The organism is Sphingomonas sp. FW306-05-A (assembly GCF_058782275.1).
Map to the genome: position 1 here is coordinate 57,672 of NZ_JBYSXN010000004.1, position 57,401 is coordinate 115,072.

General features: G+C 60.6%; 52 protein-coding genes and 1 pseudogene. 24 read left to right on the top strand and 29 right to left on the bottom strand.

The window, feature by feature from the left end; all coding sequences use genetic code 11:
- The first annotated feature begins 345 nt into the window (after nt 1-345).
- Entirely contained in the window at nt 346-2,352 is a 2,007-nt protein-coding gene (locus tag AC3WJR_RS18195; RefSeq protein ID WP_492726791.1) for a putative bifunctional diguanylate cyclase/phosphodiesterase, read from the top strand.
- A 484-nt stretch (nt 2,353-2,836) separates the two neighbouring features.
- Here the strand turns inward: AC3WJR_RS18195 and AC3WJR_RS18200 are convergent, their stop codons facing one another.
- Nucleotides 2,837-3,100, bottom strand: a complete 264-nt coding sequence (locus AC3WJR_RS18200; protein WP_492726793.1) for a hypothetical protein — start codon at nt 3,098-3,100, stop codon at nt 2,837-2,839.
- A 1,043-nt stretch (nt 3,101-4,143) separates the two neighbouring features.
- Here AC3WJR_RS18200 and AC3WJR_RS18205 point away from each other — a divergent pair.
- Nucleotides 4,144-4,431, top strand: a complete 288-nt coding sequence (locus AC3WJR_RS18205; RefSeq protein ID WP_492726795.1) for an HU family DNA-binding protein — start codon at nt 4,144-4,146, stop codon at nt 4,429-4,431.
- A 772-nt stretch (nt 4,432-5,203) separates the two neighbouring features.
- Nucleotides 5,204-5,683 (top strand): Ros/MucR family transcriptional regulator, encoded by a 480-nt coding sequence (locus AC3WJR_RS18210; protein WP_492726797.1) that lies wholly within the window; start codon nt 5,204-5,206, stop codon nt 5,681-5,683.
- A 623-nt stretch (nt 5,684-6,306) separates the two neighbouring features.
- Here the strand turns inward: AC3WJR_RS18210 and AC3WJR_RS18215 are convergent.
- The 3 genes from AC3WJR_RS18215 to AC3WJR_RS18225 all read right to left on the bottom strand — a co-directional run bounded on the left by AC3WJR_RS18215 (nt 6,307) and on the right by AC3WJR_RS18225 (nt 8,413).
- Entirely contained in the window at nt 6,307-6,507 is a 201-nt protein-coding gene (locus AC3WJR_RS18215; protein WP_492726799.1) for a hypothetical protein, read from the bottom strand.
- Nucleotides 6,508-6,589: 82 nt separating this feature from the next.
- A complete protein-coding gene (locus AC3WJR_RS18220; RefSeq protein ID WP_492726801.1) occupies nt 6,590-7,225 on the bottom strand; it encodes an SOS response-associated peptidase family protein in 636 nt (211 codons plus the stop codon).
- Between the two features lie 684 nt (nt 7,226-7,909).
- The gene (locus tag AC3WJR_RS18225; protein WP_492726803.1) at nt 7,910-8,413 is read right to left on the bottom strand and encodes a GAF domain-containing protein; all 504 of its coding nucleotides are present in this window, start codon (nt 8,411-8,413) and stop codon (nt 7,910-7,912) included.
- A 406-nt stretch (nt 8,414-8,819) separates the two neighbouring features.
- On the opposite strand from AC3WJR_RS18225, the gene AC3WJR_RS18230 reads away from it, so the two are divergent.
- Both AC3WJR_RS18230 and AC3WJR_RS18235 read left to right on the top strand, forming a co-directional pair.
- Complete coding sequence (locus AC3WJR_RS18230) at nt 8,820-9,599, top strand: DUF1206 domain-containing protein (protein WP_492726805.1); 780 nt, start codon at nt 8,820-8,822, stop codon at nt 9,597-9,599.
- 166 nt (nt 9,600-9,765) lie between these two features.
- Nucleotides 9,766-10,659: a Gfo/Idh/MocA family protein gene (locus tag AC3WJR_RS18235; protein WP_492726807.1), complete on the top strand. Its 894-nt coding sequence runs from the start codon at nt 9,766-9,768 to the stop codon at nt 10,657-10,659.
- Nucleotides 10,660-10,969: 310 nt separating this feature from the next.
- Here the strand turns inward: AC3WJR_RS18235 and AC3WJR_RS18240 are convergent, their stop codons facing one another.
- Together AC3WJR_RS18240 and AC3WJR_RS18245 are read right to left on the bottom strand one after the other, a co-directional pair.
- Nucleotides 10,970-11,983, bottom strand: coding sequence for a glycoside hydrolase family 5 protein (locus AC3WJR_RS18240; RefSeq protein ID WP_492726809.1), 1,014 nt, complete (start codon nt 11,981-11,983; stop codon nt 10,970-10,972).
- Between the two features lie 37 nt (nt 11,984-12,020).
- Nucleotides 12,021-12,980 (bottom strand): polysaccharide deacetylase family protein, encoded by a 960-nt coding sequence (locus AC3WJR_RS18245; protein WP_492726811.1) that lies wholly within the window; start codon nt 12,978-12,980, stop codon nt 12,021-12,023.
- A 201-nt stretch (nt 12,981-13,181) separates the two neighbouring features.
- On the opposite strand from AC3WJR_RS18245, the gene AC3WJR_RS18250 reads away from it, so the two are divergent.
- On the top strand, nt 13,182-14,219 hold the full coding sequence (locus AC3WJR_RS18250; RefSeq protein WP_492726813.1) for a cupin-like domain-containing protein: 1,038 nt from the start codon (nt 13,182-13,184) through the stop codon (nt 14,217-14,219).
- 21 nt (nt 14,220-14,240) lie between these two features.
- On the opposite strand, the gene AC3WJR_RS18255 is transcribed toward AC3WJR_RS18250, so the two are convergent.
- From AC3WJR_RS18255 to AC3WJR_RS18270, 4 genes are read right to left on the bottom strand one after another with little or no spacing between them, the layout of a single operon-like run.
- Nucleotides 14,241-15,299 (bottom strand): cupin-like domain-containing protein, encoded by a 1,059-nt coding sequence (locus AC3WJR_RS18255; protein WP_492726815.1) that lies wholly within the window; start codon nt 15,297-15,299, stop codon nt 14,241-14,243.
- On the bottom strand, nt 15,271-16,884 hold the full coding sequence (locus AC3WJR_RS18260) for a tryptophan halogenase family protein (protein WP_492726817.1): 1,614 nt from the start codon (nt 16,882-16,884) through the stop codon (nt 15,271-15,273). The genes AC3WJR_RS18255 and AC3WJR_RS18260 overlap by 29 nt, the downstream gene beginning before the upstream one ends.
- Nucleotides 16,881-18,374: a tryptophan 7-halogenase gene (locus AC3WJR_RS18265; protein ID WP_492726819.1), complete on the bottom strand. Its 1,494-nt coding sequence runs from the start codon at nt 18,372-18,374 to the stop codon at nt 16,881-16,883. The genes AC3WJR_RS18260 and AC3WJR_RS18265 overlap by 4 nt, the downstream gene beginning before the upstream one ends.
- Nucleotides 18,350-19,867, bottom strand: a complete 1,518-nt coding sequence (locus tag AC3WJR_RS18270) for a tryptophan halogenase family protein (RefSeq protein ID WP_492726821.1) — start codon at nt 19,865-19,867, stop codon at nt 18,350-18,352. The genes AC3WJR_RS18265 and AC3WJR_RS18270 overlap by 25 nt, the downstream gene beginning before the upstream one ends.
- 326 nt (nt 19,868-20,193) lie before the next feature.
- Here AC3WJR_RS18270 and AC3WJR_RS18275 point away from each other — a divergent pair, with 326 nt between their 5' ends.
- The 3 genes from AC3WJR_RS18275 to AC3WJR_RS18285 all read left to right on the top strand — a co-directional run bounded on the left by AC3WJR_RS18275 (nt 20,194) and on the right by AC3WJR_RS18285 (nt 27,348).
- Nucleotides 20,194-23,622, top strand: a complete 3,429-nt coding sequence (locus AC3WJR_RS18275; RefSeq protein ID WP_492726823.1) for a TonB-dependent receptor — start codon at nt 20,194-20,196, stop codon at nt 23,620-23,622.
- 2,341 nt (nt 23,623-25,963) lie between these two features.
- Complete coding sequence (locus AC3WJR_RS18280) at nt 25,964-26,515, top strand: hypothetical protein (protein WP_492726824.1); 552 nt, start codon at nt 25,964-25,966, stop codon at nt 26,513-26,515.
- A gap of 467 nt (nt 26,516-26,982) precedes the next feature.
- Nucleotides 26,983-27,348 carry a hypothetical protein gene (locus tag AC3WJR_RS18285; RefSeq protein ID WP_492726825.1) on the top strand — a complete coding sequence of 122 codons (366 nt, stop codon included), beginning with the start codon at nt 26,983-26,985 and terminating at the stop codon, nt 27,346-27,348.
- A 141-nt stretch (nt 27,349-27,489) separates the two neighbouring features.
- Here the strand turns inward: AC3WJR_RS18285 and AC3WJR_RS18290 are convergent, their stop codons facing one another.
- Nucleotides 27,490-28,515, bottom strand: a complete 1,026-nt coding sequence (locus AC3WJR_RS18290) for a serine hydrolase domain-containing protein (RefSeq protein WP_492726827.1) — start codon at nt 28,513-28,515, stop codon at nt 27,490-27,492.
- A gap of 246 nt (nt 28,516-28,761) precedes the next feature.
- Here AC3WJR_RS18290 and AC3WJR_RS18295 point away from each other — a divergent pair, with 246 nt between their 5' ends.
- The 5 genes from AC3WJR_RS18295 to AC3WJR_RS18315 all read left to right on the top strand — a co-directional run bounded on the left by AC3WJR_RS18295 (nt 28,762) and on the right by AC3WJR_RS18315 (nt 33,686).
- Nucleotides 28,762-29,598 (top strand): DUF5694 domain-containing protein, encoded by an 837-nt coding sequence (locus AC3WJR_RS18295; RefSeq protein ID WP_492726829.1) that lies wholly within the window; start codon nt 28,762-28,764, stop codon nt 29,596-29,598.
- The gene (locus AC3WJR_RS18300) at nt 29,595-31,040 is read left to right on the top strand and encodes a hypothetical protein (RefSeq protein WP_492726831.1); all 1,446 of its coding nucleotides are present in this window, start codon (nt 29,595-29,597) and stop codon (nt 31,038-31,040) included. The genes AC3WJR_RS18295 and AC3WJR_RS18300 overlap by 4 nt, the downstream gene beginning before the upstream one ends.
- Before the next feature lie 73 nt (nt 31,041-31,113).
- On the top strand, nt 31,114-31,983 hold the full coding sequence (locus AC3WJR_RS18305; protein WP_492726832.1) for a pepsin/retropepsin-like aspartic protease family protein: 870 nt from the start codon (nt 31,114-31,116) through the stop codon (nt 31,981-31,983).
- A 16-nt stretch (nt 31,984-31,999) separates the two neighbouring features.
- Nucleotides 32,000-32,824, top strand: coding sequence for a retropepsin-like aspartic protease (locus AC3WJR_RS18310; RefSeq protein WP_492726975.1), 825 nt, complete (start codon nt 32,000-32,002; stop codon nt 32,822-32,824).
- Nucleotides 32,825-32,876: 52 nt separating this feature from the next.
- Nucleotides 32,877-33,686: an AraC family ligand binding domain-containing protein gene (locus AC3WJR_RS18315; protein ID WP_492726833.1), complete on the top strand. Its 810-nt coding sequence runs from the start codon at nt 32,877-32,879 to the stop codon at nt 33,684-33,686.
- Here AC3WJR_RS18315 and AC3WJR_RS18320 read toward each other — a convergent pair.
- The gene (locus AC3WJR_RS18320; RefSeq protein WP_492726834.1) at nt 33,671-33,883 is read right to left on the bottom strand and encodes a hypothetical protein; all 213 of its coding nucleotides are present in this window, start codon (nt 33,881-33,883) and stop codon (nt 33,671-33,673) included. The genes AC3WJR_RS18315 and AC3WJR_RS18320 overlap by 16 nt on opposite strands.
- Nucleotides 33,884-33,886: 3 nt before the next feature.
- Here AC3WJR_RS18320 and AC3WJR_RS18325 point away from each other — a divergent pair, with 3 nt between their 5' ends.
- Both AC3WJR_RS18325 and AC3WJR_RS18330 read left to right on the top strand, forming a co-directional pair.
- Entirely contained in the window at nt 33,887-33,979 is a 93-nt protein-coding gene (locus AC3WJR_RS18325) for a hypothetical protein (protein WP_492726835.1), read from the top strand.
- Between the two features lie 5 nt (nt 33,980-33,984).
- On the top strand, nt 33,985-35,013 hold the full coding sequence (locus AC3WJR_RS18330; protein ID WP_492726836.1) for a S41 family peptidase: 1,029 nt from the start codon (nt 33,985-33,987) through the stop codon (nt 35,011-35,013).
- 132 nt (nt 35,014-35,145) lie between these two features.
- Here the strand turns inward: AC3WJR_RS18330 and AC3WJR_RS18335 are convergent, their stop codons facing one another.
- The 5 genes from AC3WJR_RS18335 to AC3WJR_RS18355 all read right to left on the bottom strand — a co-directional run bounded on the left by AC3WJR_RS18335 (nt 35,146) and on the right by AC3WJR_RS18355 (nt 39,422).
- Nucleotides 35,146-36,276, bottom strand: a complete 1,131-nt coding sequence (locus AC3WJR_RS18335; protein WP_492726838.1) for a serine hydrolase domain-containing protein — start codon at nt 36,274-36,276, stop codon at nt 35,146-35,148.
- Between the two features lie 507 nt (nt 36,277-36,783).
- Complete coding sequence (locus AC3WJR_RS18340) at nt 36,784-37,212, bottom strand: DUF5615 family PIN-like protein (RefSeq protein WP_492726839.1); 429 nt, start codon at nt 37,210-37,212, stop codon at nt 36,784-36,786.
- Nucleotides 37,209-37,847, bottom strand: coding sequence for a DUF433 domain-containing protein (locus tag AC3WJR_RS18345; RefSeq protein ID WP_492726840.1), 639 nt, complete (start codon nt 37,845-37,847; stop codon nt 37,209-37,211). Before AC3WJR_RS18345 ends, AC3WJR_RS18340 begins: the two co-directional genes overlap by 4 nt.
- 235 nt (nt 37,848-38,082) lie before the next feature.
- Entirely contained in the window at nt 38,083-38,445 is a 363-nt protein-coding gene (locus AC3WJR_RS18350) for a Mov34/MPN/PAD-1 family protein (RefSeq protein ID WP_492726977.1), read from the bottom strand.
- The gene (locus AC3WJR_RS18355) at nt 38,334-39,422 is read right to left on the bottom strand and encodes a patatin-like phospholipase family protein (protein ID WP_492726841.1); all 1,089 of its coding nucleotides are present in this window, start codon (nt 39,420-39,422) and stop codon (nt 38,334-38,336) included. Before AC3WJR_RS18355 ends, AC3WJR_RS18350 begins: the two co-directional genes overlap by 112 nt.
- Nucleotides 39,423-39,533: 111 nt before the next feature.
- Between AC3WJR_RS18355 and AC3WJR_RS18360 the strand changes: the two genes are divergently transcribed.
- Nucleotides 39,534-40,142 carry a hypothetical protein gene (locus AC3WJR_RS18360; RefSeq protein ID WP_492726843.1) on the top strand — a complete coding sequence of 203 codons (609 nt, stop codon included), beginning with the start codon at nt 39,534-39,536 and terminating at the stop codon, nt 40,140-40,142.
- A 320-nt stretch (nt 40,143-40,462) separates the two neighbouring features.
- Here AC3WJR_RS18360 and AC3WJR_RS18365 read toward each other — a convergent pair whose 3' ends face one another.
- The 12 genes and pseudogenes from AC3WJR_RS18365 to AC3WJR_RS18420 all read right to left on the bottom strand — a co-directional run bounded on the left by AC3WJR_RS18365 (nt 40,463) and on the right by AC3WJR_RS18420 (nt 50,471).
- Nucleotides 40,463-40,813, bottom strand: coding sequence for a protealysin inhibitor emfourin (locus AC3WJR_RS18365; protein WP_492726844.1), 351 nt, complete (start codon nt 40,811-40,813; stop codon nt 40,463-40,465).
- Nucleotides 40,813-41,892 (bottom strand): M4 family metallopeptidase, encoded by a 1,080-nt coding sequence (locus tag AC3WJR_RS18370; RefSeq protein ID WP_492726846.1) that lies wholly within the window; start codon nt 41,890-41,892, stop codon nt 40,813-40,815. Before AC3WJR_RS18370 ends, AC3WJR_RS18365 begins: the two co-directional genes overlap by 1 nt.
- Before the next feature lie 26 nt (nt 41,893-41,918).
- On the bottom strand, nt 41,919-42,686 hold the full coding sequence (locus AC3WJR_RS18375) for a hypothetical protein (protein WP_492726848.1): 768 nt from the start codon (nt 42,684-42,686) through the stop codon (nt 41,919-41,921).
- 11 nt (nt 42,687-42,697) lie between these two features.
- Nucleotides 42,698-43,717, bottom strand: a complete 1,020-nt coding sequence (locus AC3WJR_RS18380; RefSeq protein WP_492726849.1) for a hypothetical protein — start codon at nt 43,715-43,717, stop codon at nt 42,698-42,700.
- Between the two features lie 25 nt (nt 43,718-43,742).
- A complete protein-coding gene (locus AC3WJR_RS18385; RefSeq protein ID WP_492726851.1) occupies nt 43,743-43,913 on the bottom strand; it encodes a hypothetical protein in 171 nt (56 codons plus the stop codon).
- Nucleotides 43,914-43,988: 75 nt separating this feature from the next.
- Nucleotides 43,989-44,555 (bottom strand): DNA/RNA non-specific endonuclease, encoded by a 567-nt coding sequence (locus AC3WJR_RS18390; protein WP_492726979.1) that lies wholly within the window; start codon nt 44,553-44,555, stop codon nt 43,989-43,991.
- Nucleotides 44,474-44,794: pseudogene (locus AC3WJR_RS18395) on the bottom strand (transposase); the annotation flags it as partial. The gene AC3WJR_RS18390 and the pseudogene AC3WJR_RS18395, both read right to left, overlap by 82 nt.
- Nucleotides 44,795-45,395: 601 nt before the next feature.
- Nucleotides 45,396-47,579, bottom strand: a complete 2,184-nt coding sequence (locus tag AC3WJR_RS18400; RefSeq protein ID WP_492726853.1) for a sensor domain-containing phosphodiesterase — start codon at nt 47,577-47,579, stop codon at nt 45,396-45,398.
- A gap of 106 nt (nt 47,580-47,685) precedes the next feature.
- Nucleotides 47,686-48,396 carry a hypothetical protein gene (locus AC3WJR_RS18405; protein WP_492726854.1) on the bottom strand — a complete coding sequence of 237 codons (711 nt, stop codon included), beginning with the start codon at nt 48,394-48,396 and terminating at the stop codon, nt 47,686-47,688.
- A gap of 371 nt (nt 48,397-48,767) precedes the next feature.
- A complete protein-coding gene (locus AC3WJR_RS18410) occupies nt 48,768-49,316 on the bottom strand; it encodes a zinc-binding dehydrogenase (RefSeq protein WP_492726856.1) in 549 nt (182 codons plus the stop codon).
- Complete coding sequence (locus AC3WJR_RS18415) at nt 49,300-49,932, bottom strand: alcohol dehydrogenase catalytic domain-containing protein (protein WP_492726858.1); 633 nt, start codon at nt 49,930-49,932, stop codon at nt 49,300-49,302. The genes AC3WJR_RS18410 and AC3WJR_RS18415 overlap by 17 nt, the downstream gene beginning before the upstream one ends.
- Nucleotides 49,933-49,943: 11 nt before the next feature.
- Nucleotides 49,944-50,471, bottom strand: a complete 528-nt coding sequence (locus AC3WJR_RS18420; RefSeq protein ID WP_492726860.1) for an SRPBCC family protein — start codon at nt 50,469-50,471, stop codon at nt 49,944-49,946.
- A 135-nt stretch (nt 50,472-50,606) separates the two neighbouring features.
- On the opposite strand from AC3WJR_RS18420, the gene AC3WJR_RS18425 reads away from it, so the two are divergent.
- The 7 genes from AC3WJR_RS18425 to AC3WJR_RS18455 all read left to right on the top strand — a co-directional run bounded on the left by AC3WJR_RS18425 (nt 50,607) and on the right by AC3WJR_RS18455 (nt 57,245).
- Nucleotides 50,607-52,871, top strand: a complete 2,265-nt coding sequence (locus tag AC3WJR_RS18425) for a PAS domain S-box protein (RefSeq protein WP_492726862.1) — start codon at nt 50,607-50,609, stop codon at nt 52,869-52,871.
- A gap of 161 nt (nt 52,872-53,032) precedes the next feature.
- Entirely contained in the window at nt 53,033-53,689 is a 657-nt protein-coding gene (locus tag AC3WJR_RS18430; protein ID WP_492726864.1) for a sensor histidine kinase, read from the top strand.
- Between the two features lie 124 nt (nt 53,690-53,813).
- Entirely contained in the window at nt 53,814-54,134 is a 321-nt protein-coding gene (locus tag AC3WJR_RS18435; RefSeq protein WP_492726866.1) for a putative quinol monooxygenase, read from the top strand.
- Between the two features lie 75 nt (nt 54,135-54,209).
- On the top strand, nt 54,210-55,364 hold the full coding sequence (locus AC3WJR_RS18440) for a glutathione-independent formaldehyde dehydrogenase (RefSeq protein ID WP_492726868.1): 1,155 nt from the start codon (nt 54,210-54,212) through the stop codon (nt 55,362-55,364).
- Between the two features lie 68 nt (nt 55,365-55,432).
- Entirely contained in the window at nt 55,433-55,756 is a 324-nt protein-coding gene (locus tag AC3WJR_RS18445; protein ID WP_492726870.1) for an FmdB family zinc ribbon protein, read from the top strand.
- 38 nt (nt 55,757-55,794) lie between these two features.
- Nucleotides 55,795-56,370, top strand: coding sequence for a type 1 glutamine amidotransferase domain-containing protein (locus AC3WJR_RS18450; RefSeq protein ID WP_492726871.1), 576 nt, complete (start codon nt 55,795-55,797; stop codon nt 56,368-56,370).
- On the top strand, nt 56,367-57,245 hold the full coding sequence (locus AC3WJR_RS18455; RefSeq protein ID WP_492726873.1) for an aldo/keto reductase: 879 nt from the start codon (nt 56,367-56,369) through the stop codon (nt 57,243-57,245). Before AC3WJR_RS18450 ends, AC3WJR_RS18455 begins: the two co-directional genes overlap by 4 nt.
- Nucleotides 57,246-57,401 lie beyond the last annotated feature (156 nt).

Here is a 57,401-nt window from a genome sequence, read left to right on the forward strand (position 1 = left end):
GTTCCATCTGGCAATGTCGGACAGGCCTTACTGATAATCGTACAGCTCCCTTTCCATCTGCTTACCCAAAAAGAACGAGGGGCCGAATTCGAGAAGCGCCGGGCGTAATGTAGGCCGGATATAGGTCTCCTCGATGTTGAAATTGTCCTCAATGGCCTTTCGCGTTGCTCGCCCATCTACAAGGTTGCTGCGTGCCGTAAGCTCGATTTGAGCATGGCAGGTGGCGCAAGTGTGATCTTCTCGCCATAACGTAACGCTTTGACCCTAAGCGAGATTCTCGGGGAGAAGTGTGTGCGGCTATCGATATCGGCGCGTGTATCCATAGCGTGCGCAGCTGTCATCATCATGGCGCTAGCCGTACTGGCAACCGGGCTTTCAGTTGGCAACAAGATCCATCATGCTGACGTACGCATAGCATTGCTCAGCGAGATTCTAGGGCAACAGGATAGGCTTGATCAGGCACAACGACGATTGCGTCAGGATGTCGGTCGCCTAACCCGGGATGCAGAACAAGGCGTAAAGGTGCCTAGCGCGCGCTGGGAGGACTTGCACAAGCAGATCGCGGAGTTCGAACGACATTCGGCGCAAGCGACTATATTTCCCGATATGCGATCGGAGGTAGGATCGGCGCCTATTCAGGAGGGGCAGCAAGCCGCGGCGGTATTTGCTATGGTCTCCGACCAGTTAATAGAGATGAGCCGGTTCAGACCATCCGGTATCAAAGCTGCAATGCCACGTTTTCTAGGTGCGCTAACGGCCTTGGAGGCGAGCCGTAGTCATGCGCGACAAGAACTAACCTCGGCGATCTGGAAGGCAGCGGAAAAAAACAGACGTGAGAGCCACCGGGACATCATTTCGGTACTGCTCGGCGGACTCGGGATCGTGGTTGTCATATTCAGCATGGCCATCTGGCTTCGTCAAAGGCTGGTATTGCCGATCACAGTTATGGCCGCGCGACTGCGCGAGTTCCGGGTTGGTGAAAGCTACGGAGACGTACCCTCACTTGAGCGAACCGACGAGCTTGGCGATCTGGCGCGTGGAATTTACGAATATCGGAATGCGGTGGAGAGTCGTCGGACTGCAGAGCGTCGCGCGGAATTCCTAGCCAGCCACGACATGCTGACTGGACTTGCGAACCGCTTTCTGTTTGAAAATCGTCTTGCTCACGAACTTGCCCGCAGCGCGCGGACCGGGGACGTCGTAGCGTTATTTGCCATCGATCTGGACGCGTTCAAGGCTATTAATGATCGAATGGGTCATGCGGGCGGAGACCGCGTGCTCAAGCGTACGGCACAGCTGCTGTCTTCGTGTGTCCGCAGCGATGACCTAGTTGCCCGTATTGGTGGCGACGAATTCGCCGTCATTCAAGTGGCGCATGTACAACCTGCGGCTACAGAAGCACTCCTTTCTCGTATATATAAGATGGCGTCAGCACCGTCGGACGAGGGTGTCGCGATCAGGATGAGCGTGGGAGTAGCGCTTTCTGAGCCTGGCCAAACTGGAGACGAACTTTACGAGCTTGCGGACCTTGCGTTGTATCGAGCCAAGTCCGACGGCAGAAATACGGCGCGCATTTATAACAAACACTTGAAAGATGAAGCTAGCCAGCGCCTTCGGCTTGCGAGGGATCTTGAGAATGCCGTCTCGGCGAACGAACTGCACCTAGATTTCCAACCAATAGCTGACACAGCTTCGTTAGAGATCGTCGCGTATGAGGCACTGCTTCGCTGGCGGCATCCCAGTCTTGGGGAAATATCACCGGACATTTTTATACCCATCGCCGAGTCTTGCGGACTCATCGACACTATCGGTTCATGGATGATCGATCACGCACTCTGTACTGCATCAACTTGGAATCCAAAGTTGTCGCTAGCAATCAATCTGTCGCCGATACAGTTTCGCTCCGTCGGGCTTGTGGCTGAGATATGTGAGGCTGCACTGCGTTGCCGGTTCAAATTCGACCGATTGGAACTTGAAGTTACCGAAAGCGCCACGCTCTTGGGCTTTCAGCGGGACAACGTCCTTGCAACCCTAAGAGAGTTGCGAACGCGCGGCGCTAAGGTCGTGATGGACGACTTTGGAACTGGGCACTCGTCGCTCAGCAATCTCAAAGAGTTTACCTTCGACAAGATCAAGATCGACCGGAGCTTCGTCGCTACAATGCATAGTCACGACTCATCTTCCTCAATTGTTAGGGCGACGATCGGTTTGGGCAAGAGCCTCGGCCTCGTCATTGTTGCAGAAGGGGTCGAAACTGAGGAGCAGCTGTCGGTTTTGCGTCGCTGGGGCTGTGATCAGGTTCAGGGCTTTCTGATTGGAAAGCCTGAGGAGTGTATTGTCTCGGCTAGATAATACGGTGCACACGCGCCATTAAGCAACGGGATAGAGTCCGCCGCTGTTTCTACGATATGTCGCGTGTCGCCGATGACGGCTAACTTTTAGCGACCATGTCTAAAGCGTAACTTATCAAAGTAGAGTTCATCATCGTCAGTCCAAGGGGCGCACCGATAGTGTGCATCACCACTGGAGCCCAATGCGTCGGTGACAAAGCGGCCCAGATCATCACTTACAGATGATGTGCAGATACCATCGCAACCACCCGGCGTCTTCCACTGAACTGCGTCGCCAGGAATGCGGCTTTATATTGCAAGTCTGCAACGTCGTGCACACGGACGCGGGATGCGGGTCGATCCAAAGGTGGCTAGCATCATTCGGCCATTGCCTTCTGCGTGCGCGTGCATGACCCAATCAACCCTGGCACCTACCGTCTGCGGCGGATCATTGCTCAACAGGCTGTCGTCGAGGTCGAACGCCTCTGCTAGCGCTCCTAGCGCACCTAGCTGCTCCATCGAGTCCAACTCCAGCCCGTTGTCGCCGATCGGCGTCGGGGACGGCTAATCTCCCTTCGTTGCATGAGGATGCGGGAAGGGGGCGTTCTGTTACGTGCCCCCTCATAATCGTCGATGCGCGTGACCCGGTCGCCGATGCTGCGCAGAAGAGTAGGAAGACTGGCCGGACCGCCGGAGCGGCGCATCAACAGATTGGCTGCCGCATTGTTGTTGCGGTACATGATCGCCTCATACATCTTGCGCACGGTCATCGACTCTCGGGCGACGTTGGCCTGCGTAACCGGTGACGCAGCCATGAGATCGCCCGTAACGCACCGGAGCGCTCAAGCTATCTCTTGCTTTTGAAACGTTGGACAGCACGAGGGCCGACAGTAATCCCCTGAAGGTGCTCATCAGCTTGAACTGCTCATCGGCCCGGTCTGCAGGTCGAATGCATAGACCCCGAGCTCCCCGCCATGTCGACGTTCCGGATCCGCCAACGATGCGGCATCAGGATCTAGTCGACGTGTCCTGTGCCGGCGATCGTCAGCGCTGTACCACCGGACCGGAACGTCCGGCGGCCGACATTCGCTTGAGGATAGGTTTCCTCGTTTCTCCTCGTAACTCCGTACCGGACGTGATGGCACTATACCATCAGTCCTCCGTACCCATGGTACTTCCAGCCTTGCTGTCACTGTGGACGCCATCGTCCGGCAGCCAATACTGAGCTGCATTCCAATGAACAGGCGTCGGCTTTCGGTATTAGCGTCTAAACCTCTGTACGTCCGGTGGGTCACCGTTAAGCCATAGAGGTACATCAGCTCGGCGCCGGAAGGTGCTGCATCACTGTCCCGCGGTTGAAGCGGTTGCTTGTTGGGGTAGTCCAATCCGCGCTCCAGCGTCTGCGATAACCCAACCGCGTACCTACCGAACGACCAACATTGAAGCAGTCGCTCGGACTCTATGCCGCTTGGACGGATACGACGAAGATACGCAAGACAAGGGGCGGTCGATGTGGATGAACTACTGAGACCACGCGAGGCAGGTGATGGAGGCAATTACGACCGTTGAAAAGAAGGATGGGTGGCAGCTGTGATGCGGCGCGTTCGCTTCAGCAACACCCCTCTACGAACGGCTCGACGTAAGTGTCGTGGGACGCTGCATCAACCAGTGCGCACAGACGGCGAGAGGGATTGCGCCTGCCGCCGATGTTCGGAGCAGGCGCGGGATTTTAAAAGCTCGATCCGTATTCACTTTTGCAGTAACCTATCGGCGCTCGCTGACCAAATTGCGCGCTGCACATCGAGGAAATCATGTGGTTCGTGCTCAACTCATAGCGTTACTGGCCGCCCAGCACCCCGAGCTTTCCACTCGAGAGTCTGAAATCATTTTGAACGCCTTCTTCGAAGGGATCACGGAGCATTTAGTTAAGGGCGGTCGCGTAGAAATCCGGGGCTTCGGATCGTTTAGCACTCGTGACCGCGCTGCTCATACTGGCCGCAACCCGCGGAGCGGTGAACTGGTAGAGGTCGATGCCAGGCGAGCGCTCCATTTCACACCAGGGAAAGAACTGCGAAAGCTCGTCGCTGACTCGAAAACTTGACGCCACACTGGGCTTACCGGCATTAAACGGAACGCCACCGCTACCGAAGTCGTCCTAACGCTAAGGAGAGCGATTATGGCGAACGACGAGCACACGGACGCAATCCAGCCTTAACCTTTCCACCGAACCGGGTAAGAAGGGCATGGCTGACAGCTCGGGCAGCGAGACGCAGCCGGCACCGAATATTTCCACCCAGCATCAGAAGGACGAAGACGCCCGCAGCCCGAGCGAGACGCTCGATCGAGGGCAGTGGGCGTCGTGGTCAGGTCGGTTGCTAACCCCAGTTGCCAACATGTTTCTACGCGTTCGTACGTAACCGAATTAGTGAAAGGAATGATCGATGAGCTTGAACCGTATCCCAGGTAACGAGCCTGACGCTGGCGACATGTCAACGGAGCCGGGCGTTCTCTTGCCCGACGGGGCAGCTAATCACGACCTGCCAGAGGATGACGCTGAGAAACTGGCTGGATTTGCCTAATCGCAACGCTCACCGTCAGCAGGCATTCGATGCCTTTGGCGTCAGATAGGCAGACAAAGGCTGGTACCGGGGGTTATCTGTAGGGCCGCAGGACAGGTTTGATACCAATTCGGTTTCTAGTGTTCTGGAACGCTCGTGACGCAACAACGAGCCTGACGCAGGTGGCCAACGGTTGACGTCGGCGCAGTTGCTCGAGAAGGACCCTGCCTGATCTGCCCCAGCATTGTTGCGACTGCAGTTTTGTATAAGAGGTGTTGGCCGATTGTAATTCGGATTAACGCACGGAAAAAAGCAATGACCATTAAAACGACTGCTGTCGAACTTGCGGCTGAGATTACTATTGCGTGGCTTAGCAATCAAAATAACCAAGCAACGGTTCGAGACGTTTCTGCGATCCTCCGCTCAACGTACGATTCTGTCGCTAGGTTGGAGGCCACTGGAGACAATGGAGCCTCCGGGGCGACCGAAATTTATACGCCTGCGGTGTCAGTTCGAAAGTCGTTGGCAAGCCGCGATCACATCATCAGTTTGCTCGACGGTAAGCCCTACAAGACGCTTCGACGCCATTTAGCAAACAACGGTTTCACGCCAGAGCAATATCGCGCGCGTTACGGCTTGAAGCTCGATTACCCCATAGTGTCTGAAAGCTACAGTGAGGTGCGTCGAGCGATGGCCCTAAAAACTGGTCTTGGACGGAAATCTGGTACGCGTTCCAAATTGCCTGCCGAACCGGCTACTGAAGCCGTCCCGTCGCAACCTCCCCACAAACCATAGGCACGCGTATTACGGGTGGCGAAATGACCATGGGAACAGGGGTAGCAAACGCGATCTCTACGATGTGGTGGCTTGCAGTTGGCTAACCAAGTATCGTGCCATGAACTTTGTTGTCGGCGCCACACCCGACGGGGGGTACCATACGGCCCAATCGTGACGAACTAGGAGATCCATACGCTATCGGTTTGTTTACCGTACGGCTGTTAACGCACACTCTTGAGCACCGAGGAATGGATCGGTTTCAAACACGACGCGAAACGAAACATCCTAAATCGGTAAAAAGGGCATACGCCGTGTTAGCAACCTTCGTTTCTAAGCTTATTAAATGGACCGGGGTACGTACTACTGGTGCAAAGGCGACTTCCCCGCTTAAAATAGGCGGGCATTGCCGGCACTGCTTAAAGGTCACACCAATGCTCCAGACCGAGTGTGAAACTTGCGGAAGGAATTTAGGGACTAGGTAGCGCTGCTTACGGTCCGAAAGCGAACCTCGCCGGGACCCACCAGTATGGTTGCAATTATAAAAACTAGCCCCAGGTTATAATCAACCGACCAAAGAGCCCCCCCAATGACGTTTTGGTCGGCTAGGGCTGCTGCGAACCCACATTGGCAGCAGCCCGCAATTATACGGTATCGCTGTTATCGTCGATCTCGCCCGAGGGTCGGAGGGCAGCTGCCTTAGCCGCAAGACGTTCATCCCGCGTGGCCAGCGCGGCATATGCGTCGGCCGACCGTTGCTCCCGAATACGGACGTTTTCCAACGTCGCTGAGGTCGCTGCCGCCTGAGCTATGTCTGCATTTTCGCGGTTCGTTTTGAACGCCATCTCATTATATCCTTCAATTCAGTTTCTAGGTCTGGCGCAATTTTGTTATCGTGGGGAAAGGGGCGCTTTCTAGGCGCCGAACTTAGACCTTCGCACGGCGCGTTGGGTATACCGGCCCGCGAACAGTCATACGTGCGGCTGCATAGGGCTGCTGCAGGGCGACGACATCGTCGTAGCTGCCGCGCAACCAACGATCGTAGTCTGCCGGTCTCAAGACGGTTATCATCGCTTTCGGATGGATCGGTGCGACCAGATTGTTTGGGTTACACGTCACCATCGTGAAGCCATTGCCCTCTGCGGCTGGCTGCCAAAGGCCGGCGACGGCGAACAGTGGTTGGTCGGTCACCTGAAACCACATCTCTCCCTTAAGAGGCTTCTTTCCGTCACCCAGGTCATGCGCCTCGGCAGTCCATTCGCAGAACTCGCTCAGTGGCACTAAACAGCGGTTTTCCGGCTTGGCAGCCAGAGCTCGCCATTGCGGTAGGCCCAGGTTGCGCACGTTTGTCATCGGCCAAGCTGCACCGCCGCCCAGAACGTCCCAACTCATCACGTCCAGGTATCGACCGCGATCCGTCTCCCGGACCACGTACGCTCGGCTGCGCGGCATGAGTTCGCTTGGATTAAAGCGATTGTCCGTCGGTCGATTGACGGAGAATATGGTACCAAAGTGCGCGTGAAGCGCCTCGGGCTCATAGCTGTTACGGGCTCGGTTACACATCGTAGTAGCCTGCAGCAGTTAGTCTATCGTGTCGATACGAAGTGCGGCGCGACCTAGGCAGGTGCTGCTCGCGACGCTCGGAACCAAGTCGGACCAGTTGCGCGGCATTATGGTTCCGGTGTCGCGCAGGCTGTGAAGGTCTCTGGACACAGTCGGATTGTACGCCTTGCATAGCGCGTGCTTGCTAGCGCGCCGACTGGCGCTCTGGTCTTGCACCCTGACTGCCGTGGAAATTGCCAATACCCTCTACCGGTGGCTATCGAGAATGTTAGGCGTCGCTGCGGCTTACAACGGATGCAGCTGTCGTCGTTAGTCTCTCCGCAAATCTCGCATTGGCATGAGACTTGCTCGGGCGGTACCTTCAAGGTGATTAGCGCGTGATGAAAGATGGATACCATCTCGCTGAGCTTGCACCAGTTTTACTGTTGCGGAGACGTATGGAAGACAACCAAACAGGGTGGGGCGTGGTAAGAATTTTACCCTGGCACCTTTTAGGCGTTTATAAAACTTCCGCCGAGGCTCAGGTCCGCTGCCTAGAGGCCGGCAAAGGGTACGAAGTACATTTCGGCGAAGGCAACGTAGCTCGGAACCAATTTACTTGGTTAGACTCATCGAAAAGATAAACGGTTTCGAGCTGCGGCGGGGCATGCCAGCCATGAAAACGGCAGCTCGATGGTCAGACTGTTAGTCGGTCAGTACGCGTTCTGCCTCGCGCGCAAACCTGCCGAGCTCAGCTACGTTTGGGGCTACAGCCCTGGGTGCTAAATCCACCACGCATAGCGCTCCCAGAGCGTAGCCTGACCGGTTCACAAGAGGGATCCCGGCATAGAAACGAACGTACGGTGAGCCTGCGATCATCGGTAAGGATGACCAGCGTTCGTCTTGCGTCGTGTCGAAAATAATAAGAGGTTCTCCAGGACGGAGAATGGCCTGCGCGCAAATTGATGCCGAACGAAGAGTTTCCGTAGCGCCTATGCCAACGCGAGCAGCGATCCACTGACGATCTCGATCGATTATCGAAATTGCTCCGATAGGCGCATCGGCATACGTCGTCGCGCGCTCGACTATGCCTTGTAATGTGCTTTCGCGCTCGGCGGTCGTACGTCTGACAGCGTCCACGGCCCGCTGGCGGCGACGTTCAAATTCCGCATCAGGCGAGGAATCTCGCGTATGCTCAAACACGGTCATGATCGTTCGATAGTTGGTTCTCGTACCTTCACGCCGGCACCTCGTTCGATACTTTAACTCTAACAGCCTCGTAGCACTCGATTATGTTGCTTGCGAACCGAAACGGCAAATAGATGCGCCCGGTTAAGAGGCGCTGGCACCTACTGCGAATGACCGCCCCTGGGTCTTAGCCGACTCGATTTGCGGGGTGGTTTCGCCCACAACCGGATACTTATGCCGGTCGCCGCACTTCGTAGCTTCGGACATTGGTTCATCCCGGCGTGGACAGTTCCAGGGTCTCTCAAGCGAACACGGCTGCGACATCGGGGTCGGCCGGAATAGCGATGTGAGCATCGCAATACCTAGCTATTTGCGATGGGAACGTAATTGGAAGACAGGCCGTTAGGGCAGTCGGGGGACCACTTTCATGAACGTCAGCGGACGGCTCACCACACTTACGCGAATAGGGTTTGCTACGCGGGGGATCCTGTACCTAGTAATCGCCTTCCTTATAATCCGGGTCGGTCGCGCGGAGGACCCAGCCGGCGCGCTTGAATATGTCGGCGACGGGGCCGGTCACGTGCTGCTGTCGATCATGGCAGTCGGGCTTTGTGGCTACGGCCTCTGGCGGCTGGCCGACGCGGCGTTCGACATCGAAAGGCACGGTACGGATCGCAAAGGAATCGTCGAGCGGATCGGTGCGGGGATCAGCGGGATCGTCCACTTGCTGCTTACCTGGCAGGCCGTAAACCTGATCCGCGGACTAGGCGCAAGGGGTGAAGGCGCGCAGGCAGGCACGCAAGTCGCGCTCGATCTGCCCGGCGGCACGCTGCTGGTGATGCTCGGCGCAGTCGCAGTGTTCGGCGTGGGCGTAATTCAGCTGGTCAAGGCAATCAAGGGCAGCTTTCTCAAGTATCTCGCCCCGCAAATTGCGTCGCAGCCTTGGGTACAGTGGAGCGGTCGGGCCGGTTACGGCGCGCGCGGCATAGTGTTCATGATCTGTAGCTATCTGCTGCTCAAGGCTGGAATGACTGACCAGGCGAGCCAAGCGGGCGGTATGGCACAGGCACTATCTTGGCTGACCAGTCCAGCGGATATTGTGGTTGGCGTCGGCCTGTTCGGCTTTGGCGTGTTTGGCCTGATCGAGGCGCGCTACCGTCGGTTGCACGACGTAGCGATGGCTGACGTGCGTACGATCCATAATTGAGCTTGGCGGTCGTATCCAGCAAATGAACAGGCGTTTGTTTCTGGGAGGATACGAGGAGCATTGACCGTATTGATGTGGGTCGTCCCCGACGATTGATTGCGGGCGCGTTCGCGAAGGTATTGCTGCACGGCAAAAGCGGCAATCGTGCCGGACCGAGGAATAGAATATGCGCGTGCTTCTCATCGGGCTGGGCGACGTCGCTCGCAAAGCATATCTTCCGGTTCTGTCCACGCGAGCTGATCTCGACATTCACCTGGCGACGCGCGATGCGGACGTCCTCGACGAGGTCGGCCGCTCGTTTCGTATCGTGCATCGGCACACCAGCGCTACAGATGCGCTTTCCGCCACGTCGTTCGACGCCGCCTTTGTCCACGCGTCCACGCAGGCACACGGTGAACTCGTCAGGCTCCTTATTGAGAGAGGCGTCCCGACCTTCGTCGACAAGCCGCTCGCTGATAATCTTAGTGACGTCGAAGCGCTTGTCACCTTAGCCACGGAACGTGTCGTTCCGCTCATGGTCGGCTTCAACCGACGGTTTGCGCCGGACTATGTCGCCCTGCGAGGCATCGACGCGAACCTCATTATCCTCGAAAAACACCGCTACCGGCAACCCAACGAACCGCGGAAGGTCGTCTTTGATGACTTCATCCACGTTGTCGATACGCTGCTGTTCCTGGCCCCAGGGCCGGTCTGCCGACGCAACATCGAAACCCATGTCGTAGACGGCATGCTTCACACGATCATCCTCACGCTGGCAGGCGACGGGTTTACCGCCATAGGCACGATGCATCGTAACAGTGGGCTCGACGAGGAACGCCTGGACCTCATTGGCGGTGGGGCACGTCATACAGTGATGAACCTCGCTGATCGCGTCGACACGGGCGGGACGCAAAGCTTACATCGACGAGGCGACTGGATCTCGGTGGGACAGCAACGCGGCTTTGCGGCGATGTGCGACGACTTCCTGCTTGCGGCGCGGGAGCGAAGGCTGGTCGATGCAGATGCTATTCTTTCAACGCATGAAATTTGTGAGGCCATCGTACGTCATACGGAAACATGAGTTTTCAGACACGTCTTCCGGGATTTGAACGCGTAGGCACATAGCCTGCACCGACAAGGTCGCCCCCTGCTATGGGCACCAGCGCCCACAACCGGCCCAATGGCGGCATACAAGCCTACCCGAATGAGTGTCCGAAGCTGGGGGGGTGAACGTCTCCTTATAGGTCAGCCCCCCGCAAATGCGGGAAGCGCGGCCGCTAACGTGTCGAGGCGGCTTTAGCCCTCGGTTCGCGCCAGGATACGGATCGCTGCGGGCGGGGTCGGTACCGCCCCGACGTGAAACAGCGCAACCGAAACGAGGCGCCGCACGCTCACGGTGTCCCCGCTAGAGCTTGGCGAATCGGCTCGACCCAAGTGTCGTGATCAATGTCGTAGACGATGAAATCGCCGTCGAATTGCCAATAGGCCCAGGGAAAGGCATGGGCTTCGGCATCGCGCCGGACGATGGCAGTGTAGCGCACGCGGTCCGCCATCGGCGTACCGCTCTTGTCGAAGGCCCCAAATTCGCCGAGCAATACCGGGCGTTTGTTGGCCTTGCTCCAGGCCGCGACCGTGTCGAGGTCCGCACCAATACGTCGCTCGTCGGCCAAGGTCAGTGGGATGCCGTGGAGATCTCGATTGTCGGTCCACGGCGCACCCTGATGGGTAAAGCGGAACGGCTCGTAATAATGAAAGGTGACCAAAATATTGCGGTCGCTCGCCGGCAGCTTTAAGGAATCCAGCTTGCTTAGGCTGTTCCAGTTGGTCGGCCCGATTACGAGCGTGCGCTGCGGGTTGCTGGCGCGGACGACGGGCAGGATCTGCGCGAGCAAGGCGTTCCAGCGATCCGCGTCGAGCTTGCCGTGCGGCTCGTTCAACAGTTCGAACAAAACGGACTTCGGCGCGGCGCGATAGCGAGCGCCGATCTGTTGCCAGAACGCCGTGAGCTTCGGGGCACAGGCGTCGGGATCGTCCGAGCATTTGTTGAAATCATGTTCGTCGATAATCACCGAAAGGCCGGCGTTGCTCGCCTGCTTGACGACGCGGTCGAGCGTGGCGAGCCATTTGGGGTCGAGCCGATAGGCGGCGTCCATATGGTCGAACGCTTGGAGCACGAGGCGGATGAAGTCGAACCCGCCCTTGCAGATGGTCGCGAAATGGCGCGGCTGGAACCGCGCGCGTGCCGAGTCCTTCCACACGGGATCGTAGCCGAGCACGTTAACGCCGCGGTGCAGGCGCGCGGCGGTGGCGAAGGCGTCACCAGCCGGGGCGGCGCTCCCCGCGACCGGCAACAGTGCGGCGCAACACGCTAAGGCGAGCTTCAGGCTGCGGGAAATCGTCGTCATCTCGTCACTCCTGGACCAGTATTGCTTCAGGCCGGTGTCACGCGCAAACGGTTGCGGATGGAAGGGGGGCATTGTCGGGAATGGGCAGCCCCTTCGCATGCGCGGTCGCTTCGAGCGTCGCGGTCGGCCCGGGCTGCGACAGATTTCGCGATCCCTCGTAAAAGGGATCGGCCTCCGCCTTGCGCAGGGTGGTGAAGCCGAACCCCATCCGCGCATAGAGGTCGAGCAGCCGCGGCATCATCCGCGCGTCGAACGCGCCGAGATGGAGCAGCAAGACATAGGGAATGTCCCGCCCAAGCGCGGCGCGGGCAAGGTCGCGCGAGCGCTGTGCCTGCGCGCGCGCGGCGGCGAGGTAGCTCGTCTCCAGCGCCACAATTGCGGTCGGATCGTGCCGTGCGGTGCAGCGCGCGAAGGCGTCGTTCCAAGCGTAGTCGCCAAAGCTCATCGTGACCGCGGCGATCCGATAGCCGCGCGCGCGCAACCCGGCGCGGACGGTGTCTCGCGCGCGGGGGTGCTGCCCCTCGGCGAGAAAGGGGTAGCGGAACCAGTGCCAGTCGCTGCTTCCCGCGACCGCGGCAAGCGGGGGTTCGTTGCGGCGTGCATCGGCGAGGAAGGCGGTCGACCCGACCGTGTCGAGATTGATGTGGCCCGCCGTATGGTTGCCGATCGGAAGCCCGGCCGAACGCCATTCCGCCAGCACTCTGGGGGAGTTCGGGTCACCCGCGCCGAAGCTCGAGTTCATGAAGCCGAACGCGGGCGCATGATGCGCGGCGAGCGCGGCGAGGATCGTTCGGGCGATGACGAGCCGGTCGCCTCCGTTCGGTAACGGGCCGTGCGCGGGCAGGTCATCGAAGGTAAGGGCGATCTGGGGGCGCGCCGGGAACGTCTGCTTCGCAGGAGTTTGGCGTTTCGCTCCTTCCAGCGGCGCGGCGCTGGCCCATTCCGCGACGACCACCGCCGTCATTCCGGCGGCCAAGACTTTCCACCCGTGCATCATGCGTCCAGCTCCCCGCGGATCTGCCCGGCCACGCTGTTGCGATCGCTGTCGGCATATCGTGTTACCGTTATCCCACCGTACCCTGGGGATCGTGTCAACCCGCGGCGTTATCGATGGAGGCGCTTCCAATTCCTCACGTTTTGTGTTCCCAGGTCGTCAGCGTGCTGTCACGAACCCTTCTACTTCGCTACTATTGGAAAGATGTCGGTTCTTCCCCCGCCCGCGACCCAACGCCGCGTTGCCGAACGCGACGCCGTCGATGCCGCGACCTTCGCTCGGGAGGTCGTGACGGCCTATCGACCGGTCGTGCTGCGCGGCCAGATCGCGCACTGGGACTCGGTCGCCGCGGGGGCCGGGGGCGACCGGGCGATGGCGGAATATCTTGCGGGTTTTGCAACTCCGGGGGGGAAGCCGCTCGACGTCATGATTGCCCCGCCAGAGGCGGAGGGGCGCTTCTTTTACGCCGATGATACCTTGACCGGGTTCACCTTCCATCGCCAGCCAGTCCCGATCGGAGCGTTGGTCGCCGAGCTGTTGCGCTTTTCGGAGAGCGCGACCGAACGGCCACACACGCTCTACGCCAACGCCGCGGCCGCGCCGGAGCATCTGCCGGGCTGGGAGACGGCGAACCCACTTGCGCTCGGGGTCGATGCGCCGGCGCGGTTGTGGATCGGCAATGCCACCCGGATCGCGACGCATTACGACACGTCGATTAACATCGCGTGCGTCGTTACGGGGCGGCGGCGGTTCACGCTGTTTCCGCCCGAGCAGCTCGCCAATTTGTATGTCGGGCCGCTCGACCACACGATGGCGGGACCGCCGTCGAGCATGGTCGATCCCGACGCGCCCGACCTGATCCGCTATCCGCGTTTTGCAGACGCGCTCGCGCATGCCGCGGTCGCCGAGCTCGAACCGGGGGATGCGATCTTCATCCCGCCGATCTGGTGGCATCACGTTCGCGCGTTCGACCGGCTCAACGTGCTGGTTAATTACTGGTGGGAGCATCGCTCGAGCGCCGCCTTCCTCGCGCTGGTGCATGCGATCGAGGCGGTGCGCGACTTGCCGGTTGCGGAGAAGACCGCGTGGCGGAGCTGGTACGATCATCTCGTCTTCGCGCCCAATGCGGCGCGGGTGGCGGATCATCTGCCCGAGGCGGCGCGCAGCATCCTTGGGGCCGCAAGCGCGGAGCGGACGGGGAAGATCCGCCAGTTTCTAGTCCGGATGTTGCAGCGGTCATAGGACGAACAGCGGAAGACTGCGTTACGAGCGACTAAGGCTCTCCATCAGGGTCACCCGCATCTTTTCAAGCTCGTCGCGGTCGACCTCGCCCAGCGCACCCCGAACGTGCGGTGGCAGATGCGCCGCCGGGTCTCCCCCGGTCTGGAACACGAGATGATCGAACATCGTGCGCCATACCCGGCGCTGGTCTTCCGGCAGTGTGCGCAGCGCAAAGAGCCCGAGCAACAACGCGTCATACGGGTTGGGCATCCCCGGCGGGGCAGGGTCCCACCAGTAATTGCACAGCACGTTGACCGGCGCGAGCGAGGCCACCGCATGCCACCAGTGGAACGGAATGTAGAGTGCGTCGCCCGGGTCGAGCGTCGCTTCGCAAGCATGCGCCATTGCCTCGGCGAAGCGCGGATAAAGGTCGAGATCGGGCACGTCCGGGTCGACCATGCTGACCGGCGTTCCGGCCGGGGTCAGCTCGTACGGGCCCATGTAAAGGTTGGCAACCTGATCGGGCGGAAACAGCGTAAACCGGCGACGCCCTGCAACGACGACCGCAATATTCTCCATCAGGTCATAATGCGTCGCGACGCGGATCGCATTGCCGAGCCACAACCGCGGCACGACCGTGGGATCGACCAGATCGATGCCGTGCGCCGCGGCGAAACCGGGGAGCAGGTCGGGTGCCGGGATCGACTGGACCGCGATCGCATAAGGGCGTTGCACGTCGCGATCGCGGAGCAGCCGGTCGAGCAGCGGATCGAGCGGGGAGCGGCCGCGGGTGAAGTTGAGCGCAGTGAGACCGGGTTTGTAGAAGAAGCGCCCCTCGATCTCGGGCGCGCCGACGATCGCGCCGACCGGCTCGGCATGGCTGAAGGTCTTAAGATAGTCGACCAGCGCCTCGTCCGACTCCCGCGCGGTGCGGACCGCGGGCCAGTCGGCGGCAAGCCCGCGCAGCACCACCGGCTTGGCGGTGGTGCGGATCTCGGCATCGAAGCGCTCCCGGTCGATGCCGTGCAGTTCCGCGATCGGGGCAGGGGTGGCGAGGCTCGTCATGCCTTCGTCACAGCGGCGATCCGCCGCCACCGACATCGAAGGGCGATTCCGCGGTGAAAGAGAAGAAGGGCACGTCGTCCTTCGGCGTGGGCGCTGGGGCAGGCGCGGCAAGCGGCGACGGTGCGGTCCGCCGCAAGAAATCGCCGTGCGTCGGCAGCCGTTGCGCGGTGTCGAGATAGCCGCGCTGCATCTGTTCGAGCGCGACCGCGACCTTCTGCTCGTCGAGCGCATCAGCGGCGGGCTCCCAGCTCTTGGGGACGATCCCCTGGCCGAGGCAGACTGCGACCCAGCTCGGGCTGGTGAACAGGTCGTAGCCCTCGCGGAACAGCCGCCCCTTGCCCGCGAACAGGTCGATCTTGCGTTGCAGGCTGTCGGGAATCTTCATTGTCCGCACCTTGTCCCAGAAAGGCGAATCGTCGCGGCGCGTGGCCTTGTAATGGAGGATGATGAAGTCGCGGACGTCCTCGTACAGATCGTGCATCTGGCGGTTGAATTCGTCGCGCTCGATCGGGTCGAAGCGCTTGTCGGGGAACAGCGCGAGCAGCCGCTGGATCGCCGCCTGAACGAGATGGATGCTGGTCGATTCAAGTGGTTCGATGAACCCGCTCGACAGGCCCAGTGCAACCACGTTGCGGTTCCAGCACGCGCGGCGTCGCCCTGCGGTGAAGCGCAACCGGCGCGGGTCGGCGAGCGGCTCCGCTTCGAGGCTGGCGAGCAATTGCGCTTCGGCTGCATCGTCGTCGAGATAGTCGCTGCAATAGACGAGGCCGTTCCCCATCCGGTGCTGCAACGGTATCCGCCACTGCCACCCCGCCTGATGCGCAGTCGAGCGGGTGAACGGATCGGGTTCGCCTGGCCGCGGCAGCGCGCAGGGCACCGCGACCGCGCGGTCGCATGGAAGCCAGTGCGCATAGCTTTCGTAGCCGGTGTGAAGCGTCTCCTCGATCAGCAGACCGCGGAAGCCCGAGCAGTCGATAAACAGATCGCCCTCGACCCGCCGCCCGTCTTCGAGCGTCAACGCCTCGACATAGCCGTCGTCCGGACGCTGCGCGACCGTAGCGATCTTGCCCTCAACCCGGACGATCCCCGCCTTTTCGGCATAGTCGCGCAGATGGCGGGCGTAGAGCGAGGCATCGAAATGGAATGCGTAGAACAGCTCGCGCACCGGCGAGCGGGCGTCTTCGTTCGCGCGGCCGAAGGTGCCGTGCTTCGCCGCCATCGCGCTCATCGACCAGGCCGCGATGTCCGCGATCGGGCGTCGCGCCTTCTCGCGCAGCCAGAGCTGGTGGAAATGGATCCCCTGCAAATCGTGCCCATAGGTGCCGAATGGGTGGAAGTACCGCTCGCCGATCGCCCCCCAATTCACGAATTCGATCCCGAGCTTGAACGTCCCCGCAGTCGCGGCGAGGAACGCATTCTCGTCGAGCCCGAGCATCTGGTTGAAATTGATGATCGGCGGGATCGTCGCCTCGCCGACGCCGACCGTGCCGATCTCCTCGGATTCGACCAGTGTCACCTGCGTATAGCCGTTGTTGAGGAAGCGGGCGAAGGCGGAGGCGGCCATCCAGCCGGCGGTGCCCCCGCCGACGATGACGACGCGTCGGATCGAATGCTCGTTCATGGGGTGAGATGTCTCGTCTGGGCCGCACGATAGGCGACGTGGGTGGGAACATGAGGCAGGGCGGCGGTGATCGCGGCGGTCTGGCGGGCCATCGCCGTGCGTACGGAAGCGGCGGGGATAGTCGACACGAGCGGGTCGACACGGCGCGGCAGGAAGCCCTGGCCGATCAGCACCGCGGCCCAGCTGTCGCGCGCGAACGTCTCTTCCTCATGAAAGGGAAGGCGCCCGCGTTCGGCGAATTGCACGAGTGTATGCGCGAGGCTGGCAGGGGGCGCGGTCGCGGCGAGTGTGCGCCACAGTGGATTGTCGCGCTGTGCGATGCGGTAATGCATCGCTAGAAAGTCGCGGACGCGTTCGGCTTCGGCGCGCGTCTGGCGATTGAACTCGGCCACCTCGACCGGGGTCGCGATACGGCCCGGGAGCATCGTTATCAGCCGGTCGATCGCGCTCAGCGCGAGGTGGAGGTTACACCATTCGAGCGGCTCGATCTGGGTCGCCGCATCGCCGATCGCGAGGCAATTGCCCAGCCACGGTTGCGGGCGCGTGCCGGGACGAATTCGGATCGGTTCGCCGGGTGTTGCATCCGAGGCGTTGCGCAGTACGCGCGCCGCCTTGCTGTCGCTGATCGCGTTTGCGGCATAGGCAAAGCCTGCCTGTCCGCCGCTTGACCAGTGCCAGCCTGCCTGATGCGCGGTGACGGTGGTGAGCACCGCCGGCTCCGCGTCCGGTTCGGCGAGCAGTACGCGGTCGCAGGGGAGCCACGCGCTCCAGTCGTCGCTCACCGCGTCGATCGAGCCGCGCAGCCGGGCTTCGGGCCCGGTCGCGTCGATGAACAGGTCGGCGGACTGCGCGGAACCGTCGACCAGCCTGATCGCTGCGATGGCTGTGTCGCCATCCAGTGTCACCCCGGCGATCTCGCCCACTATCTCGCGGACGCCGACATGCAGTGCGAATGCACGCAGCATCGCCGCGTGGCGGGGCAGATCGAGCGTCAAGCCGCATTCGTGGTCGGCGAACGGCGAAGTGGCGGTTGGCGGGACGAACCGCCCGGCGCGCGCGAGCGCCGCGGCGGGCGAATGGCTGTCGAACGGTGCCGCGGTGCCGTCCTGTGCCGATCGCACCCAGTGGAGATAAAAGGCGGCCGGTCCGAATGAAGTGCCGTACCGGCCGTAGGCGTGGACATAGTCCGGCAACCCGGCTGCCCAGCCCACAAACAGCGTTCCCAGCCGATAGCCGCTGCCGGTCCTTACGATCCCGTCGGCGACGCCGATCCCTAGATCTTCTTGAAACCCCAGCAGCGAGGGCAGGGTACAGGCGATCCGGTCGGCTAGTGCGTCCGGCGACGGCGTACAGGCGAGAATCGTCACGTCGAGGGACGGCGCGTGGCGTTTCAGCGCGGCGGCGGCGCACCAGGCCGTGATTCCGCCGCCCGCCACCACGATCCGTTCGAGCCGCTCGCCGCGCATCAGGCGGCTTGCGGCATCGCGCAATAGCGCTCGATGAAGCTTCGGTGATCCGGGCGGCACGCGACATCGCCTGCAATTTCGGCCCGCAGCGCCTCGACGCTGTCGAGCAACGCGACCGTCGCAACCGTGTCGACGCGCGGATCCCAGCCCTCGGGCACGATCCCCTGGCCGAGATAGACCGCAACCCAGCTCGGGTCGAGAAACACCCCTTCGCGATATTTCACGATCCTCGCGCGCGTGCGCCACAGGTCGAGCTTCTCGGACAGCGTGTCCGGGATCGGCATCGTGCGTACATAGTCCCAGAAGGGGGAATCGCTGCGGGTGGTAGCGTGATAATGGAGGATCAGGAAATCGCGGATCCGGTCATATTCGAGGTCGATCACGCGGTTGAACTCATCGCGATCGGTTGCACTGATGCGGCGTTCGGGAAACAGCTCGATTAGTGCGGTGATCGCCTGCTGGACGAGGTAGATGCTGGTCGATTCAAGCGGCTCCAGGAACCCGCTCGCCAGCCCGATCGCAACGCAGTTGCCAACCCAGCTGCGCCGCCGCCGCCCGGCCTTGAACCGCAGCACGCGCGGCGCGGCAAGCGCTTCGCCCTCGACCGCCGTGCCCAGCGCGCGGCGGGCGTCGTCGTCGGACACGAACGCGCTCGCATAGACATAGCCGTTGCCCGTGCGGTGCTGCAGCGGGATGCGCCAGCGCCAGCCCGAGGGCATCGCGATCGCGCTGGTATACGGCGTGACCGCGGTGCGGGTCCGGCACGGCATCGCGACGGCGCGATCGGTCGGCAGCCAGTGCGACCAGTCGGCGAACGGCTCCTCGAGCGCTGACCCGAGGAGCAGCGAGCGGAACCCCGAGCAATCGACGAACAGGTCACCCTCGATCCGTTCGCCACTGTCGAGGTCGATCGCCTTTATATCCCCGCTCTCGCCATCGCGGTCTACGCTGACGACGGTCCCCTCGGTCCGACGAGCGCCGGACTCTTGTGCGATCTGGCGCAAATAAGGCGCGAACAGCAGCGCATCGAATTGATAGGCATAGCCATAGGTCCCCGCGAGCGTGCCGTCAGTCGCCGGGTGATCGAACTTGCCGCCGCGCGCCAGCGCACCGGCGTAGGATAGGCTGTCGAGCGCCGGCAACGCTTTCCCCTCGCGCAGCAGCCGTGTCCAATAGTGGTGAAAGTCGACCGTGCCGGTCCCCCGCCCGAAAGTGCCGAACGGATGGATGTAGCTGTCGCCGATCCGGCCCCAGTCGCGAAACTCGATTCCGAGTTTGAAGGTCGCTCGCGTGCGCGCCATGAAGTCGGCTTCGTCGATCCCGAGCCGTTCGTTGAAAGCGCGCATATGCGGGAGCGTCGCTTCGCCGACGCCGACCACGCCGATCGTTTTGGATTCGACCAGGTGAACCGAAGCATGACCGGGCAACAATCGCACAAGGGCCGCCGCGGTCATCCAACCGGCGGTGCCGCCGCCGACCACCACAACCCGTACATCTCTACCCGCCGTCAGCGGCATCGCTACTCTCCACGCGCGCGTCACAAGCGCGCTGCAGCAGGGGTGCTCGTCCATTAACGACGTCGCGTCAACCGCTGCGCGATTGTTTCCACCTCGTGGCAGTTTTGTCACATATTGTGGAACTTACCGTTTGATTCTCACATAATGTTACCGCAAACATAATCGCGCCAATCGGCAGAATCGATGGCGTTCTCAAGAAAGCAGACGCGAGCACAGCGTCGTTCTAGAAGGGGTCCTGAATGCGCCGATTTGTGCCGAAGACGGCTGCTGTCCGTCACCTTGTTCGTTTTCTCCAGAGCGCATCCGCTACGGCTTTATGTGTCGCAATGGCCGGTGCCGCGCAGGCGCAGACTAGCGCTGACGCCGGGCAATCTTTGCCAAGTGGGTCGAACCAGTCGCCGCCGACCGGGGCGGTTGCCGGACAGGGCACGGCTGGCACCGCCGGGACGCCAACTTCGTCTAGTGAAACGTCAAGCGTCGACGGTCAGGCCGCGACTCCTACGAACGCCGCCAAGGACCCTGACGATATCGTCGTGACCGGGATCCGCCAGAGCCTCGCGAACGCGCAGAACATCAAGCGCAACTCCGACACGGTGGTCGACGCGATCACCGCGCAGGACATTGGCGCCTTGCCTGATCGCTCGGTCACCGAAGCACTTCAACGCGTACCCGGCGTGTCGATCAGCCGCTTCGCCGCGTCCAACGATCCCGACCATTTCTCGGTCGAAGGGTCGGGCGTGGTCATCCGCGGTCTCAATTTCGTCCGCTCCGAATTCAACGGTCGCGACGCCTTCTCCGCCGGGATCGGCGGCCAGTCGCTAAATTTCTCGGACGTGCCCGCCGAACTGCTCGGCTCGGTCGAGGTGTACAAGAACGTCACCGCCGCCTCGATCGAGGGCGGCCTCGCCGGCACGGTCAACCTCAACACGCGCAAGCCGTTCGACAACAAGGGCTTCCATATCGGCGTCGATAGCCAGGCGAGCTATGGCGATCTGCGCAAGAAATGGACCCCGACCGGGTCGATCCTGATCAGCAACACTTGGGACACCGCGGTGGGCCGGTTCGGCCTGCTCGGCGACGTCTCCTATTCGCGCGTCCGCAGCCGCGCCGACGGGTTGCAGATCACCAATTTCCAGGCGCGCGACAATACGCTCGTCACCTATCAGAGCCAGGGCGGCACGACGATCTGTCGCAACCCGCTGCCGGGCAACGCCGACACGACGACCCTGCCCGCCGCGAACGCACCGTGCGGCGCGACATCGGGCGCAGGCGCGGACGGGTTCGCCGATCCGCAGTCGGGCCTGTATGCGCCGCTTGGCGGGCAGTATCGCAGCCAGGAATATGATCGCAAGCGCGACGGCATCGCCATCGCCGCGCAGTTCGAATCGAAGGACCGCCGCTTCCTGCTGACCGGCCAGTACATCCGCTCTCACACCACCAACCGGTCGGACGAGCATACGTTCGAGGCCGCGCCCGATCTTTCGGAATACAGCACCTATCCGATCGGCTGCCAGCAGAACAACGCCGGCCCGCTGACCAATCCCGCCGACGCTAATTCGGGCACGGTGCGCGCGCAATGCCCCGTCGGCCAGTTCACCAATTACAAATACGACGCCAACGGCCTGTTCCAGAGCGGCTATATCACCACGCCGGGGACCGGCTATCGCAGCAGCCTCAGCGGCACGCCGCTCGACACGTTCATCCCGACCGGCGGCGCACCGATCTCGCTGGCGCGCGGGCAGTCCTATGAGCAGAGTACGGTCAACGATTACGGCCTCAACGCGCTGCTCCACCCGACCGACCGGCTGCACATCGCGCTCGACGCCGATTACACGGAATCGCGCCATCAGGTCCGCCAGCTCAACATCTTCGGCGAGACCTATGCCGATCAGGAGCTCGACCTCACCGGCAATTTGCCGAGCGTCGTCTCGCACAAGCCGGCGACGCTCGCGGCGTCGTGGGCGGGCCCGGCCAACCCGGCGCTGGCCAATGCGACCGACGCGCAATATTTCGGCGATCCCAACGTCGAATTCTGGCGTGCGGCAATGGACCATTTCGAGGACAGCCGCGGTAAGGAGTTCCAGTTCAAGGGCGACGTCACCTATGACATCGAGGGGAGCTTCATTGACAAGATCCGGTTCGGCGCGCGCTATGCCGATCGCGATCAGACGGTGAAATATTCGGCGTATAACTGGGGCATGCTCAGCGAGGTGTGGGCCGGTAGCCCAGTCTCGATCAATCAGGTCAACGGCGGCAACGCGAGCTTCCACAGCTTCGACAACTTCTTCCGCGGCGCGACCCCGGGGCCGGCCGGTGCCTATTATTACAACGGCAACATGATCGAGGGGTACGACCAGACCGTCGGATTCATCAACCAGGTCGAGGCCGCCGGTGCGGCCAGTCAGTGTCCGCCCACTGCGGCACCGACAAATCCGCCATGCACGCCGTCGACGCGCTGGTCGCCCGCCGCGCTGCGTGCCGGGGTCGGCGCGGATTCACCGTACCTCCCGAATGAAGTCACGCGCGTGCATCAGCGCGACAGCGCGGCCTATGCAATGGTCTCGTTCAATACCAAGACGCTGGTCCAGGGGCTCGACATCGCGGGCAACGTCGGGGTGCGCTACGTCCATACGGGGATGGACAATTTCGGCGGCAGCATCATCCCGAGCCAGGCAACCCTCGGCATCGCGGACTCCTACCAGAGCCGGTGCGTTCCCGCGGCACCCACGAACCTGCCCGCCGGCTATACGCCCGCGGCACCCGGTGGCGTGTGTCTGCTCGGTGCGGCTGGCTATGGACGCTTGCAGCAATTCGCCGCGCCGAACCCGACGATCGTGCTGGGGCAGGCGTCGAACAACTACACTTACTGGTTGCCGAGTGTGAACCTGAAGGTGGGGCTAACCCCGCAGCTGCTGCTGCGCTTCGCCGGTTCGAAGGTGCTGACGCGGCCCGACACCAATCTGGTCCGCAATTTCCAGCAGATCTCGATCGACGGGAACGGCAACTTCCAGAGCCAGGTCGGCAACCCGTATCTCAAGCCCGCAACGGCATGGCAGTTCGACATCACCGCGGAATGGTATTTCTCGCGCGTCGGGTCGCTGACCGCAGACGTGTTCTACAAGGATATCAGCGGTTTCTTCTATCAGTCGCTGGTCAGCCTGCCGCTCACCAACAACGGCCAGACGTTCGATCTGCTGACGCGCGGCCCGGCCAATTACTCCGGGCACGGCAAGGTCAAGGGAGCGGAAGTCGCCTATCAGCAGACCTTCAACTTCCTGCCCGGTCTGCTCAGCGGGTTTGGCTTCACCGGCAACTATACCTTCATCGAAAGCAACGGGTTGCCCAACTCGTTCTTGAATGGCGGATCGCCGGTCACCAACGTCGCGGCGCAGACTAAGACCGGCAGCTTGCCGCTCGAAGGCCTGTCGAAGCACAACGTCAACGCGACCTTGTTCTACGAAAAGGGCCCGGTCTCGGTTCGCGCGGCGTATAACTGGCGGTCGAAATATCTGCTGACCGCAGCCGACGTGATCTTCCCCTATACGTCAATCTTCCAGGATGCGGCGGGCCAGCTCGATGCTTCGGCGTTCCTCAACCTCAACAAATATGTGAAGATCGGGGTGCAGGGCGTCAATCTCACCAACTCGGTGACCAAGACCCTCCAGGCCTATAGCGGTGATCCGAACACGCTCGCGCCGCGGTCCTATTTCGTCAACGACCGTCGCTTCTCGTTCATCCTGCGCGGCAACTTCTGATTGGCGCGGTCGGGGGGCGACAGGCCCCCTGGCCCACCGTCAGCGGGACGGCGCAGTCGCGAAACGCACCGGCCACCGCCTCGCGCCTGAGTTTGGCCGGGAACTGCGTATTGTACAGCATCGGACGACGCTGCGTGCCGTCCTTGGGCGGCTCGAATCCATCGATCCAGCTTCGATGGTCGCACAGCGATCGACTAGCTGAAATACTCGCCAAAGCTAGTCACGCGTATGTTGATGGGCGCTCCCCAAATGCGGATTGGACTGCCGCGTTCGCAATAGGCAGCGGCAGGCCGTCGGCTGATCTCCTCGCGGTCAGCATTGACGCATACGCAGCAGCGCAGTTGATGACGCGGCACACCTTGTCCCTCGGGCATTGCCGAATCGTGTTCGTCGTCGGTAATTGGAGACATAGCAAAAGTATGTGACGGCTCGATGGTTATCGCGCGACGCCTAAGACGAGGAGGCGGCTAGGATAACGACGGTAATATCAAAACTCACCACCCCCAGCGCATAGAGTTGCCGCGGATAGTATTTTGTCTCTCCCCGCGGTGGGCGAACGGCTTGCTGTTACGTCGTATGCAATTCTACCTCACCACATGCGAACGCAGTTGCGGTGTAACCGGTGCCTTATGTGGAGGTAAGTAGACCGCGGGCTGCTTTTAGGGGAGGGGAAGGGCCATCCGCACCGATCCGGTTTGTGACAAGAATGTCATAAAAAAGCATTCTATTAGAGCGAGTTAGTTCTTTAACTCCGACATATTGGCTCTATGTAAGGTTGTCGTCCCTCCAAGGCGGCTACTCCAGAAACTCTTGCCCGCGATGATTCATCATCGCGGGCATTTTTTATCGTGCGTTCGACCGGAACCGAACGTTGCGAAGGCGGAGCAAGGTGTGCCTTGCTCGTTCATTTCGCCCAATGAGCGATGACACTCGTGGGAAGAGATACATCCGCGCCGCCGGTTGTCATCGAAACGCGGGTGAACTTGTCATCAACCGGCAGGCTGGGACAAAGTAGCCAGTTTACCCGAACTGTGATCCGCGGAGGTTGATGGCGTCATACTGATCAAGCAACGCGCTTACTTCAGCTACAATCACTTCTTGTTCCGCGCGCACCCGCGCTGACGCTTCCACGGTTGCTACGCCATTCCTGCCATCATGGACTGTGAAGCCGTTGTCGAGAAGCCAGATAGTATCTGCCGCTCGCGACCTCTGACGGCGCAGATGCACAGCCCATTGCTCTATCAGTCCCGCGGGAACCTGTCGTTCAATCTCACCCATGGCACGTGCCTAGCACGTTGATGATTAACGCTCAGCTTAGTTCTTGTGCCACTGCGTTTTTTCGCCGCTTTCGATATCCCTATTTGTGCTCGCTTAGCAATGTAGCTTGCTGCGCGTTTTGCGGCGCGAGTATGTGTATTTCACCCTCCTTCGCGTATCCGGGCATGGGCGATCTCCAGATGTACCGCGATGGGCTGCCGATGGGCTGCCGATGGCGGCAAGATTATAGGACCGCGTTGACATGCCCACAACTATAACCGTCGATACCCTTGTGCGTAGAGCTACCGGAGGGCCAGTGATGCTAGTTTTGACAGTTGCCGAGCCTACTGGCGATGTAGCGTCATTGGCGATCTGTGCATGGCCCCACACCCAGCGGATCGTGCACGCCGCTATCTCGGTCGATCTGCTGGTAACGGTTCGATAAGGGTAGGTGGTTTTGATGCTGCTTCCAGGGCTGGGGGTTCTAGACTGTCCCAGAAAGACACGATTCGTTCGCAACAACAACAGTTGGTTAATTTTGTGTGATTACGCGTCCGGAGACAGTGCTACTGTCATAGCAATAGCGCAGCCATAGCGCGGGGTTTTCATTCGGAACCTAATGATCCGCCCGCAGCCATTGACCGAGGCGGGTGGATCACATTTCGTTTTTTTCGTTAGATGAAGAATCGTAGTACCGCTTGGTAACCCGTCGTGGCAGCGTAGTTCCTTTGAATTTGTTCCAACGTGTCGGACCGATCACAAGAGTTCGTCCTAGATTGTGGGCACGCACCACGGGGTCAGCTTGGGTAGCATGGCATCCAGCGCGGATCGTCCAGCAGCGCATGCGGGTCGTTGAGCAATTCGAACAATCCCGTGTCGGGCGCCTGCCGGTAGGCGAGTAACAAGCGCTCAAGGTAAGATTTGCTGTCTAGTGGCGATCCTTATCCGACGTCTCTCCTAACCAAGTCGTTCGGAAAATCACCAGTGTCACTTTACCGTTCGGGTAAAGTGACACTGGTGATTTTTGTTGAGCCCGATGATTTAGGGGGATTCACAGCGGAATCGACTGTGCTAGATTCCTGCTATGTTCCACCAAGCCGATCTCTTTGACCATATAGAGCAAGCCCCGCTCGCTATGCCGCCTCCAGCCGTAGCGCTGCCAGATCTTGTCGAGCGTGTTTCGCAGGTATCGAGGCGTCCCCGATATGCGCTGCTGATCCTCAATCTGATTGCGAAGGGCGCAGGGGAGGATGGCAGTCTCGGACCTTATGTCCGAAGCGAAGCCGACCATGTTCCGGTGCGCGACTGGCTCTGCCGAGCACTGGCGCCGCTGGCCAACCGGGACTGTCGCCGCACGGCCATGATTTCAGCGGTCCGGTCGGAACTCATGGCAAAGGCTGGCACCTTGAAAAACGCGGCAGATCTGGCTCAGCAGGAGGACGAGGAAATCCAAGCGCGCATTCTGCGATCCGGTCGGACAAACGTTAGCCGAGCGGTATCTGATCTTGTGCGCGCTGGATTGCTGCATCGCCATTACCAGGGGTACCGCGTCGATCATCCCAATAGGGGTGCACAGCGCGAGGCCGTGTATACTATAGCACCAGATGTGCGTTTGGCGTTGGCGGGCAACTTATAGGCGTTATTAGACTAGCGGTGGATAGGATTGATCGACGCAATAGCGGCTCACGAAAGTCCCGCGTACCAGCCTAACCAATTTATAGAGTTTAACATAACCATTATTATCGGCCTTGCGTTTGTGTGTTTAGCCGCAGCTGGCTTGTGCTCGATCATCTGTGAGCGTTGCTGAGGCCAGCGGACGACCGAAATCCAGTCCACACTTTGCGACAGCTAATCCAGACCAATCGCCGACGGTCGGGCCGGGCAGATGCGGCAGGATGAACCCACCCCAGAACAGCAGCACGCGGGAAACGGCAGTGCTAAAACAGAACAAGGGCAATCCGCTGAGTGCCACTGCAAAAAGGTTCGCCGGGCTGGCACAACCAAGCGAGCCGTCAGCGACCAATCCCCCAACACCGCGCTTTTGCTATGGCCACCGCCCCTTTGAGACATTAGAAAATATGCAAGATCAATGGGGGACTGATAATGAATTATACCTTCCCGTTTCTGTTTGCTGGCGCCGTACTTGCAATGTCAGCACCTGTCGCCGCTGCGCAGGGTAATTACTCTGCTGCACTGAGGACGATCTTAACTAGAACGGCTACCGGTACCTGCCCCGCGGACATGATGCAGCCAAAACTTCTCAAGGCGTGCAAACAGCAGATATCTAAAATGGGTCCTCCGCTGACAAAAAAGGGACCGATCAAGAAACTGACTCTCCTGAAAGCGGATCTGGCCGGCGGCCGCGAGGAGACTTACATGGTGACGTTTGAGAAAGGCACGCCGCAGACTTGGCTTATTGGTGGACTTAAGGACGGAAGGTTTTCAGGGCTTTACTCAGACGACGAATAGCGGGAACCCCGGAAATTCAGATCTACAAGAATAAGCAGAACGGCGGCTTCACGGCTAAAAAGACCCACAAGCCGCCATTCAACGGTACTAAGACGGTTCCCATTTTCGGACGCTCATTCATTGGCCCGCCCTTTGATCTGGCTAGGTGCTTGGTGATCTGAGAGAGATGCGTTCGAGGATCTGCGATGTAATTGCGACCCCACGTTCGCCGCCGCAGTTGGTAAGCGCCCTGTACCCATGACCGGACTTGCGGTCGATAATTGCACTCGCAAACCATAGGGTGTTCGACCCATCGTGCGTTAGTCTGCTGGCCGGAGAGTCGGATGGTCCGTCAAGGCTCCAACCCCCGGCATAGCCCAAATCCGGCCGGGCTGGGGTAAGCAAGTGCTTTAGCGTCGTTGCACAAAGAAAAGGTGGCCCGCCGCCCAAATAACTGGCCAGGAATTGCGCGTAACCCGAGGCGCTGATGTGTACGCCGCCGGATGGCCATAGTACCGCCGGATTGTCAGCCTCACCAAGAGCCGGGTCAATGGGTTTCAATATGCCACCATTAGCTTCCCGCCCCCACGGCCCCGTTCGAGGAGGTGCCCCAAACCCCGCTTCGGCAATACGCAAAGCTCCAAAAACTTCACCCCGTAGTGCCTCCTCCCACGTAACGTTGACCGCCTCTTCAATAGCTGCGCCCACCATCACGTAGTTCAGATTGCCGTAGCGATAGACACCCCGCCTTTCCGGCGGAGCACTGCTAAGAACGCGCTCAACCAGATCGCGCCGTTGTTCATTGGCCGATTTTGGATCGGCCCGCCTCGCGTCCAACCACCGAGGGTCAACGAAGGTATCGGTTAGGCCTGCTGAATGACTTAATAGTTCCTCGACACGTATGTCGACCCAAGCCGGATGCGATGCGATTGCCGGGAAGAGACTAGGTACGCTTGCGCCCCATCGGCACCGCCCGCGATCGACCAAGCGGGCGTATAGGGCGGCTGTCAGCGCCTTGGTATTGGAACCGATGCGCCAACGGAACGACGGATCGAGAATTGCGCCATCTTCGCCATGCGAAATAATTCCCGATACGCCCGCCTTCGAACATGTGAGGCCCACCGCTCCATTGGGTATGAGGTCCGCTCCACGCACAGCGCCTGATAAAGCGGCCCCTGCTGCACCCATGAGGAAGCTACGTCTTCTCAACTGCCCTTACCCCATCATAATCTGACTTAACGGATTGTTAGGGCATGAGATCAACAGGGGATATGAGTAACTCGGCCTGCTCGCAAACGTACCGATTCCCGGACTGGCGTCGCTGCCAGCAGTCGGACCAACCTCATCTACAGTGGCGTCAAACGCAGCAAATCCAGATAGACAGCTGCCATTCGACGTGTATTGTTTGAGCACCACACCAAGGAGGCCTGCTGCATGCTGCTACCCATACTCGCTGCGGCAGTAACGCCTGCTGTTACCGCTGCACCACAGCAACCCGTCCAAGTGATGGTGCTGGGTAGCTATCATTTCGGCAACCCTGGTCGTGACAAGGTGAATGCCCATGTCGATGATGTCACCACACCGCAGCGTCAGCGCGAACTGGAAGCACTGGCTGATGCCATTGCAGAGTTCAAACCGACACGGGTGACGGTCGAGGCGCAACGCCCGGGCCCGACCTACGATGTGACGGACTTCGCAACGTTTTCCCCAAGCGTGCTCAAGACCGACCGGGACGAGACAACTCAGATCGGCTACCGCATTGCTGTTCGCGCCGGCCTTCGGTCCGTTCAAGGCATCGATGAGCAACCCGGCAAGGGCGAACCGGACTATTTCCCAATCGGCCGGGTCGAAGCTTACGCAAAAGCCCATGGGCAGCAAGCCTATCTCGACGCCGCCTTTGCGACGGTCCAGGCGTCTGCCAGGAAGTTTGAGGCTGAGCAGGCAACCACCAGCATACCGCGGATGCTGATCCGCTATAATGACCCCTCCACGCCCATGGGTGGACAGGATTTATACTACTCCCTGCTCCGCCTTGGCGACGGTAAGGAGCAACCTGGCGCAGATCTGAATGCCATGTGGTATCTGCGCAATGCTAAGATTTTCGCCAAGCTCATCAACGTGGCAAAACCAGGCGATCGCATCCTCGTCGTGTATGGGTCTGGTCACGGGTATTGGCTGCGCCACTTCGCCTCGACGACGCCGGGCTACAGTTCGATTGATGTCAGGCCCTATCTCGAGAAGGCAGCGAGCAAACTGGCGGCGCCGAGATGAACCTGTCGCTCCTTGCCATACCAACGGCGGTTCTGCTGATCGGTCCGACCAACGTGCCCCGCGACTGGGCAACGACCTTGCGGACGGACGCTCAGGCCTATCACGACCAGATCGCCGACAATCACCCTGGTCCCTACAACAAACTCGACCCCGGCTTTGCGCGTCGCAATGATGCCGCTCTGGCTTCAGCCTTGCGCCGCGCTGCGACCGTTCGAGACTACCCGGGATATCTGTGGGCGATGCGAGGTTACGTGGCGAGCTTCAACGATGGACATGTCGCGCTCGACCTTGACCAGCCAGCCGCCCTGCCGATCCACTGGCCCGGCTTCCTGACCGGCTTTGACGGCACCGGACGTCAGGTCGTGATGACCCGAGCAGATGACGCTCCCTTACCGTTCGGTGCAGAGCTTCTAAGCTGCGATCGCATTGATGCCGAACACCTGACTGCCCGCAACGTCGGTGCTTTCCGAGGCAGGTGGGAACTGGTCAGCCAGCGAGCGACCAATGGTGGTCGATTGTTCCTTGACGCCGCCAACCCTTACATCAAGCGTCCAGTCCGCTGCCGTTTCAAGGTCGATGGCAAGCCTAAGAATGTGACGCTCAGTTGGCGCGATCTGCCTGAGGCAGACTTCGACACAAGGTTTGCCGCTACTGCACCTCGGGCGCATCCGGAGTTCGCGGCTCGAACCCTTGCTGACGGCACGCGCTGGTTCTCGCTCCCCGGCTTCAACGGTGACCCCGATAGCGCTGATGCCAAGTCCCTCGCGCCTATCATCAAAACGATGAGGGAGGACGCCAGCGCGGTCGCGGCAGCGCCGCGCATCGTGCTCGACCTTCGAGGCAATGGCGGTGGATCGTCCGACTGGTCGTATCAGATTGCGGCTATCCTCTGGGGCCAGGCTGCAGTGAATGCGCTTCCATCAGGATCGGAAGGGGTCGACTGGCGCGCTTCGGCCGGAAACATTGCAACGCTCGAAGGCTATCGTACCGCCTGGCAGAACTCCGCCGATGTGTCGCAGGCGGCGAAAGATTGGGCCGCTCGTACAGCGAAGGGCATGATATCTGCCCGCGCGCTTGGGAAGGCGCTCTGGCGTGAAGTGGATGCCGACGAAGCAAAGCCAGCGGCAACTGGCACTGCTCCCGTGCTGAAGGCGCGGGTATTCGTGCTGACGGACTGGGGATGCGGCTCGGCATGCCTGGATGCGGTCGATCTATGGACCGCGTTAGGTGGCATTCATGTCGGGCAGGAGACGAGCGCTGACTCGCTCTATATGGACGTACGGCAAGTTGATCTGCCCAGCGGTTTTGCCCGGGCCGTCATTCCGATGAAAGTGTATCGCGGCAGGAAACGCGGCTCGAACGTCCCGGCCAGGCCGGTACATGCTTACACCGGCGACATGCGCAGTACCGATCAGCTTGAGCGCTGGATCGCCGGCCTTTAGCCTGAACAGTAAAAATCAGCGTCTATTCGATCGCTAAGATGGGCGAGTATCGTACCGCGAAAAGGGCATTCATTTGAAAAAGCTATTATCGGCCGCGTTGGTCATTAGTGTGGCGTCTGGAGCCTATGCTGCCCCAACGAGTCCGGTGCGGCTGCCGTTAGAAAGCTACCGCAAAGGCGTAGCGGCACGAGTGAAGGTGGCCGGACGGGAGCGGCTTTTTCAACTCGACACTGCAGGCGGACTGACGGTGATCTCACCAGCGCTGGCAAAAGAGATGGACTGCCAACCTTGGGGATCAATCACCGGGTTTCATATGACCGGCACGAAGATCACCGCCCCACGTTGCGACAATATTGCAATCCACTGGAAGAACCAGACCCTACAGAGCCCTGTTGCAATCGTCATGGACGTGGGGTCTCCCGACACACCGATCGATGGTCTGCTTGCCTTCGACGCATTCGCCGGACGCACTGTAACCATCGATTTTGCAGGTCGCGAGCTCACGTTGGAAACACGTGAAAGCGCGGCTGGGCGCAAGGCGAACGCGGTAGAGCTTCCTGCTCATTTGGCTCGTGAGATTGGCGGCCTGGCGCTGTCTGTGTTCATTGACGTCCCCACCGAACGTGGAGTGGCGCGCCTTGAGCTGGACAGCGGCAATGGCGGCACGATCCTGGTTGCACCAAAACTTCTTCCTCTACTTGGCTTGAAGAAGGTTACCGGCGAGGGGCCGCAACAAGGCCGCTTTCAGATCGCCCCCAGTGTCGAAGCGTCCGGGATGATCTTCAGCCCCGACATCGTGATCGATGGAAACCTTGGCATGCCGTTTCTCAAAGATTGGGTGGTCACCATGGATCTCGCTCAAGGACGGGTTTGGTTCAAACGCAGTGCCGTTGCAGCACCCGCCGGCATGGGGACCCCGCCGCCAGTGAAGCCTGCGGGGTAAGGGGATGCTAGTGAAAATGTTGATGATGGGCGCGTTGCTCGCCGCACTTCCCGCCGGCCCATCGCAAGACCGCGGCCCACAAACGATAAGCCTCGAGCTTTTTCAAGGTAAGCAGTTCACTGTTCAGGCATCGGTTGGCGGCCGCGAGCGGACCTTCTTGTTTGACACCGGCGAGGGGGTGACAATGATTACGCCAGCCCTGGCCCGCGATCTTGGCTGCGAACCTTGGGGCAACGCCACGGCGTTTCGTATGACAGGAGAGCGACTGGACCTACCACGCTGCGATGACGTTGCTTTTAAAATGGGCAACCACGCCTACACAGCACCGACAGCGATCGTCTACGATCTCGGCAAGCTCGATGCCGACACTGCCAAGCTGGACGGCTCGATCGGACTAGACCTCTTCGCTGGCCGTATCATCACTATTCGCTTCGCTAGTCGCCAGATCGTGATCGAAACACCGGACTCCCTCGCGGCGCGTATGAAGTCCGGTCTCGAAGTGCCGGTTCGGCTGGTGCGGGGAGCAGAAGGTGCCGCCCTCGACGTCAACATCGGGGTGAACACCCCCCGGGGTCGTGCCTGGATGGAACTGGACTCTGCCAACGCAGGGCCAACCATTTTCGTGTCGCCGCAGATCGCGCCGCTCCTGGGCTTACGCACGGACATTCGGACGGCTCAGCCGGTTAGCGCGACGATCACGCGCGACGTAGTATTTACCGGGCAAGCACGCGTATTTCCGAATATGATCATGGACGGCAATATCGGCATGCAACTGATGGGCAGGCGCGACCTGACGCTCGATTTGGGATCCGGCCGCGCGTGGATCGGTAAGGCGCAATGACATACTTGCTTGGACTGATCGGCGTTCGGCTCTGGGTAGGCGACGCGTTAACATGAGTGAGCCAGTGAGAAATGATGCCCACTTCTCCCGCCCCTCCTACCTACCAGGCGTCGAACTCGTATCCGTCGAGTATAGCGAGCGAGCCTTTCCCGAGCACAGCCATGCGGAATGGGTAGTCGGCGCGGTCATGGCAGGCTGTGAGGCCCTCGCTGTTGGCGGCAGAACCTACAACGTCGAGGCAGGTCAGGTACTGCGTCTCCATCCCGACCAGCCGCATGCCAACCGAACGACGGGAGGTGAGACCTTACGCTATCGCGTCGCGTACATCCCCGACGAAGCGATACGTCCCTACATCGCCGAGCGCCTGAACGCGCCGCGGTTTGACTCTCCTGTATTGGCTGGCGATCAGTCTCACTCCATCGTTGCTGATGCGCACGCCTTCTTGTGTCGCGACGACGCGGGGCGTTTGGAACAGGAAAGCGCGCTCGCAGGGCTGGTTGGGGTCCTGTTCGCCGACCAGGTAAAACAATCGTCGGATGACACCCGCGTATCCAGCGATGCCGTTGCGCGCGCTCGAAGCTACATCGACGCCCACTTCGCCGACGGCTTTGGGCTGGGCACGCTCTCGACCGTATCAAGGATCAGCGTCTTCCATCTTGCGCGAAGTTTCCGCAAGGGAGTGGGGATCACCCCCCTTGCGTACCGCAATCAGTGCCGCATCGTCGCAGCGCGACGCCTGCTGTTGGCAGGTCAGCCAATCGCGGAGGTTGCGCTTGATGTCGGCTATGCCGACCAAAGCCATCTCACACGGCAGTTCCAACGTATCGTCGGTGTATCACCGGCACGCTACGCAAACAGGTAAGCTCGCACCGCTTGCCCGACAGCAATATCGTTCAAGGCGGCGAGATTTCCTTCGGCTAACCGCATGGAAGACCACCAGCGAAAGCCGATCACATGCACCACCCCATGACCCGTCGCTCGCTGCTTCACGCTGGTATCGCCCTGGGTACGGTTGTGGCATTCCCACCGGGTATAGCCCAGGCGGGCGAGCCGGCTCATGACGTGACCTATGTCGAGGACTTCGACGAACTCTGGCGGACACTGGACGAGCGCTACTGCTATTTCGGGGAGAAGCGCACCGATTGGAGGCAGTAAGGCAAATGTATCGCCCGCTCGCCGCTGCCGCCCAATCGTCTGAAGCGTTCGCCGGCATTGTTGGCCGGGTGATCGGCGAACTGTACGACGCGCACACCCACTTGAATGATCCGGCGCCGGATGCGGCGCGCGGGCCATATTTCGATCTGTGGGTCGAACCCAACCGCGATGGTACGGCGTTTGTCACAAGCGTTCGCGATGGGTCCCCCGCAGCGGATGCGGGCATTACGCCTGGCCAGAGCGTGCTTGCGATCGACGGCCGACCGATTGGGCAGATCGCTTCGGACATAATGCCGCGTTGTCTTAGCCGTCCAGATCCAGCGGCAACGGCGTTTGCGCTTAACGTGGCGGTATCGGGGCGGCGCAGCATGCCAAGGACGTTAACGGTGCGGTCGACGCCAGGTTCGGAACACGTCGTTCCCGTCCGCGTGAAGCAACCTGTTACGCTCCCCAATGTCGAGAGCCGGATGTTAGGTCATGACATCGGTTGCATCGTCGTTCGCAGCTTTGCTGACGATGCGGTTGTGACGGCCTTCGACGCGGCGCTGGCAAGCTTCCGGCATGCACCCGGACTCATCATAGATGTTCGTCAGAATGGTGGCGGCGACACCGCGGTAGCCCGCCCGATCATGGGGCGATTTATCACCGAGACGATGCCCTATGCCCGCATGCGCAGGCGAGACGGCAACCGACTGAGTGCTGCCTGGACAGAGACCGTCGAGCCGCGGGGCTCCTTTACCTACACCGGTAAGGTCGCTGTCCTCACAACGCGGTGGAGCGCCAGCATGGCGGAGGGCTTTCCCATGGGCATGCGTGGTCTCGGGCGTGCGACTATCGTAGGAACGCCAATGATGCGGGTAGGTGCCGCAGTCTTTCCGTTACGGCTCGACCGCACTGGTCTGGCGCTGCAATACTCAGCAGAGCCAGTTTACGACGTCCAGGATAACCCCAGATGGGAACTGGAACCAGATGTACCTGTCCTCATGGGCGGCGACATTTTGGAGGCTGCGATACGCTATCTGCGATCAGCGTGACCCATCCCCGGCCATTGAGAGCGTCTCAGTCATACTCCAGAAGCCGACTAAGATGCGCGTGGTGACAGGGTTGCGACTTTAAGGCGGCTGCCCTCTCCATATCGCAAGCAGAGCCGGATGGGCCGGCAGAGGTCACTTCAGCCAGGCGAACGCATCGAACTCGCGTCCGAAGACAGTGCGGGCAGCACGCTCGTATACCTTACGCCCAGCATCGCCATTGGTAAGGACCACGATCGCCAGGCCCGACACGAGGTCCACAACGAATAGGTTCGCGACGCCGTCGTTGGTGCCCCAGTGCCATGCAAAACGCCGCCCACCGTCACTCTCCATTCCCCAGCCTAGCCCCCAGTCGAGTGTTCCCTTCACTCGTGTGGTCTTCGTTGAGAGCCCTGGATAGCGCTGTGCGAAAGTCAGGAACCGCGCGTAGTCGCTGGCGGTGGTCCACAATCCGGCCGCCATGTTGGGCATCATGAATATTGGCATTGCCGGTTTGCCAAGTGCGACGGCCGCTTTCTCCCGTTCGCCTAACGTCCACCGGTCGACTGGTTTCGGCGGGCCAGCATCGCGACGTATCGCATAGCCCGCCGGTCCTTTGTCGATGAGTACACCTCCACCTCCGTCGTGCGCCCACGCGACTGCTGGCTCGGTGCTCCTTGCCCATCCATAGGTGCTTCGGCTCATCCCCGCCCGTCGCAGGACCCGCGTTTCCACCACCTGCGCGGCGGTCTGGCCTGTAACTGCCTCGACCAACCGGCCAAGCAGGACGAAGCCCTCGCCAGAGTAGCGGAATCGCGTGCCGGGAGGGAACGCGGCTGTTAACGGCTCGCCCGCTTCGTCGCGCCAGTTAGGCAGGCCACTAGAGTGGGAGAGCAGGTGGCGAGGCGTGATCGATCGCGTCGCAGGATCATCCGTGAACGCGACATGCTCCGCCACCGGCCGGTCGAGGTCGATCAGGCCTTCCCGCACCATGTCATGGACCGCGACCGCAAGAACCACCTTCGACAGCGATGCTGCTTCGAACAGTGTTTCGGGTGTCGCGGGCACTGCATTAGCCTTTGCGTAGCCGACCGCACCAGACGAGATGGCGCCGGAGCGGTCCAGCATTGCCCAGCTCGCGCCCGGTACGGACGCCAAATCCATCCAGGTCGACAAGTTGGCGAGAATGCCGGGCGTCGTCGCGGTTGTTGCACCTGCCGCCACGGCTATGGCGAGCGTCCCAAAGCAAGGGGCAGCGAGCATCGTCCGCCTGGACACCAAATCCATTATCAACTCCCGTCAGCGACCTACTTGCTGGCATACAGGTTCGGCGCGACTAGGCTAGCTGAGACCACCGCCGCGGAAAACCGTCGACCGATCCGGGTCAGCGAGACTCAGTTGTGGTCATTCGCGCTGTCTTTTTCACTTTCCAACTTCAGACGTTCATTCATAGGCGGAACGGGAGTTGTGTAGCCAGCATCAGCGGAGGCCAGGCGGTCGTTAGCTGTCCCAAAAACGATCGAGAAATGGGAATCCAGCTGTTCCGGTGACGCGACACTGCCCATCTGCTATATCGGCACATGGAGCAGGCGCTTAATATGACCAGGCGTAGAACCGACAACTCCTCCACCACCCGCGCCCTCGCCGAAGGCGACAAGCGTTCCGAAGGTTAAGGGCATCGCCAGGCGGCCTGTCGGCGACTCTCACGCTAATAGGTGTCTGGGACGCGGTAAGGATGCGATTGCGCCCACCCTTCACGGCTGATGCGTGTACAGGCGAGCGGGTCGGTTGACGCTAAAGAGTCGGTAGGTCGTACACCGTGATCTCAATCCGCCCGTCCTCTTCATCGGAGAGAGGGGTTATTTCCAGGCACTTGTTGATAAGATCTCTCTCAAGCCGATCGATTTCGTCAAGCGCAACCTCGAACAGTTCGAGCTGCATTTCGAGGTCCATGCCCCTGGGACCGTTGAGGCAGATAAGGCCTGGATGCAGCTCGACATCCATGTAGAGCCCCTTCTCGCCTGGATGATCCGCTGCCCCGCGGAAATCGACCGAGTTCTTCGTCACCAGCGTGTAGTTGCCCGCGACCACGATCGGCACCAGGTTCCAGTCCTGAGTGCCGGCAAGGCCGCGAAAGGCAACGCTCGTGGTTTCCTCATGGCCTCGCGCAACCGCTCGGTGCACGAGCTCGTTACTGAGGCATTCGTCGATGAAAAGCTTCACGCGCCCTGTCGGCGTCGTTCGACGGTTCGCTTCGATAGGACCTTGGCGCCTTCAAGGGCTCGACGTTCCGTCGGGCGGCCCTGGAGGGGGTTGGCCTTGGCATAAAGCGCCGCCAGTTCGATCTGCTCGGTGCTCAGCGAGGGATAGGCGCTCGCGATGCGAGTTGGAGACAAGCCAGCCGCAACCGAGGCAGCGACGTCATACACCGGGACACGGGTTCCCGCGATCACAGGAGTGCCACCAAGAACGCTAGGATCAGTCTTCACGGCCTCGCGAGCGGCCATATATCTACCCCACCGGTCGTGGGTCTCGCTCCAGAACGTATCAAGGTCGAGTGCCAAGAAATCGTGGTACACCTTGCAATGACGGCGAAGCGAGTGCCAACGCAATGCGCCCTCCCCAGCCTGTGCCACCCGGCTATCGATATCCTGAATCGCGAACCGCCGTTCGTCGGCCGTCAACCTGCCGGCGCTACGATGGTAGAATGCGATATAGAGGCAAGCTTCCGCCGATACGGCCTTGCCCTTACCGCGGCGCACGACACGCTCAGGCAAGGCGCGATCGATAGCGTGATTGACTATCGTCAACTCGACGCCAGACACGACAGCCGCCTCCGTCGGCTTGAGCAGCTCCATATTTTCCGCCACGGGTAGCACCTCAGAATATCTTCCCACCAATGGGAATATATATGCGCAGTTCCTGATAAGCAAGGATGCCATTCAACACGCCATCCCAAAGGCTGATACGGCCTGGTATACGCCGGCAATGCGGAAATGAACGACAAACAAAAAACGAGCGCGCGCCAACCAAGCGACAGCGAACTAAGATATCTATTCTGTAATTTTTGAATACAGTCCGCTGACAATCGCTTTAGCCTCTGGTTGATCGGTCACGGCGCAAGGGGCATTGGGCATAGCCGCCACGTACCTCGTGAAAAGAAAGCCACAGGCCGTCGGGTGCCGGCAAGCGCCCAACTATGGCCATTAAGAATCCTGGTAGTGAATGCTCAGAGGACTGAACGGTCTCAGTCATGTTACGGATGTCCGTCTGAGATGGCGATGGAACGTCTTGAGGGTGGGTATGCCAATCGCCGACGTAATGTAGACCTTCTCGAAAAAGTGCTAAAATCTCAGCCTTCTCTGCCTTCCGATCGGGACGGAAAGAAAATCGTGATCGAAAGTCAGAAGCGCGAGGGCCAGTCGCCTTCGCGACGATCCAGCGATTATTCTTGATGGAAGCAAAAAGCTGGCCGCCGGCCGCACGAACATACTTGCCATATTATCGAAGGCAAATTCTTGCGCTGCGATGCTGAGGGAGGCTGCTTTGGCTCCGAACTGCCAGTCGATATAACCGCGATCGAGGTCGTCCTTTGCAATGCGCTCCCCATCAGGCTTAGGATAACTGCCGAGGGCGTAAATCTCGATTGGGCGTGTCCGGTCCATCTTTATGGCGTCGAGCAAACCAACGAGTACGGGATTGTTGGCCCATAAGCCGCCGTCTGCGAAAACCCGGTAACCACCCAATTCGCCGCCCGCATCGACCGCAGCCAGGGAGCGAAAGATGGGCGCGGCGCTGGTTGCCATGCAGGCGTCGACCAGCTTCGTATCATCGTCGCGCGTCCCGCCCCAGTGGCCGGTTTTAAAGACCCATGATCGTTGCTGACTCATCTCGACCGCCGGTATTGCCAAGGCGATGCCGCGCGATGTTTCAACCTCTTTGAATGTCTTGGCGCCTAACACCGCGGTCAGTGCCGCTTTCAAAGCTTCCGCACCGCGTCGATTGATCGATCCACGACGCGGCATCTGTTTTAGCACCCTCACCGTCGACGACGGCACTCGCTCCGGAAAAATCTTTGGTCCATTTTCGCGGTATAGTTTCACCACCTTCGAGAGTGGCTCGCCAGCCGCAAGTGCACAGCCCACGATAGCGCCAGTGCTGGTACCAACGATTAAGTCGAAGCCCTTTCCAACGTCTAACGCTTTGCAACCCCTCTTCTTTGCGAAGAGCGACGACAGTTCATGCAGGAACGCCGCGGAATAGATTCCCCGCATGCCCCCTCCGTCTATAGTCAGGACGCGAAGCGGGTTTGAAATATCCATCTGGATGAGCATATCGAATATGCTGGGCCACTCAAGATATATGACGGCATCGTCATTGGCATAAAGCAACCATTTTGGGTAAAATGCTGGGTTGGCGCTGACGTGGCTCAACGACCACGTCATTGCACAGCTACGCTGGTGCAAGGGCCGTCCAACCCATCAAGTCACGGCCAAGGGCGATCCGGTATTTTAATAAATGGAGGTAGACCCCATGTTCGCGGCATGGCCTTCCTAGAGATCAGCGAGCGCGACCGCCTTGATATGACCAAGCTTCACGCTTCGATCAGTGACCTGAGCAAGGCGGTGACTTGGGCACAGCACGTCATGAAGAAGAAGTGGTACAGGGGGCCGTGGAGCCGTGGGCAGACCTACAGCCATCAGTCGGCCTACATCACGTCAATCGTGATGGCCTATGGGCGCGTGTTCGCTTCTGGAAGGAACGGCCGCAGGTTTCCCGAAAAACTGATACAGTATGACGACGGCGAATGGGCTCTGCATCACCGGCTACTCGAAATGCGCAATGCAGTTTACGCTCATTCTTCGCTCGACAGATTCACCGTGAAGCCGTGGAAGGTGGATGATTTCGAAACCACCGTCATCGGCGAGCCGATCAACAAGATCGAGGAGACGGACTTGGAGCGGCTTATCGTGATGGCTGAACGTCTGCGATCAGCGGCATACAAGCGCTACGCCGAGATCGTCGGGCCGTACCGCCAGTCGTCACGCGCATCCGACTCGAAAGCGTCGGCACTCGATCGAGCCATGGAAGCGATCGTACAACTTGAGGTGGGTGAGGCGATCGCAATACCGATCACGACCGATCCCGCTTAAGGCGACTAACTTAGGAAGATAGTCGAGAAGCAGATGCTGCCGTACGCGGTCGTTTTAGATCCCTACCCCGCCGGCTGAACAAATGTCTGCTTCTTGCGACCGGTAACCGGAAGCGGACGGCCCGCTTTCCACCATTCCAGACGCGAAGCTGGGGTGACTGAGCATCCTGCTAGCACAGCGGGTCTAAAAGGATGGAACCGTTGGTTGGCCGCATTAACGGGGCCAGCACCCCGTCCGTGGATAGTCCCACGCTGCTGCCGCTGTTACCAGAACGGTGCCATTTATAACTGACGGGCAGCAACAGTGGCTCTGCCGTGCAACTACAGTACGGGGGTATGTTGTTTGGTAAGGCGGCGAACCACTGAGACGAGCTTAGCCATTGCCGGATCTTGGATCGGCTCGGCAAGCCGTAGCTCTCGGCTACGGCCGTCGATCGTCAAGCCCACTGTGTAGGTTCGACCATCCGGTCTCGCAGTGTCGTTCGATGCCGCGCAACCAAAAAAGTTTGTCTGATCTGCGAGGCTGGTGATTTCTTGACGCTCGGGAGTGGCGAGATCGTCAAACGAGACCGTCTGCTGCTTCGCCAACCCAGGGAAATGGGCAAGACCGCCCTCGATCCGCACGCGGGCCTCGCCCGTCATCGTCTCGTCGCATGCCTTGCCCGCCTGCATCAGATCACTCCAACTGCGCTCCAGGCCTCGGTAACTGCGGTCACCTCGGCACTGCCTGAGCCGTGCAAACGCATCGCGACGTCGATGGTGACGCGGGCGAAGCCGGCGAAGTCCGTGTTGGCCCTCGTATTGGGGTCCAGCAGCGCGTTGTACCAGATTTGGCCGGCGCGGTCCCATGCATTTCCACCAAGCGCAATCGCCGCAAGATAGAACGCTCGGTTCGGGATGCCGGAGTTGATATGGACGCCGCCATTGTCCTGATTGGTGCGAACGAAATCGTCCATGTGTCCCGGCTGCGGATCCTTGCCGAGCACGGGATCGTCATAGGCGGTTCCGGGCGCCTTCATCGAGCGCAAAGCAACGCCCTTAACCTTGGCGGTCAGAAGCTCCGCGCCGATCAGCCAGTCGGCCTGGTCAGCGGTTTGCCCTAATAGGTGCTGCTTTACGAGGCTGCCGAACACGTCTGAGATGCTCTCGTTGAGCGCTCCCGACTGGTTGAAGTAGGCCAGGCCAGCCTCCTTCTCGGTCACGCCGTGGGTGAGCTCGTGACCGATCACGTCGAGCGAGATGGTGAAGCGGTTGAACAGCTCACCATCGCCGTCGCCGAACACCATCTGGGTGCCGTCCCAGAAGGCGTTGTCATAGTCCTGGTCGTAGTGGACCGTGGCATCGAGCGGCATGCCGGCATCGTCGATCGAGTTGCGCTGATAGGCTTCCCAGAACAGCGCGAACGTCGCGCCAAGCCCGTCATAGGCCTCATCGACGGCAATATCGCCGGTGGGGGCGTCGCCCTCGCGCCGCACCACGGTCGCACCCGGTGCCTCGGGCTCACCGCCCGCGTCGCGGATCGTCCGGAGCGGGCTCGGGGTCAGGATGTTGCCCGCCGCGGCGCGACGCCGTGCGACCGCGCCAGTGACAGGTCCAGCGGTGCTGGCGCGGACGAGCCGCATAGTCGGATCAACGAGCAGGCTGCGGATCGCCATTGAACGCAGTTCGGGCGAGCCGTTTTCAGCAATCTGCGACAGGATGTAGGGCGGCAGGATGCAGTGAAGCGAATGACGGTGGGTGGAACTGCACATGGTCGTATCTCCTAGGTGAGTTTGGGTCAGCGGCGGGCGCGGCGTAGGACAAAGGGGACGAGTGCGACCCACATGATGGTGATGAAGGCGAGGACCTGGCCGGTCTGCTCGGGTCCACCCGGTAGGTAGCCAAACCCGCCGAGTGAGGCCGCGTAGAGCTCGAACGAGATTACCGAGACCCCGATCGCCACCACATCGGCATCTCCCCCTCTTTCCTCCTGCGTTCCGAACCAGCGGAGCACGATGATGAAAAGGGTTATGACGGCGATCAGTATCAGGCGGATGGCGACGTCGCCGGCTGCGATGCCTATCGCCAGGGGGTAGAGTGTCACCGCCTCGACCGGGAACAGCTTTATGAGGCTGGCATAGTAGGGTTCGGACGCCGACACTGGCGCTGGGCGACGCCCTCCCCTCACCGACGCCGCGGATCCACTGCGCAGTCGCAGCGTGCCGCGCAGGGCAGGCCTTGCCGATGTGCTGCCCTGTCCGTCCAACGCCGCGATCGCTCGCTGCACGGCTTCTGCATAGCGCGTCACCGTCGCCTCGCTGGGGGCGAGCGCGGTGCCGATCGCCTTGGCCTGTTCGCAGCGGTCGAGAACCGTACCAAACACCGGCCGATCACCGTCGTCGCCGCTATGCTGAGCCGCAAACCGGTCGCTGGCACTGCCAAGAGCCGTGCGAAGCCCGAAAATGGTGTCGAAGAAGCGCGGTAGGAAGCGCGGATCGCCGGTGAACGCCTGCAGCTGGTCGATTAGGGAGTCGGCTGCTTCCATGGCCTGAGTGAAGGTCGTCATCGAAATCCTCCTCAGGCGGAGCTTGCGAGCGAGGCGATCAGGCCAAGCGCGCGAGTGATGCGGTCGATATTGAGGCGGGCTGCGGCGCTGCGCTGCGCCGGTGTCAGCCGGCCTGCGAGCGCGTCGCGCAGGCTTGCCTGTGCCTTGGCGGCGAGGTCGATGGCGTCGGCAACCTGTGCAGCGCGGGCCGGTCCGTCCTTCGCGGCCTCACGAGCGGCGAACACACGCCCGGCGAGCTGCTCGCGCTGATCGGCTGACAGGCTTGTCCGGTTGCGAATGTACGTCCGGAATAGGGCATTGCCATAAAGGTCGTCAGCGTTGCGCGCCGCTCCCCTGCCCCAGGTCGTGACTTGCGCCGAAAGCAACGCAAGCGCGCGGTCGACAACGGCCCCGTGCTCGACAACGAGAGCACGCACGTCGCGCGTCTGCCGCGCTTCGCGGGCGAGCTCGCCGGCAAAGGCGATCAGCGCGACAAGGCTCTTGCCCTGCTCACTGGCAATCGCCGCGTTGACGTTGGGCAAGTCCGTGCCGGCGACGAAGTTGCTGAAGCGGGCAAGGCGGTCTGCCTGGTCAGCGAAGGCGGTTATCTCGGCCGAGACGTCCGTCTTGGGCGCGTTGAGGATTGCCGCCAGTGCATCGGTATAATCGCTGATCGCAACGATAAGCGCGATGCGCGGTTCTAGCACGGCGCGCGGACTGCTTCCGATGTCAATCTCGAACGCTGTGTAGCCCGGCGATGGGACTTCGCCGGACAGGCACAGCGGCGCTGCCGGGGCCGATGGCGTGATAGGCACTTGAATTCGCAGCGGTGTTGCTGGCAGGCAACTCGGATCGCTCGCGACTAGTGCCGCTGCAGCCTCGCGGCGACGTTGCTCGATCGCATCGAAGTAGCTGGCGGTTGCCGTCACGGCCTCGCGACTTTGGGTTTGCACTGCCCCTGCTGCCTCCAGCCTGAATGCGTCGGTGGCGCATCCAGTGAGAACCAGTGGAACCAACATCAATGGTAGAATGGCATTGGCGCAGCGGCGCATGGCGGTCTCCTTCAGCCTTCGGACATCATGCCCGTGAACTCCGAATTTCCCTCCCCTTTCTGCGCCTGGGCATGCACGGAGGCCTTGGTCGCTCCGGCAGTCGCTCGTGGCGCCGCAGGGTGGTGATGGCATTGACGATACTGGTGATGAGCGCGGCGATACCCACCAGCATCGGGCCGTCGATCATATCGGTCATGTCTCCCGACTCCTATGTTGATCCGACGGCCCATGTTCCACTTTTGTTCTGTGTAGGACAGGTTTAATTTTAAGGTCAGAGCAGAATGTCCTGCGGCCCTGTAATCAGTCGGCGGACCGTCGTGCCGGTTGCGGCCTCTTCGTTCGAGAAGCCGTCGAACAGGGGCAGCTTCCCGAAGTCGAGAGCCGTCAGGCCTGCGATCGCAGCAACGGATCGCTGATAAGTCTTGAACGCACCGAATAGCAGCGTGTACTCATTCAGATTGACATCTTGATCAATAAGATGGGCGGAGGCCGACGGTCGGCCGTTATCATGGATGAAGGCGACGACCTTCCAATAGGCAAGCGGGATCGCGACACCGCGGTAGACCGGGTCGTCCGTTCTAAAGACCGGCCCCGTGAACACAGTCGCGCGTTCGCCAACCCTGCGCGTGTTGCTGAGGATAGGCGCGTGCCGTCCACCGCCACCAGCTCCCGCCCGAACAGGTCGAGCCGGCGACACAGCAGCACGAAAGAGCGGAACAGCGGCTTGAACGCCGCGACGTTGACGCGCCGGAAGTCCGCGATCGTGCGGAAGTCCGGCCGCAGCCCGCCCAGCAGCCACATGACCTCGAGGTTGCGCCCCGCCTCGGCCGCCAGGCACCGGCTCGACCGCACCCGGTTGAGGTAGCCATAGAGGTACAGCTTCAGCAGATCGGCCGGGTCATAGCCGGGTCGTCCCGTCGCCTTGGGTAGTGCCCGGCCAAAGCCGAGCTTCCCCAGATCCAACTCGTCCACGAACGCCGCAATCAACCGCGCCGGATTATCGGCCGTCACATAATCGTCGACGGACGCTGGCAGCAGCAGCATCTGATCGCGTGAATGCCCTTCAATGTACCCCATGCCGGATCATATCGATCCGGCCGCCACCCTGGAATCCCTTATGACGTTTTCGGACGGTCTGACCTGTTTATCGCACAGTGGCGTTTCAGACCGGGTTTTCCGCTCAACAACTTGCCGAACGGCCATTGTGGGAAGGATTAAGGCCCAACGCTTTCGCCTGCTCCGATGTTGTGAGCCGGCATTTGTTCATTTCTGACGGCGGGTGACGCGATGACACCACAAGCGAACGGCCAGAAGGCGCGGCGTTCTCAGAATCTATCCAATTTTGGGAACAGTCGAGAGGCAGCAGAACGGATCAAATCTGACCGCCTTTAGCCGCCGAAGCCGCCATTTTGCAAACGGCTATGGAATGCGTGTCGGCTGATCCACTTCGCGCAATACATGAGTAGCAGCGATTTGAAAGCGCACAAAGATTGCAGCAAATCAGCCGGGTGGGGAACTAGAGATTGAGGACATTCTTCTGGCGTTCGCCTCAGTCATCCTCCGGCTCATAGCCTATGGACCGCTCAAAAGGGGGCAGCTCAATAACTCATGGCGTACAGTCTGTGGCCTGGTGCGGGGCAGGGTCAAACCGGCTTGTCGATCGCGACTTGCTTAGCGATCAACGAGTCTCCCCAAACATATCGATAAAGTCGTATGTCGGCATCGGTTTCCCGAAGAAATAGCCTTGACCAGAAACGCAACCCGACGCTTTTAGATAGCTGACCTGTTCATCAGTCTCGATACCCTCGGCAATCACGTCGAGCCCAAGACTGCGACCGATCGTGATGACGCCGCGCACGATCGCCGCGCTGTGAGGGTTGCTGCACACATCACTAACAAAACTGCGATCAATCTTGAGGCGGGTAAGCGGAAAGTCTTTAAGAGCACTAAGTGACGCGAAGCCTGTACCGAAATCATCGAATGCGATGCCGACGCCGCGCGAGCGCAGGTTCCATAGCGGTGCCAGTTCTTTATCTTCATGGCGAAGTGCAATCGTCTCGGTTATTTCAAGTTCCAGGTCGCTTGGCATGAGGCCATGACGAGTAAGCGTCGCTTCGACCACCTCGACTAGCGTTCCACTACGGAGCTGTGCTGCAAACAGGTTGACGCTCATACGTAGTGCCGGAAGCCCATTGCTGCGCCATGCGGCAAGGGTTCGACAGCTTTCGTCAAGCACCCAGCAACCGATCTCATAGGCGAGTGGGTGCGTTTCGAGCACCGCCATAAACGCGGCAGGGCTTAGAAATCCACGCACTGGATGGTTCCAACGCAGGAGTGCTTCAGCACCGGTCAGCATTCCGTCGTGCAGCAACACCTGCGGCTGGAAGTGCAGTTCAAACTGTCGCTCGCTGAATGCGAAACGCAGCTCGTCCTGGAAGGCGCGCGTCGCGCCGAGCTGGTTTTCAAGGCCAGTGTCGAAGACATGATAGCGCCGGCCGCCTTCGCCCTTCGCTTTGAACAATGCGAGGTCAGCGCGAACGATCAACTCGTCGGCATCCTTGGCGTGTAGCGGTGCCACTGCGACGCCGACGCTTGCCGATAGGTTGAGTTCGTGACCTGATACGGAAAAGGGGCGGCGAATGGATTCGATGAGGGTATTTGCACGTACCGCGAGATTGGGGATGTCGGTGTCGGTGTCGGCGGGAAGCAGGATACCAAACTCGTCTCCACCAAGCCGCGCGAGGGTTTCAGCCGGATCGCTCGTCGCCGATAGGCGCAGTGCAAGCGCCTGCAGCAATGTGTCGCCGACAGCATGACCCAGGCTGTCGTTGACGTTCTTGAAACCGTCGAGATCCAGCACAAACACCGCAGCTGTGCCGTCACGTTCGAGCCGTTCCTTGATCTGCATGACGAAGCTATGGCGGTTAAGGAGGCCAGTGAGCCCGTCATGGTTAGCCATGTGGTGAAGCCTATCTTCACGCGCACGCCGCACGGATATGTCCTGGATCTGAGCGCCCATGCCGGTCCCGTGTGGGCCATGCCATACGGAGAGCGATAACTCTGCGGGAAACTCCGCCCCATCGCAGCGCAGCGCAGTGACTTCGACTGCGCGCCCCGTCATGTGCGATGGCGCGCCGGAAGCCACGCGCGCGAAACCTTCACGATGTGCGGCTCGAAGGCGTTCGGGAACAATTATGTCTATGTTGTACCCGATCGCCTCCGTCGGGGAGCGCCCGAACATGCGCGCTGCGCCTTCATTCCAGAAGGTAATGCGTCCCGCCGTATCGGTCGTAATCAGCGCCTGATGCGCTACGTGAGCGAAGGGAACCAGGATTTCCGAGATACGGTTGACGAAGCGTCGTTCGATACTGTCCATCGTCAGGGCTGCAATTTGCTCCAGCAAAGAAATGTCTTTGCTGGCGAAGCCATGCCGAGGCGTCTGGTCGAAGACGCACAGGGTGCCGATAACAAAGCCGTCAGGGGTCGTCAGCGGGGCACCAGCGTAAAAGCACATGCCCTTTTCGCGAACCATCGGATGATCACAAAACCGTGCGTCAGTGCGGGCGTCTGGCACAATTAGTGGTGTGCCAGCCTCGACTACTGCAAGGCAGAACGAATCGGCGCGCGGAAGGGAAGTTGCATTCAGACCAACCTGCGACTTAACCCAGATAGTGGCTTCACCAACAATGCTGAGGAGACAGATGGACGTCTTTAAAACATCGGTCACCAAATGTGTGATTTTGTCAAAATCGTCGTCGGGTGCCGCGCGGAAGACAGCATAGCGCTCCACCGAAGCTAAGCGGCGGAGTTCAAAGTTTGTGCAGTACTGCGACCCCCTGAACATAACAATACCCAAATCCAAAGAAGAAAAGCTAGAATAGTTTGCTTTAAGTTTGGTAAACTAAATTATCAACTATCGGTTTCTCCGGGTAGCATGGCAGCTAAATGCTCCCCGAGGGTTATCAGGTTTACGCATATCGGTCGATTTCGGACAATGCATAGCCCAATATGGGCGCGACGCGCCGGACGAGTGGCTCCCATTCCTGGCGCCGATCAACATAGGTCTCGTGGCCGTCCGGACGGACCGCGATACCAGCATTCTCAAGAATTTGCGCTGCCTTCAGGTAGCTGGCCTCGAGTAATACGGTCTCGATGACGGCATCGGTGCGATCATCAGCGGTTGGAAAATGAGCATCGAGAGTCTCGAGTAGCATTCGTGCGCCGCGACGGATTGCGGCGACAGCCGCACATGTCGCGAGGTTGCCATAGCGCCGCTGGTCGAGCGCGGCTTCGATCAGAGTGACCGTGTCGAGCAGGACAAAGCTGAAGCGCGAGACCGCGTAGCGTGGCTCCTCGAAGCGGAAGTAGAAAAGCAGGGGATAAAAATGGTGCGCTTCCTTGGTTGCAGCTAGCGATCCTACCAGATTCCCCAACGCGCTTTTTAGATCCGACGGATCGCCTCCGGGCATGAGGCTCGCAAGCATGAAGGCGGCATGGCCGGTGCCGTCGGTCATTAGGTCGATCGTCAGCGCCAGCGCGTTGCGCTCGCGCAGACCCGAATAGACCTGGACGAGGTAACTCAGCACGAGCGACAGCACGGACGCACCAATCAGCGAATTCACGAGAAAAAAATAGGCGCATGCCTGTGGTATGCGGCGAATAGTCGCCGCCACCGACAATCGACAGGCTGTTGCCCGCCACCAGCAGCGACGTGACCAAATCGGTCTGTGCTGCGCCGTTGGAAGGACGAATTGCGGTGCCGAGTTCGGGCTGGATGACCAGCGCCGCGCCCAGCGTGAGGCCGATAGACCAAAAACCGATCAGCGACACCACGATGAGCGGACCGGCAAGCGCAAGCACGGTGCTGCGACGTCCGCCCGCCAGGCTCGCCACGCCGCGGAGCAGCGTCCAGACCAGGCGGTTCCAGCGAGGCGCGAGAAGCCCGGCGCCCGCCCTCACATAGAGCACGGTCAGGAAGATATCGGTCAGGAACAGCAGGGTCAGCGCAACCCCGAACGTCTGTTCAAGCTTCATGGCCTAGTCCGCGGTTTCACGGTATAAACACGGCGCGGAGACAGCCATCTTCCTTATGCTTGAACATGCGATACCCCGTAGGGCTGTCCTCCAGCGAAAAGCGGTGAGTGGCAAGCGCTCTTGGCGTCAGTTCGCCGCGCAGTGCGTGCTCGAGAAGACGGGGAACGTAGGCCTGACCATGCTGCTGAGCCGTCCGCACGGTTACGCCCTTGTTCATCAGCACACCGAGCGGAAACTTGTCCATCACGCCATAGACGCCCAAGATCGAAAGCGTGCCGCCCTTGCGGACCGCAAGCATCGCCTGGCGGAGTGCGGCGCCGCGGTCCGTTTCCATATGCAGCGCCTGTTTGATGCGGTCGTAGGCGTGTTGTGTACCCGTGCTGTCCGCCTCCATTCCCACCGCATCTATGCAGGCATCGGGCCCCCGTCCGCCTGTTAGTTCCTTCAGCGCGTCCATTACATCGACCTTGGTGAAGTCCAGCGGGATTGCGCCGAAGGCTTCTGCCTGTGCCAATCGTTCGGGATACTGGTCAATCGCGATCACACGTTCAGCGCCGAGGATCATCGCACTCTGCTGGGCCATCAGGCCGACCCCCCCCGCAGCCCCAGACGGCGATCACGTCCCCGCGCTGGATATTGCAGAAATCTGCACCCATGAAGCCGGTCGGGGCGGCGTCGGAGATGAACAGCGCATCCTCGTCCGGGAGCCCGTCGGGCACGACGAAGCAATCGGTATCGGCGAACGGGACGCGGATATATTCGGCGTGTGATCCGGCATAACCGCCAAAGGCATGCGAATAGGCATAGATGCCGGCGGTAGGATAGCCGAGCAGCGGTTCCTGCAGTTCGGGCTTTGGATGGCTGGTGTCGCAGAGTGAGTAAAGGTCGTGTGCGCAGTACCAGCATTGCCCGCACGCGATGAACGATGGGACGACGACCCGATCTCCGCGCTTCACTGTCTTCACTTCCGGCCCCACGTCGACGATCTCGCCCATGAACTCGTGACCCAGCACATCGCCCTCGCGCATCGTCGGGATGAGTCCGTCGATGAGGTGTAGGTCGGATCCGCAGGTTGTCGTGAGCCGGACCTTGAGGATCACGTCTCTGGGATTGATGATTTCAGGATCGGCGACTGTCTCGACGCGAAGATCGTTAACGCCATTCCAGCAAAGTGCACGCATCGGTCCGACTCCTAGCGGTCAGCGCCGCCCTCGCGGGCGGCAGGCTGCGGATTGGTGGTGGGGATTTCTCCCGTCAGTGCGAGGGCGCGGAACTGATAGAGCGCCTTTTGCACGATCTCGCCGGGCACGATGTGAAAAAGCTTGCTGGCCGCTTTGCCGACAACTCCGCCAGGAGGATCGAACTGCACATCGAGATGAAGCTCGGTGCCACGACCGCCCGGCGCCGGGCGCAAGGTCAGCACGCTGGTGTTCGGTACATCGGCGCCGTCAACCGAGGCCCAGCGTATATCATCCGGACCAGTGTCAGTAATCTTCGTGCGCCAGCGATATTGACTGCCCGCGGGACCGCGGGCGATCCAGTCGACGGTACCATCACCGCGCATGGTTACGATGGCGAAATGCGCCCATATGCCCGTGCATGTTCGCGGATCTAGCCATAGCGCACGAAGTTCGTCGGCAGGGCGACTGATTGTAACCGCGGCGTGCGCGGAGGCATCAAGCGCCGATCCGGGCGGATCTTTCCGAATTGCGGTACTCATGCCGGTCTCCTCGGTTGGATACCACCGACTTAGGATTGGCCACGTTCTGCCTACATAAGTAAAAACCCTTAGGGACTTTTACTCGTTTACCATATGATGGAGTTCTGGAGGAAATCTGCTGGTGAGGAGCGGCCGATGTCAGAAGACCATTTCAACCAAGGGACCGGACAACAAACTTCTGCACAGGATCGTTTAAGGCGTGCTTTACGCGACGAGAGCTTGCTGCTTTCAACTGTTCTCCAGGATTTACCAATTGGGGTGGGGGTTTATGATTGCGAAGGCAATCTAACCCACTACAGCCAAACCCTGCGCGACTATGCGCGCATTGAGTCTTTACTATCGAGTCAGCCGACAGAGACGCGGCGGTGGCGGGGATACGATGTCGACGGGCAAATTATCGCGCCCAGTGACTATCCGGGTGCGCGCGCACTGCGGGGCGAAAGCGTGATCCCAGGCATCGACTTTCTTCACGATAGCGGCGATGGGCTGGAGCGTTGGCTGCGCGTCAGCGCGGTTCCCTTTTACCGAGAAAGTGCTGAAGGAAACGCGGCGATCGTCGTCGTTCAAGACATAGACGATCTTAAGCGCGCATCCGAGCAGATCGAAGCGGTCGCCGTGAGACTTGCTAGCCAGTCGCGATTTCTCGAAGCCACGTTGTCGTCTATTCCCGACTATGTCTACGCCTTCGATGCCGAGCGCCGCTTCGCGTATGCCAATCCCATGATGCTTGCCCTGTTCGGGCTCACGAAAGACGAAATGCTCGGGCGCAACTTCGAGGATTTGGACTACCCGCCCGAGTTGGCCAGCCACTTGACTGCTGACATGGACCGAGTCTTGAAAGAGGCCAAAATTGTCGAAGGCGAAGTCTTTTTCGAGAGCCCAACCGGCCATGCCGCCTATTTTTCCTATCTTTGGGGCCCTATCCGCGCTGAGGACGGTTCTGTCGAACTTGTGGTTGGCGTGTCGCGCGACACCAGCGAGCGGCGAAGACTCGAAGAAGCCTCCAAACGCAATGAAGCACGCCTGCGCGCTGCAACGGATCTGGTGGGCCTCGGCATTTATTCGTGGGACCCGATAACCGGCGCGTTCGATTGGGACGAAAGACTCCGCCGCATGTGGGGGCTCGCGCCCGACGACCCGGTCAATATCGCGGTGTACGAAGCGGGTATCCATCCGAATGATCTACCGCGGGTTCGGGACGCCATCGCCGCTTGCATCGATCCGGCAGGCGATGGCCGCTATGCGATTGAGTATCGCGTGATCGGACGTGATGACGGCGTCACCCGCCATATCGCCACGTCGGGTCGGACCGAGTTCAAACATAATCGAGCGGTCGGTTTTATTGGCGCTGCCATCGATGTTTCCGTGCAGCGCCGCATCGAAGCTGCCGTGCGGGCGAGCAACGCGCAGTTCCGAAGTTTCGCTGAGAACAGCAGTAATCTGCTTTGGATCGCCGAGACGGCGTCGGGCGTGATTGTTTATCGCAGCGCCGCCTTTGAGGGGATCTTCGGCGTGCCGCTCGAGCAGGCACCGGTCGATCTAGAGGCCTGGATGGAAGGCGTTCATCCTGACGATCGCGCTAGCGTGTTACGCGCTTTTGAAAGCGTGAAGAGCGGGGAGGTCACGCAATACGAATACCGAATCGTCCGCGTAAATGACGACAGCGTTCGCTGGCTGCGAGACACCAGTTTCCCCATTCGAGACGACAACGGGGTCGTCACACGCATCGGCGGAATTGCCGAGGATTTGACGAAGGAGGACAGTCGGCAGGTCTATATCGTCAGCATTGATGGTCCGGCCGCGCGTCGCCTCGCAGGTCTGGTTCGTGCGATCGGCTATCACGCCCGCATTTTTGACAGCGCGGCAGCTTTCCTCGACATGGCGCCCGTCTTGGCATCGGGATGCGTCCTGGTCGATCTTCGTAAAGAAAGAGAGGACGGTCTTTCGATCCCGCGTGAACTAAAAGCGCGCTCAATTGCCTTGCCAACGATCGCGTTGGACGATCGCGCAGCGGGGGCCGAAGCCGCTGTTATCGCCATGAAAGCCGGAGCCGTCGACTTCGTCCTGGCCAGTGAAGAGACCTTTTTGCAGGACAAGCTGGTCAACGTCTTAGCCGAGTGCCATGCCACCATTCGTCCCGCGACACGCAACGAGGAAGCGAATGCGCATATCGCCCGGCTAACGCCGCGAGAGCGTGAGGTGCTGGTTGGCCTCATCGACGATGGCACCAACAAAGTCATTGCCCAAGGGCTTGGCATTAGTCCGCGCACCGTTGAGCTACATCGCGCCCAAGTCATGATTAAATTGGGCGCCGGCAGCCTGACCGAGCTTGGCCAGATCGCTTTCGCAGCAGGGATAGGGCCTTCCGCTACGGCTGGAAAGCTACGGAAGCCTACCTAGGGCTTTCCCGGATGCCGTCACTGTCAACCAACGGGAAGGATGACCTCGCGGACCGAATGGCCACGCCAATGGCAGGATTCTAACCCAAGACATCCTGAAAGACGAGGCGATCTCGACGTCGGTTCGCTTTTGTAGAGCCCAATTACCACCGGGGTGTTCTGATGACTTACGGACCAGCGCCAAGCTCCACGAACGCCTACCGCTCTGCCTCAGCCGACGATCTATTGCTGCGGGAAACCTATCATCGATCCAGCAACGATCTGCAGCTCGTCGTCAGTTTGCTATCCCTGCAGAGCCGGCGCGCGACGAATATCGAAACGCGAGATGCGTTGGCTGACGCCATGGCTCGGGTTGCAGTGCTTGCGCATGCCCGGAGTGATCTGAATGAGCGGCGCCCCGCCAGCCTGCAGCGCGCACTCCAACAAGTATGTGAGGCGCTGTTGAGCCAGACTGAGCCTCGTTCGATCCTCATTTCGCTGCATGCGGAGTATGACGTGCAAGGACTTAGCCCTCAGCACGTTGCCGCCTTGGCGCTGGTCGTGAACGAGCTGGCGACGAACGCGATCAAGCATGCTTTCCATGAAGGCATGAGCGGTCACATCCGAATATCGGTGCGTCGCAACGGCGAGCGGGATGCCGCGATCCTGGTAGAGGACGACGGCCTTCCGTTTCCTGCGGCAGATAGCGCCCGAAAGGGCGGCATGGGCCTGTCATTGGTAAAGCGCTTGGTAGCTTCAGCCGACGGTGTCTTCATCCAGCATGATGACGGATCCAAGTGTTTTGAGATCAGAGTGCCCGTGCAGAACAGGTCTGCGTGATCGTGTCTTGAGCGTCTCGACCGCCAGCGACGTCCGTGGATCCACGTAATGTTCCTTAGGGAAGGTGCGAATGCCCACTGACTCGCGACGTCTGCAAGATGGCCTGACATTGGAGGAGGTTTGTATGCATCATACTGCATCTGACGCATCGCGTGACATCGCCATGCCGGGCGACGAGGTCGAAGCCTTTCTGCGTGGCGGCCTGGAAGCGGTCCTCAAAGAGCATGACACGACGACTTGGTATGCCGTGCGGTTTGACCGGGAAGACTTTGCGATCTTCGACACCTTCCCCAATGACGCAGGTCGCCACGCCCACCTAGCCGGCAAGGTCGGACGTGCCCTCGTTGCCCGTACACCCGAGCTGCTCGCCAGCCCGCCCGAGATCGGCGATGCCGACGTGTTGGCCTACAAGCTGCCCGGCCAAAGCGGGCAGGCGATCGAATGATGCACTGGTTGCGCAGTTAAGCCTGCCCCAACCTATCCCATCCAGTCATCTTATTCCATTCAACAGGAGGATGTCATGAAAGCAGTCGTCTATAACGGTCCCCGCGACGTGGCGGTGCAGGACGTTCCCGACGCGGTGGTCGAGAAGCCGACCGACGTGCTGGTCAGGATAACCAGCACCAACATCTGCGGCTCCGACCTGCACATGTACGAGGGGCGCACTGACTTTCAGCAGGGGGGTGTATTCGGACACGAGAACCTGGGTCAGGTGGCGGAAGTGGGAAGCGCGGTCGATCGCGTAAAGGTGGGCGACTGGGTCGCTGTCCCCTTCAACATTGGTTGCGGGTTCTGCCAGAACTGCGAACGCGGCCTGAGCGCCTTCTGTCTGACCACGGCGGACCGCAGCGTCTTTCCGAACATGGCAGGCGCCGCTTACGGCTTTGCTGGCATGGGGCCATATCGAGGTGGCCAAGCTGAACTCCTGCGGGTACCCTATGGCGACTATAACTGCCTCAAGCTGCCACCCGACGCGCAGGAGCGGCAGGACGACTATGTGATGCTGGCCGACATCTTTCCAACCGGCTGGCACTGCACCGAGCTTGCGGGCCTGCGTCCCGGTGAAACGATCGTCATCTACGGCGCGGGGCCGGTTGGCCTAATGGCGGCGCATTCGGCAATGATAAAGGGCGCAGCCATGGTGATGGTGGTCGATCGCCATCCCGACCGGCTGCGCCTTGCCGAATCGATCGGTGCCATCGCTATCGACGATTCCAAAGGGTCTCCGGTGGACAAGGTACTCGAACTGACGAACGGCGAAGGTGCCGACCGGGGTTGCGAATGCGTCGGCTACCAAGCGCATGATCCGCAAGGGCAAGAGCATCCCAACATGACGATGAATGATCTGGTGAAATCGGTGAAGTTCACTGGCGGCATCGGGGTCGTCGGTGTCTTCGTGCCGCAGGACCCGGCACCGCAGGATCCGCTCTATGCACAGGGTGAGATCGTGTTCGATTACGGCTTGTGCTGGTTCAAGGGTCAGACAATCGGAACGGGTCAGTGCAACGTGAAGGCCTACAACCGACAGCTTCGTGACCTAATCTTCGCCGGGCGCGCCAAGCCCTCCTTCATTGTATCGCACGCGCTCTCGCTGGACGAGGCTCCAGCCGCATACAAGCATTTCGACGCAAGGGACGAGGGCTGGACAAAGGTGGTGCTGAAGAACGCCGCCTGACGGCAAGGCGGAGCGGCTCTACTCGCTCCGCCGCCCCTTCCCGCTCGTCCCGAACATCGAGGAACGCCATGCCCATCTACGACTATCGCTGCCCCGTCTGCGGGCCGTTCACGGCGATCCGGCCGATGGCGCAATATCGCGAGCCGTGCGCATGCCCCGTCTGCGATGCTCGGGCGGCTCGAACCTTGCTAGGCACACCGGCACTGGCAAGCGCGAACCGGGCCAGCGGCTTTGCCGCAGGCGAACGCGAGGAGAGCGGTCAACGCGCGCGCCAGACGGCTCATCCCGCCGGGTGCGGATGTTGCGTGCGCCGGGCGCCTATTCCGGGGGCGCTGGTCTCCAAAGGCCGCGTCTTCGCCTCCAACGGGCCTCTACCCCGAAGCGGTCGGTGAGTGCGGCCACAACCCGATTCAGTTGAACGGAGGACGACATGGCTGATCAAATTCTTACTGGGCTCAAGGTGGCGATCCTGGTGACCGACGGCTTCGAGCAGGTCGAGATGACCGAACCGCGCAAGGCGCTCGACGAGGCGGGCGCCGACACGCGGCTTGTGTCGCCCAAGGACAGCCAGGTGAAGGCCTGGAACTTCACGGATTGGGGTGAGACATTTTCTGTAGATCTTCCACTCGAGGGGGCTCAACCGGACGCATTCGGCGCGCTTTTGCTGCCGGGTGGTGTCATTAACCCCGACGCGCTTCGGACGCTTCCAGAGGCGGTCGCTTTCGTCAAAGCCTTCTTCGACGCCGGCAAGCCGGTCGCGTCAATCTGTCACGGGCCATGGACGATCATCGAGGCGGGCGCGACGCGCGGACGGCGTCTGACATCCTGGCCCTCGCTCAAGACCGATCTTCAGAATGCGGGTGCGGATTGGGTCGATAGGGAAGTCGTCGTCGATCAGGGCCTGGTTACGAGCCGCAAGCCAGACGACATCCCTGCCTTCAATCGTGAGGTGACTGCTCTTTTCGCCAATGCGCGCGAAAAGTCGCGTCAGGCGGCCGACGAATGAGCGTCGCGGCACACCCCCGGAGCGGCGCGCCTGGCATCGACCGCAAGCCGTTCGGTCACTTCGCACGCGAGCTTCCGGTGATTGGCCAGGGCACTTGGTATATCGACGACGCGCACCGGCCCACCGCCATCGCCGCTCTCCGCCGCGGCCTTGATCTCGGTATGACGCATATCGACACGGCTGAGATGTACGGCGACGCCGAGGCGGTGGTCGGCGAGGCCATCGAAGGCCGGCGTGACGAGGTTTTTCTCGTGTCCAAGGTCGTGCCGAGCAATGCCTCCCGCGCCGGGGTTTTGGCAGCCTGTGAGCGATCACTGACGCGCATGCGTACTGATAGGCTGGACTGTTACCTTCTGCATTGGCGTGGTTCGCATCCACTTCAGGAGACGTTCGCCGCTTTTGAGCGGCTTCGCGAACAGGGCAAGATCTTGTCCTGGGGCGTGAGCAACTTCGACGTACGCGACCTCGAGGCAGCGTGGAACGCGGGTGGCGAGGGCCGGGTCGCGTGCAATCAAGTTCTTTATAATCTTGAAGAGCGTGCGATCGAGCATGCTGTGCTGCCATGGTGCGAGAGGCACGGCATTGCGACCGTCGCCTACAGTCCGTTTGGCCATGGCAGCTTCCCCGATGCGCGGTCCCCGGCGGGCCAGGTGCTGGCGGCGATCGCGGCCGATCACGGAGCTACGCCACGCCAAGTGGCGCTCCGCTTCCTCGTGCGACACCCTTCTTTATTTACAATCCCCAAGGCCTCGAGCCCGGACCACGCGGCCGAGAATGCCGGCGCCGTCCGGCTGAAGCTGACAGAAACCGAACTGAACCGGATAGATGCGGCCTTTCCGCCCGGACCACCGCCACGACGACTTCCTATGCTTTGATACGGCTGTCGCTTCGACCTGTTCAGTTATGCAGTTATAGCCAGCGGAGTAGTAGAGAACACAATGGATCACAACGTAACTCAGAGTCAGGTCGCTCTCGACCATCTGGCAGCAGCTCTTGTCATCCTCGACAAGGCAGAATAACATTCGGCAGCT

Bases quoted from the DNA above. Each gene is read 5' to 3' on its own strand.
- AC3WJR_RS18195 (WP_492726791.1), top strand. From the start codon at position 346: ATGGCGCTAGCCGTACTGGCAACCGGGCTTTCAGTTGGCAACAAGATC.
- AC3WJR_RS18200 (WP_492726793.1), bottom strand. From the start codon at position 3,100: ATGACCGTGCGCAAGATGTATGAGGCGATCATGTACCGCAACAACAAT.
- AC3WJR_RS18210 (WP_492726797.1), top strand. From the start codon at position 5,204: ATGACCATTAAAACGACTGCTGTCGAACTTGCGGCTGAGATTACTATT.
- AC3WJR_RS18215 (WP_492726799.1), bottom strand. From the start codon at position 6,507: ATGGCGTTCAAAACGAACCGCGAAAATGCAGACATAGCTCAGGCGGCA.
- AC3WJR_RS18220 (WP_492726801.1), bottom strand. From the start codon at position 7,225: ATGTGTAACCGAGCCCGTAACAGCTATGAGCCCGAGGCGCTTCACGCG.
- AC3WJR_RS18225 (WP_492726803.1), bottom strand. From the start codon at position 8,413: ATGACCGTGTTTGAGCATACGCGAGATTCCTCGCCTGATGCGGAATTT.
- AC3WJR_RS18230 (WP_492726805.1), top strand. From the start codon at position 8,820: ATGAACGTCAGCGGACGGCTCACCACACTTACGCGAATAGGGTTTGCT.
- AC3WJR_RS18235 (WP_492726807.1), top strand. From the start codon at position 9,766: ATGCGCGTGCTTCTCATCGGGCTGGGCGACGTCGCTCGCAAAGCATAT.
- AC3WJR_RS18240 (WP_492726809.1), bottom strand. From the start codon at position 11,983: ATGACGACGATTTCCCGCAGCCTGAAGCTCGCCTTAGCGTGTTGCGCC.
- AC3WJR_RS18245 (WP_492726811.1), bottom strand. From the start codon at position 12,980: ATGATGCACGGGTGGAAAGTCTTGGCCGCCGGAATGACGGCGGTGGTC.
- AC3WJR_RS18250 (WP_492726813.1), top strand. From the start codon at position 13,182: ATGTCGGTTCTTCCCCCGCCCGCGACCCAACGCCGCGTTGCCGAACGC.
- AC3WJR_RS18255 (WP_492726815.1), bottom strand. From the start codon at position 15,299: ATGTCGGTGGCGGCGGATCGCCGCTGTGACGAAGGCATGACGAGCCTC.
- AC3WJR_RS18260 (WP_492726817.1), bottom strand. From the start codon at position 16,884: ATGAACGAGCATTCGATCCGACGCGTCGTCATCGTCGGCGGGGGCACC.
- AC3WJR_RS18270 (WP_492726821.1), bottom strand. From the start codon at position 19,867: ATGCCGCTGACGGCGGGTAGAGATGTACGGGTTGTGGTGGTCGGCGGC.
- AC3WJR_RS18275 (WP_492726823.1), top strand. From the start codon at position 20,194: ATGGCCGGTGCCGCGCAGGCGCAGACTAGCGCTGACGCCGGGCAATCT.
- AC3WJR_RS18280 (WP_492726824.1), top strand. From the start codon at position 25,964: ATGTTCCACCAAGCCGATCTCTTTGACCATATAGAGCAAGCCCCGCTC.
- AC3WJR_RS18285 (WP_492726825.1), top strand. From the start codon at position 26,983: ATGAATTATACCTTCCCGTTTCTGTTTGCTGGCGCCGTACTTGCAATG.
- AC3WJR_RS18290 (WP_492726827.1), bottom strand. From the start codon at position 28,515: ATGGGTGCAGCAGGGGCCGCTTTATCAGGCGCTGTGCGTGGAGCGGAC.
- AC3WJR_RS18295 (WP_492726829.1), top strand. From the start codon at position 28,762: ATGCTGCTACCCATACTCGCTGCGGCAGTAACGCCTGCTGTTACCGCT.
- AC3WJR_RS18300 (WP_492726831.1), top strand. From the start codon at position 29,595: ATGAACCTGTCGCTCCTTGCCATACCAACGGCGGTTCTGCTGATCGGT.
- AC3WJR_RS18310 (WP_492726975.1), top strand. From the start codon at position 32,000: ATGTTGATGATGGGCGCGTTGCTCGCCGCACTTCCCGCCGGCCCATCG.
- AC3WJR_RS18315 (WP_492726833.1), top strand. From the start codon at position 32,877: ATGAGTGAGCCAGTGAGAAATGATGCCCACTTCTCCCGCCCCTCCTAC.
- AC3WJR_RS18320 (WP_492726834.1), bottom strand. From the start codon at position 33,883: ATGAGCCGGCTCGCCCGCCTGGGCTATACCCGGTGGGAATGCCACAAC.
- AC3WJR_RS18330 (WP_492726836.1), top strand. From the start codon at position 33,985: ATGTATCGCCCGCTCGCCGCTGCCGCCCAATCGTCTGAAGCGTTCGCC.
- AC3WJR_RS18335 (WP_492726838.1), bottom strand. From the start codon at position 36,276: ATGGATTTGGTGTCCAGGCGGACGATGCTCGCTGCCCCTTGCTTTGGG.
- AC3WJR_RS18345 (WP_492726840.1), bottom strand. From the start codon at position 37,847: ATGGAGCTGCTCAAGCCGACGGAGGCGGCTGTCGTGTCTGGCGTCGAG.
- AC3WJR_RS18360 (WP_492726843.1), top strand. From the start codon at position 39,534: ATGGCCTTCCTAGAGATCAGCGAGCGCGACCGCCTTGATATGACCAAG.
- AC3WJR_RS18365 (WP_492726844.1), bottom strand. From the start codon at position 40,813: ATGCAGGCGGGCAAGGCATGCGACGAGACGATGACGGGCGAGGCCCGC.
- AC3WJR_RS18370 (WP_492726846.1), bottom strand. From the start codon at position 41,892: ATGTGCAGTTCCACCCACCGTCATTCGCTTCACTGCATCCTGCCGCCC.
- AC3WJR_RS18375 (WP_492726848.1), bottom strand. From the start codon at position 42,686: ATGACGACCTTCACTCAGGCCATGGAAGCAGCCGACTCCCTAATCGAC.
- AC3WJR_RS18380 (WP_492726849.1), bottom strand. From the start codon at position 43,717: ATGCGCCGCTGCGCCAATGCCATTCTACCATTGATGTTGGTTCCACTG.
- AC3WJR_RS18385 (WP_492726851.1), bottom strand. From the start codon at position 43,913: ATGACCGATATGATCGACGGCCCGATGCTGGTGGGTATCGCCGCGCTC.
- AC3WJR_RS18410 (WP_492726856.1), bottom strand. From the start codon at position 49,316: ATGATCCTCGGCGCTGAACGTGTGATCGCGATTGACCAGTATCCCGAA.
- AC3WJR_RS18415 (WP_492726858.1), bottom strand. From the start codon at position 49,932: ATGCGTGCACTTTGCTGGAATGGCGTTAACGATCTTCGCGTCGAGACA.
- AC3WJR_RS18420 (WP_492726860.1), bottom strand. From the start codon at position 50,471: ATGAGTACCGCAATTCGGAAAGATCCGCCCGGATCGGCGCTTGATGCC.
- AC3WJR_RS18425 (WP_492726862.1), top strand. From the start codon at position 50,607: ATGTCAGAAGACCATTTCAACCAAGGGACCGGACAACAAACTTCTGCA.
- AC3WJR_RS18430 (WP_492726864.1), top strand. From the start codon at position 53,033: ATGACTTACGGACCAGCGCCAAGCTCCACGAACGCCTACCGCTCTGCC.
- AC3WJR_RS18435 (WP_492726866.1), top strand. From the start codon at position 53,814: ATGCATCATACTGCATCTGACGCATCGCGTGACATCGCCATGCCGGGC.
- AC3WJR_RS18440 (WP_492726868.1), top strand. From the start codon at position 54,210: ATGAAAGCAGTCGTCTATAACGGTCCCCGCGACGTGGCGGTGCAGGAC.
- AC3WJR_RS18445 (WP_492726870.1), top strand. From the start codon at position 55,433: ATGCCCATCTACGACTATCGCTGCCCCGTCTGCGGGCCGTTCACGGCG.
- AC3WJR_RS18450 (WP_492726871.1), top strand. From the start codon at position 55,795: ATGGCTGATCAAATTCTTACTGGGCTCAAGGTGGCGATCCTGGTGACC.
- AC3WJR_RS18455 (WP_492726873.1), top strand. From the start codon at position 56,367: ATGAGCGTCGCGGCACACCCCCGGAGCGGCGCGCCTGGCATCGACCGC.